Consider the following 56285-nt stretch of genomic DNA (forward strand, 5'->3'; position numbering starts at 1 on the left):
GCTACATTCTGGTCGATGACGAAGTCCTCGAAGTTACGAATGACCTGTCTACCGTAGTCGATGCGGTCGGCATCGTCGGTGATCTTCTCAACTAGACGAAAGTACGATGTTTCAGGGCAAGAACTACCTCGTTTGTCCTGACGCTGGCCGGGGCGATCATTCTGTGAACCCCGGCCCAAGTTCAAAACCCGTATCTGAGGCGCTACGATGATAAAGGCCCTTCTTGTACTTTTTGCGCTTGCTACCCTTTCGACAGCAGGCGTCACACTCGCGCAGGACTCCGGAGCAAAAGACGCCCCGCAAACAATACGCTTTGAGGGTTATGTACAGCCAAGTCGCGAAGCAGAGCTGTCGCCACTGGTCGACAATGTGGTCACCCGAATTGCGTTTCACGCCGGCCAATATGTTCAGCAGGGCGACCTTCTATTCGAGTTTGGCAAAAAGGGTCCTTTCATCGAAATGCGGCTGAGCGAAACTGCTCTGAAGGATGCGACAGCCCAACTCAGGCTCGTCGATGCGGAATTGGCCCGAAAAAAGGAACTCTACCTGAAAGAGCTGATACCGGAAGCGGAGTTGCAGCTTGCCCAGGTAAACCGCGACCTTGCTGAAATCGCAGCGGAAAGGGCGAGCCTCGCTTATGAAGGGGCGCAGCTTGCCTACAGTTTCACCGAGTTACATGCCCCATTCTCGGGAATTATCAGCCAACCACATGTCAAGCAGTACCAGTATCTGAGCACGGAAAGACGAGGGGACGAAACGCTGGCGATCCTGTCAGACATCGACCCGGTCTACGTTGTCGTCAAAGTGCCCTACGAGGAATTCATCAAACGGCGTCAGATATTTGAATCAGATGCCGAGGCGTTTGAGGGGCTCAGCCTGTCTTTGCAGATGCCGGACGGACAGTTGTACCCCTACGAGGGCCGTTATTTCGGTGGGGCATTCAAGGTTAATCCCAAAACGCAGCTGATGGATGTGTGGGCCGAGTTCCCGAATCCAGAGTTGCTGCTTCGCCCAGGAGCAAAAGTCACAGTTATTTCGAGTCTGAGGAACTGAATGATGACCCGTCGAAGCCAGTGGCAACAGGCGCTGTTTTGCCGACAAGTGAGGAGCATATGACAATGCGTCTTTCCTTTGCAGTAATCGCCGCGTGCTTATTGGCATTGCCGGCTCATTCGGAAGTTGCACGTATCGAATGGGCAGACTTGGTCGATGAAACCGCTCAGGATTATGAAGATCCTTTCGTCGAATTGACGGGCAAACAGCTTAACGCGCTTCGCAGATTGGTCCGGTTACGCGCGCAGCTAGAGAAAGGCGGATCGACGCCAGAGCTGTTGGATCAGATTAAACTGGATATCGAGGCGACTGAAGCAACCCTTGCTGAGGAAGGCGTTGATGCGGACTGGCTGATTTCCCAACGCTGGGTTGTGATGGAAAGACGTGAGAAGGCGGGCACGGCCGCCAACGTCGACATCGATGGTGCAACCGTTTCGTTGGGCGGATTTGTGATCCCGGCACCCCGCGACGAAGATGGTTCCCAAATGGCATATATCGTGCCGGAACGTGGAATGTGCAGCCACGTACCGCCTCCGCCACCAAACCAGATGGTGCGTTTGCGCCTGAGTGAATCCTGGGCGCCATCGACAGTCTACGAACCCATCGTTGTAACCGGTCAAATCAGGATTGACCCGACGCAGAAGGAGATGCTGGTTGTTGATGGTCCCGTCCTCATGAAGGCTGCGTTCACTTTGGTGGTCGATAACGTGCAGACTTTTGGTCCTATCCAGACGTCCGAAGATGCTTCGACCAATGGGAAACGTGTGTTGATGGGAAGGATCAAGGCGACTGGCGGGGCTCCCAGAGACGATTAGGACACAGCCCAATTGACCTGAATATGGTTCAGAACGAGCGTTCAGGCTGGTGAGCTAAATTTCTGCTCGTGAAAGAATGAACGGCGAAAGCGGCGATAGGGGAGCGCATGAAGGTTTGGCTAATTAGAATAATTGGGCTTGTCGCAATTCTCGCTTTCACAGCTGTCGCATTTGTTTGGTTGTTGCTTGCTGCTCCGATGTTCTCGGACGTGCGGCGCGACCTTGTGGAAAGAGTTCTTTCGGAACAAATCGGCCGACCACTTTTGGTCAAGGATGATGTAAGCGTCGCGCTTGGACGCATTAGTCGCATTTACGCCGGTGGGGTAGTCATCCCGAGCCAGACAATGCCGGAGTCACCTCTTGTAGAATTGAACCTGCTGGAACTGGAGCTGGACATTGCCGCTTTGACCAACGGACGTCTGCATTTTGACAATCTTGTAGTGGAAGGCCTACAGGCGAATATTCTTACGGCCGCAGACGGCACCATAAGCTGGCGAAAAGACAGGCCAACACCCAAGCCCGCGTCGGAGGAACCTGTATCAGCGGATGACCAAAAAGACGTCGCTAGCGCTGATAGTACCAAGGAGAGCGACACGGAAGGCAGCGGAATCCTGAACTTTCTGAGCGACAAGAATGTCAGCTTCACGTCAATCGGGTTAAACATCGACGACAAGGTCTCAGGCTTCTCGTTTGGGTTTGACCTTCAGTCACTCACGCTCGAACAAGTAGATAGTGGCCAAAGAACAAAGGTCTCTGGATCCGGCTCCGTCAACGGTCAGGGTTTCGAAATCGAAGGCGACTACCCACACGCCGCACCGTTTACGACACGTGCCAGTTTTGGCGAAATGACCGTAAGCTACGATGGCGAGGCGTTCTCGGAAGACGAAGGGGGTGGCTATCGGGCTGTCTTGGAAATGGACACCGGAGAATTCGGTGATTTTCTAGATGTCATTGGATTGGAACGCGTACTGGAAGGTAATGGCCAGTTTCTGGCTGAACTCGTGTCCCAGGACGTCCTGAAAATCGAAGCGTTTACAGCAGCCGTAAACTTGGAGGGAGGACAGAAACTCGAAGCTGAGGGAGCGATAGATGACCTCTACACCGCTCAGGGCGTCGATTTGCTCTTCAACGCGCGGCTTTATCCTGAAGGACAGCCGCCGCCAGCAGCAAAAAGTATCCAAGAGCTGAAATTCACCGGCTTTGAAATGCATATGGTCGGATCCCTGGCTTCCTTCGAATTCGAGAAGTTGCTGTTCCAAACCAATGCGTTTGACCAGGGGTTAGACGTAATCGGTCCAGCCTCTATCGAAAGCATTCGCCGCATGCCAGACGGCCGGCTCGCCATGCTGGGCATCGCGCTGCAAGCCGGTCCAATTGAAGAGCCTGTCCTGAAAGCCGAAGGTGAAATCCTCGATCTGCTTCAGCTTCAGGACGTAACCCTCGATGGTGAGCTAAACGGGCCCGCCAAATTGATTTTGCCCAACCTCGATGAAGGCTACGTTGACCAGTTCGGCGGCATCAAAGCCGATTTCAACATATCCAATGCAGGCGGGCCGGTTTCACTCAATAGGTTTAACGCGACTGCTTACGACACCGATCTCTGGGCACTCGATCTCGCACTATCTGTCAACGAGCTAAAAGGGCTGGCCGGTCTCGATTTCGACGTTGAACTGGATGTCGACGACGGTGCCCAGTTTCTGACCGCGCTTAACTTGCAACCTGTCGAAATCGGAGCACTAGCTATCGATGCTGAAACCTCTAGGCAGGGCGAAGACTTTGATGCCGCAATCGAGTTCGAAGCCGGATCTTCGCATCTTCTTGCTGCTTTGGATGCAAAGTTTCCCGAAGGTGCATCCGTCGTCCGTGGCAACATTACAAGCGAGAGACTAGATCTCAACGACCTTAAGAACCTGACCGCCGGGCTGGACCAACTGAAAAGTCTGGTAGGCGAGACCTCGCAAGAACCTGAAGCCGAAGTTCAGCCTTTGGTTTTGCCGAAGGAGACAGACGTCCAGCCCTTGGTGTTGCCAAAGGAGAAAGGGAAACCTGCTGATCTTCTGGATGTGCAGCGTGTACTGAAAGAAGCTGACGTCGAGGTACAGATCGATTTCAAAGAGATTGTAGGCCAACAAGGTGTAACCTCTGTTTCAAGCCAACTGTCTGCAAAAGACGGAACCGTGGATTTCGGCCCTCTTCAGATGGCCTATGGCGGCGGAAACTTCAGCCTGAGGGCGGTCATGGACCTGATTGATTCACCCGATTGGCTTTCATTGTCGGGATCAACTTCGGGATGGGAATTCGGTGAGATCCTTGATGAACTGGGGATTGGAATTGATGCCTATGGACGTTTGAGCGGTAAGTTCAACGTTTCTGGCAGCACCGCCTCGGGCAAAGCCTTCATCAACTCCATGCGCGGCAACGCGTCTTTGTCGATGTCGCAGGGCTATATCAGTACCAGCCTATTGGAACTGGCGGGGTTGGGTATTTTCCCTTGGCTGTTTTCAGAGGAGTTCCGACAAGGTTACACCGACATCACTTGTGTGGTCGCCCCGGTTGATATCCAGGCAGGACGGGTCAGTTCAAACTCCATTGTCATTGAAACGGGATCGGTTCAGTTGGTGGCCAAGGGGCATGTGGACTGGCTGAACGATAACATAGCGATCAGAGCAGAGCCCCGTCGCGTTGGCAAACCCCTATCCCGAAGCGCCTGGCCCTTTGATGTGACGGGCCAGCTGTCGTCGCCAAAGTTCAAGCTGGATGTGGGCGGGTCCAGAAACAAGGCTCCAGAAGGCGCTGATGCAATGCCTGTCGACAGGCAACCGTGCCTGCCGGACATCAATCAATTGCAATAATACTTAATTCTTCAGTGGTTCTGGCTGTTCGGCCTGGCACTCCAGAACGGCCTCAATGGCTTTTGCAGACCCGCTGAGATCAAGCTCCACCTCGGCCCCGCTTTCGCCAATAATCGTAACGCTTTGGCGTTTTCCAAACTCGGTTACAAACGCCGGGTTGTCGAAAAAGGCGTAGCCACCGGGAACTCCATTCTTGAAGACTCCAACAGCTTCGCCTTCAAACTTCGCATCACCAAAGTCGAACTTTACGATGCCCGTCGCCCCGTCCTCGATTTGAACCCAGGCCGGATTAAATGCTGCAAAAAAGCCACCGGCTTGATTAGGTGCCGCGCCGATTTCAACGGTCATGTCATTTTCAAAAGGCTTCCACGCGAGACAGCCATTGCCCTTTTCGGGATCAATCAGGATTGTCCAGTCCCCGGATTCACCCCACCGTTCCATACCGGCGGCCCACACCGCGCCAGTGGAGATCAATGCCATTCCTGCCAGCGCCAACTTGTTCATTCGTTGCTCCACACTTGTTCCGAAGGTTTTGAGCTGCGTTCAGAGTATCGCGCGGGGTTAATCAAATACAACCATTCGATTTCTGGAATGTTGTGCCGACGTCAACGCTCCCTTGCCCTGAAAAAGCAATCACCTTCGGCCTCTGCCAGAGAAAATATGACGCTCATCTTCCCTAGAATTTGCCAGAGTTGTTCCAGGTCTCTTGCGGGCCGATCTGTTCCTGAACATCCCAATGCTCGACGATCTTTCCGCCCTTAAGCCGGAACAAGTTAAATACGGCCCAGTCGTCCTCGTCTTGTTTCACATGGCTAAAGGCAACCACAAAATTTCCTTGGCCGAGTAGTCGGTGAACTTTGACGTAATGCGCGGTTTTTCCGCCACTAGTCATCGCTCCAAGATGCTTGGAGAAAGCTCCCAACCCGTCGTCTATTTCTGGGTTGTGCTGATCGTAATGCTCGGTCGATATGTAGTCATCCACAAGATCGCTGCGCCCTGCCATCAGGACATTGTCGATGAACCCTCGCACCACGGCCTTGTTGGCCTCGGTTAAATCGAAATCTTCGATTTCGGTTGGGCCATCCACCATGCTGCGGCCCGAGACGGTTGGCCATTTATACGCGGCAATCACATCCCAATGCTCGACGATTTTCCCGTCGTCGTTGGTATCAAAGATATCGGCCGTCACCCACTGGGCTTCACCGTTGTTGAGGCTTTGATACACATGCACGAAGACGAAATTCCCATCCTCGATGGTACGCAGAACCTGGATATCGCGCACCGGATTCCGCTCAAGAAAAGGCGTGAAGAACTCGATGAAACCTTCCTTACCATCACGTACACCCGTTGAATGTTGCGTGTAGCGATCCCCGGTAAATTTATCGAGCGCCTCGGCCATTTTGCCGTCACGAATGCCTTCCAGATAAAGGCCCTTGGCATTTGCCACGCGGATACTGTCAGTCACAACATGCACTCCTGTGTCATAGAAATGGTTTTAGCTAATACCAACAATGCTCAGCACCGTTTCACGGCCAGACCAAACTACGAAAGCGGACAAGGTGCCTGTGACCATGGCGGGAACGCCTTCTTTCCAGGTATCCCAGATCAGATGACAACCAATTGCACCGATAGACGTTCCAAGAATAGCCAACGCGCCTAAAGTTCCGACCCAGGATCCCTGAAACCAGATCGCGACTGCGCCCAACAATTCAACCACGCCGACCAAGGCCATGATCTGCCGGTTCAACCCATACTTGATGAACATCGCCAGTTGGGTTTCGAAAATGAACTTCTGCCAGCCAAAGATCTTGATCGAGCTTGCGAAGAGGAAGAAGACGGACAGCAGTCCGACGAAAACGGTGATCACATTCATTCCGCAGCCTCCTGAACCGGGAAGGAAAAATCGGCGCCGAGAGCGTTCTGAAACCTCTCCTGCTTGGTGGCTACGGCAGCATTCATTGCGCTGGCCAGAGCGCCAATGTCCGACGGGTCAACAATAGTTCTCAACGGTCTTTTGCCGTAGGGCAGGTTCAACAAATCGGCGATGGCATCGGCAACCATTGCAGGGGGTGCCTCAACAAAGCTTTTTTGCGCCAACCCCATGAAGCGTCCGGCCATCGCTTGTGCTTGTTCCAACGTTGGCCCGTATCCAGCCATGCGTTCCGGTTCATCCGTTGGCGGCGATTTTTGCATGATGCCAGTGTCAAATGCGCCGGGTTGAACGATAAGGGATTCCAGTCCCAGAGGAGCGAGTTCAAGGGCATAGGTCTCGGCGACCAGTTCCAGCGCCGCTTTACTGGCTGAGTAAAAACCGCTCATCGGCAACGCAAACCGCGACATGTCACTGGTGATGCTGATCACCGTGCCAAAGCCCTGGACGCGCATATTGGGAAGGATGGCGCGTAGAACACGAACCGGTCCCAGCACGTTCACATTCAGCATGTTCTGAAACCGAACCGCAGAAATGGTCTCGTTGAGCCCTCCAACATAGATCCCTGCGTTGTTAATGACGACATCAAGTGGGCCATTCAGCTTTAACATCAGATCGGCGATTGCGCTGTCTACGCTGCCATCACTGCCGACATCCAGTTCAATGGATGAAATTCGCGCAGATGTCGCCTCTAGGCTGGTCGCCACTTCGGCGTTTCGCCCCTTCAAAGCACGCATTCCGGCGAATACAGAATGACCTTCGTCTGCAAGTCTGATGGCCATTTCTTTTCCGAAGCCGCTGCTGGCCCCAGTGATCAGAATATTCATCTTTCTGTTCCTCTTGTGGTCGAGAGGAAAATGGCAATCAATAGACATAATTGGAAATAATCATTATTTCTTCTTAGTATGCATGAAATTGATGGAATTGACCTCAATCTACTGAAATCTCTGCAAGCGCTCATTTCGGAACGGCATGTTGGACGTGCTGCGCAGCGAATGAACGTAACGCAGCCTGCCATGAGTCACACTCTGGCAAGGTTGCGCCGCGTGTTTGACGACCCTCTGTTCGTCAAGCAAGGGCGCGAAATGGTGCCAACGGCGCGCACTCTGGACCTTGCAACTCGGTTGAACACGATCCTTTCAGAGATCAGCGTGTTGACTGCGCCAGTGACGTTCTCACCTGAAAACGCGAGCGCAACTATTCGAATTCATGCCCATGATTTCATTGCAACCAGTTTCCTCGCAAACGCAATTCGGCGTATTCGAGAGCAAGCACCAGGGATCGTTTTCGAAATTCACAGTTATTCGGATCACAGCTACCAGATGCTCGATTCCGGTGATGCCGATTTGATCGTTGGCGCAGGACTTCAGGCAAATCCGAAGTTCCTTCAAAGACTGCTACTGCGCGAGCGCCTTGTGTGCCTCTTAGACCGAACCCACCCAGCGTTGAACAGCTGGAATGCTGAGACGGTCTTTCTATATCCACATGTCAGGCTGAGTCTCATGACCAAACAAGATGACCCAGTTCACCTTTATGGAAAGGATCAGGGTTTGCCCCCACGCCAGGTTGGGCTGGTGACTGATAGTCTGCATCTGCAACCTGCCTTCCTGGACGGAACAAATCTAATCGCTTTTGTGCCGGAGACGCTCGCCCAAGCTGCTACCAACAACAAAAACCTAGTCACGCGCGATTGCCCTTTTCCCCTGCCGGAATTGGGAATCCGTGCAATTTGGCATGAGCGAGACGTACGATCCCCCCTTCTCAGCTGGATCCGCAGCCAGCTGGATGTTTAGCGGCCAGAGAACTGGAGAAATTTTTCGCGTCGGCTCACAGCGCATCGCACATGCTGGTGTGATACTTGGCTGGCGGTTTTTGAGGTTCACTAGCTACTGAAGTCGACACTTTGCGTTGGACTGAGTGCATCCCCTGCACTCGAAGTTAGGAACGGCAGTTTTGTTTAGCTAAGCGACCACTCGTAAAATTAGATGGAATGTGCGCATTTCTAGGTTTCAAATTTGAACATTTTGGTTGGAGAAGCGTTTTGCAGCAAACAAGACCTAGTACAGGCTTTGGTGCCCCACCGGTATAGAAAATCGGCCCATTGTGGTAATCTCTTTCTTTAAACTGGGGGATACCATTATGGAATATTATGACCTCGGAACTTATAGCCGAAAGGTTGCGACCACGTCGGAAGAAGCTCAGCTTTGGTTTGACCGGGGCTTAGCATGGACCTACGCGTACAACCACGAAGAGGCGATTGTGTGCTTTCAAAAAGCAGTGGCTGCCGATCCAGATTGCGCGATGGCGCACTGGGGCATCGCGTATTGTATTGGACCGAACTACAACAAGCCTTGGGAAACTTTCGAAGAAGACGAAAAGCCTGACTGTATCGCCTTGGCCAAAGCGTCAATCGTTGCAGCTACGTCATTAAAAGAACAGTTGGCACCAGTTGAGCGTGCGCTCATCGAAGCAATTCCAGCGCGCTATCCAGACACGTCTGACGTCGAAGATTTCAGCCCTTGGAACGACGCCTTTGCAGATGCGATGCGCAAGGTTCATGCCGAATTCGACAAGGATCTGGACGTATCCGCGATTCTGGCCGAGTCGATCATGAACCGGACACCCTGGCAGCTTTGGGATCTGCCGACCGGAAAGCCCGCTGAGGGGGCCGATACGCTTGAGGCAATTTCCGTGCTCGAAAACGCGTTCGATACACTTCCCGGAGCGTGGGCACATGCAGGGCTTTTGCACATGTACATTCACCTGATGGAAATGTCGCCCCACCCCGAGCGGGCGCTTCGCCACGGCGATGTACTCAGCACGTTGGTGCCCGAGGCCGGGCATTTGCTGCACATGCCGACCCACATCGACGTTTTGTGCGGAGACTACATGAATGTCGTGCTGCGCAATCACAAAGCCATATTGGCAGATCGCAAGTTTCTGAAGCGCGAAGGGCCTGACAACTTCTATTCCGTATATCGGTGCCACAACTACCACTTCAAAATCTACGGAGCGATGTTTTTGGGGCAACCTTCAGCGGCAATCGAGGCAGCCGAAGAGTTGATCGACACCCTACCGTCAGACACTCTTCGGCCGATGGCTGACTGGTTTGAAGGTTTCATTCCTATGAAGCAACATGTGCTGATCAGGTTTGGACGTTGGCAGGATATTCTCAATCAGGATCTGCCAGAGGATGAAGAGCTTTACAGCGTGACCATCGCCATGATGCGATATGCAAGGACGGTTGCCTTGGCCAACCTGCATAGGGTTGCCGACGCCGAGAGTGAAAAAGCCAATTTCTATGATGCTCTGGCCAAAGTTCCCGAAACGCGAATGCTGTTTAACAACACATGCCAGGACATTCTGAAGGTCGCCGAGCAAATGATGCTGGGTGAGTTGGCCTATCACACAGCAGAGCACGAAACAGCCTTTGACCATCTGCGAAAGTCGGTCGAGATCGACGACAACTTACCCTACGACGAGCCCTGGGGATGGATGCAACCCACCCGTCATGCGCTGGGCGCACTTCTTCTTGAACAGGACCAGATGGAAGAAGCCGAAGCTGTTTACCGTGCAGACCTTGGCCTGGATGCTACGCTTAGCCGGGCCTGTCAGCATCCGGGCAACGTCTGGAGCCTGCATGGCCTGCACGAATGTCTCACCCGACGCGGCGAAACGGTCGAGGCCGCCCACATCAAGCTGCAACTGGACAAGGCCGCCGCGCGGGCTGACGTGCCGATCAAGGCATCCTGTTATTGCAGGCAGAAGGCGCTGGCGGCTGAGTAGCGCCTGGTCAGGCACCTGTACAGTCTTCTTGTCAGGCCGTGCAAATGAAGCGGTAAGTCAATAGACGACGTTCATCCAGAGCCAGAAGTTGGTTCTGAACCATATCGTTGGCGATTTCCCCAAATAGAATCTGTGTCGTAACCGGCATGGTGCTCTTAGACTTGGGCTTCGAAATTCTCGCCTTAAGCCAATCGTAACTTTCAGCCGTCGAATCTTCTTCTTCCAAAATCCTAAAACCCGCATTTCGCAGAAAATCGACCATTTCTTTCGGGGTCGCGAGATAACTGATCGAGGCGTCCATAGCCCAAGGTGTCGGATATTCGACGTCACCGCCTTCGCCCTGTACAATGTCATAAATACCAAATCGTGCTCCGGGCTTCAGGACACGACGGGCCTCTTTGTACACCGAAAGCTTGTCCGGGATGTTCATCGCAACATGGACAGTTACCGCGCCATCAAAACTGCTGTCCGAAAATGGGAGCTTTGTCGCATCTCCCTGAATAAACGTGGTTTGTTCACTAAGACCGACCCAATCAGAAATGGTTTTGGCTGCGTCGCAAAACTCTTGCGTCAGATCTATGCCTGTAACCTTAGCGCTTGCTTCTTCCGCAATTGTTCTGGTGACCCCACCCAGTCCACTACCAATATCGAGCACATTCGCACCTGGCGTTAGCTCCAGCTTCTCCAATAACTGTAAAGTCGCCTGTCTGCCTCGGAAATGGAATTCATCGATTGGTTCGAAATCTGCGGCGCACAGATTCTTCGGGTCAATGCCTGCGGCCTTCAGGCTATCAGCTATCTGGTCGATCAGTCTGCGGCTGCGACCATAGTGATTGGACACTTGTTCTTTCATTTTCTCACCCTTTCATCAGACAAGTCGGGTGCTACTGAATTCATATCGGACCAAAATAGCCGAAGGGTTTGCGGGGCAATCGAGTGCTCATGGAAGAGCTTCGAACCAGTCGAGTACCGCGTCCCGCCAGCCCTCAGGCACACCGTGCCCGCCTTTGGTGACTTTCAACCGGATCGAGCCTGCCTCACAATCCATCCAATCCTTCTGCATCGAGTCATCGTCGCCAAAGCTGTTCTCCGCACTACTCAAGCAGGCATTCTCGCGGCGCCAGACATCCACGCCCTTCATGACGTTACCTTGGTGAAAATCGACACCCTCCCATGTGAGCTGTCGGCCTTCGAACGGCACCATTCGGTCTTTAAAGCCATGTACGTGAAACAGGTGAACTGGCGCATCGCACTCAGTGGTCATGGGCTCCCAAAACGCACCGGCCGCAGCGGCAAAACCTTTCGCCAGCTCAGGCGCTTGGCACGCAGTGTCCCAGACCATCGAGCCGCCGCGAGAGAAGCCTGCGATCAGTATCCGCGACGGGTCAATACCGAAGCGCTCCACCGCATCGGCGCGCACGGCGCTGAGAAAGGCGACATCATCGCGCGCCAGGTCATATCCGTCAGCGACACCCCAATCGAGGTCTTTGTCATTAATACTGGGCTGCCCGCTCGGCATAATCACAGCGTAGCCGCGCCGGATGAAAGGGTCGACATATGCGGAGTTCTGGATCATCGCCTTGCCAGACCGTCCATAGGCAGCTAGCAAAGCTAAGAGATGAAATCGGTCTTGATGGAATTCGTTTTGCGACATTACCGGAAGCTGGAGCCAAGCGTTTCGAAGATTTGGTGGTTCAGGAGTAAGGAACGGCTAGGGATAGTCGATCCAGTTTTGTAGTCGCTGAGCTGCTTATCTAACAACCGTATCTTTGCCAGTTGCAAAGTCATACGCCTCCGGACTTGGCCCCTCTGTTCTCAACCGAAGAAGTCTTTCCTTTCCTTCTGTCAGGCTCGGTATATGGCCAACCTGGATCGGCCAGATGACGTAGCCAGGATCGTCAACATGCTCAAACCACTCCGCCCGGCGATCAAGAAATTGACCATGGATAGTCCTGTGAACAAAATGCTCCAAGTCTGCAAAGCTTTGCCAGGTCGATAGTGTCGCCAGTGCGACGTGTGACCGACCAAACAATGCACCCGTATCGTTCTCTGGGAGATCGCAGTCCTCGTCTTTTAGGCGCCAGATAAAACCTCTAGATCGATCTGCAACAGCGTTCAGACGATCCGAGTTGTCCTCGAACAGTCAGTAGATCAATCGCTCCATCGACACTACTGACAGCCGAGGCTGGAAGTGGAACGGGTGTGTTCTCAAGGATTTTCTTTATATGTCGTGAATAGCCAAGAGCCACTCGCGCTACTTGTTCAGCTAATAGCTGCTTATCCTCTATCGCCCAAGTTGCACCACTGTACAAGCTGCCGCTGGAAAACGGTGTTATCGAAATACTCATTTTATATATTTTTCAATTGCTTGACTGCGTGAATTGGTAGAATTTCAAGCCAGGTTACACAACCCTAAAAAGCAGTCATTTATTGGGTGTGCAATCCGTTGAGCTGCTGAATTACAGCCGCTTTGAGATAGATTCCACCATTCTAGGCTGAAGAACTACTGTGCCCTGCGTGAATGGTCGAAATGCGAGCTGCAATCGTAGAATCTAAACAAAACGGCCGCATAGAACCAAAGTTCTTTTGGGCGGCCCGTTGCGAATTGAGTGCCGAAAAAGTCCATAACCGCAACGACCGCGCCAAAACTCATGTTGTTCATCAGTACGGCATACAATCTGGTAGCGCAAAACTATGGGCAAACTACGCAAGCTTATGGGGTGTGCGAAGTATTTTGCGCAAACCTACACATTTGTAGGGACGCTCATAACGCTACATTCCCAACATTGATTTCATTGAAGAAAATCTTGGAAGCTTTCCCATAACTCTGCGCGGTATTTGCGCATAACTTTGCACGATTTGCCCATAAGTTTGCGTGCCACAGAGTACCCATCGAACAGACCAGCTCCTTTGGCTTATCTGCAATTCTCAAATGCAACTTATTCCCAATCGCCAGCAGACGAGCGCCACGTCTTAGCGTCCGCATCCCAAACACTGGCGGTGACGCAAGGCGTTGGGTTTATTCCGTCGCAATTGGATCCATGAATATCCGCAACAACAACGCGTTGACGCCCAAATTCAACAACCGTCCAGCTCTGGTTGAGCAAGGATTGAACCTCATTTTCAATCAAGAAGTGCGACATGCATCCGCCAGTTCCGCAGTAAAGAGATGCGGCGCTCGAACACGCAAAACCAGACTCATTCAAAACCCAGTCGCGTTGTAGATCTCCGTCGAGATCGACCCTTTCAACCGCGCCCCAGGCTATGTCAAACTGACCGTCGTTGAACTCCGCGCAGGCTTGTGCCGCCAGATCAACCTTTTCCCGCAAACCGATGGGAAGTTGCGAAACATCAGCCGCAACAGCTGGTGAGGTCCAAACAAGGCCCGAAGCAAGCACAATCCCGGCGACCAAACATTGCATCTGACGCGCTATTTGGAACGCTGGTTGGCAGGAGGTATCAATTGCACTGATCATACCTGTAATCCCCGTATTCCAGCCAGTTTGCCGAGCCTTCGTTAAAAATCAGAAACTCGGACCTGTCTTCCCCAAGCAGGGCGACGACAAACCCGGCCGGTGGCTCAGAGTTTCCGAAGTAACTGTAGGCCGTCATGGCTCTGATCGACTCGCCATTGACCGTTACTCGCGCGTCCCACTCCCCCTCTGGATTGTCCAGAATTACATATTCGATCTGGCGTTTTTTCGCTCCGCCACCACAATAGACGATGCCTTCGGGTGCTTCGTAGGAGGTCCCCTGGCTAGCATCTGAATCGCAGGCGGAACGAAGGGACCGAATTGCCGCGCTGGAACCTTTCAAGTCAAAGATTCCGTAGCTGACATCTTGATCAATCATGGACAGATTAACCGATGCATTGGCCGCAAGCTGGTCCAGTACAAAACCATAGTCCTCTTGACTATTGAAACTGACTTCGACGGGATAGTTGTCGACGATCTGCACGGCAGCGTTTTCTGCGCCAACCTGAAATGCCCCAACTTCGGTGGTGCCGTTCTTCAAAAATCGAATGGAAAGCCCCTGCTTCTCCACAATGTCCTGGCTGTCCTCATATCCAGCCGGAGCAAAGCGGATACGGTTACACTGAAGTTCCAGCGTCATGTTTCCGGTCTGAATAAATGAATTGGGACTAGGCCCGGAACTGAACGACCACTCCGCCGATGCTGTGGTTGCCATTGCCATCATCAGCGCTCCAACGGAAATCGGCTTGAAATTCATTCTTTCTCTCTCCACGGCGTTGCATTTGGCTCTTTCTTTCAGCAGAGCGTCGGGCCCACCGCCCGGGTAACCAGATCAGGAAACAGGTGCGCCGTATTCGTTTGCGCCTTCTTGAGAAGGGCGCGTTAGCCACCAGATCATCAGGATGGACAGAACCAATTGAAGAATTGAGAAAACAACAATGCCGGTTGCGCCCAAAACTGCCGCGGGTCCACGTAATGTATCGGGGTTTTCCGTTCCTTGCTCCAATACCGAAAAGAACGCCACCCCGCCCAGCATAACAAAAAGCGTTGTAATGCTAAGCGCCATCGGCAGCAGCAAGTACCAGCCAGGTCGCCCTGTATCATGCAGCCTCCGCCAACCGGCGGCCAGCATGGGTATAAGAACGGCCAGTTGGAAAACAGAGGACAGAACCCGAGATCCCTGCCCCGTTTCGGGATTGGTTCCGAATATGATCGTATCCAGCACAGCTAATACGGCACTCACGAGAACCACGAACAAGAAGAACCACCAGTATTCTGATCGTAAAGCCCGACCCGAGAACTGGAAGTATTTCGAAAAACACGCTTTTACTGCTTCAACGAATCCCATGTTTTTGTCCCTTCGTCGTTTCTTGGCGGCGTCAAAAACGCTTGGCCGCGTAGGGAACACTCGCTCTTGCGAAAATCCCCACATTCTTTTTGTTTGAAAGCAAAAGCCTTTCGCACGAAAGATTAGGGAAATTTACGCGCGGAAAAAATATTGATTTATGAAAAATTAGATTCAAATATGAGAATTCGACGCAACTTTATTTTACCTCCGTTGTTGTCGCTGTCGCCCGATTTACCGGGCCCTTCCGACTGCCGGAGTGAGTGCTGGCAGTCGGAAGGCGTTTTCAATGATCGAGCGTTGGGAGAACGCGATGCCAAGACTCAAAGCACTAGCTCTTCTTCCAACGTTCGCTCCAGCTTTTCCAGTGCGGTCACGCGTTGTTGGCAGTGCATGCGATCAACGCAATATTGTTCTGCCGGCCAAACCTTGAATGGCGAGTCTTTTGCAAACGGCAGTCACCATATCGAGGTATGTTCTATTGGGCGCATAGACGCTGGAGCTTAAAAAAAGTCGCTTCCAACTCAATTGAGATCAACGAACCAGAGGGAGAAGAAAATGACCAACAAGATGGTGATGGTTGCAGGCACGACATGTTTCGCACTGCTTGCGGCCTGCGACGATACGGGTACATCAAGCGCGTCTGCCGAGCTCACGCCCGCTCAGCAAGCGTGTTTGCGAGACGTGGCCAACACAACGAACAATTCGCAAGTCGTTGTGCTGTCGTCTGCGTTTAGCGAGGCGGGAACCCAGGTCACCGTCGGCGTTGGCGAGGATCGTGCCCCATGGAACTGTATTGCTTACAGTGATGGCGCCACAGCCGGTATCGAGTTCCTGGGCGACGAAGGCGCATTGTGACCTGTTTGGTGCGTGGCTGAACACGGCCGCGCAGCACTGGCTCGCTCATCGGAATGCTCGACTTGGTTTGTAGAATAGCCACTATCATATTCGCGATCCTTTACCTGTTGGCGTTGGTTGCGTTCATGACGGGTACATTTGGCTGGTTGGGGCAAGAAAAAGACCCTTTGTCCGGGGTGTTCCTTTTGCCGTTGGGGTTGCCCTGGATACTTCTAGCGGACTTGCTCTCGGAGGCGACCAAACCTTGGTTCGCGGCGCTCGCACCGGTTTTCAACCTTTTAGCGCTGGTCTTGATTTGCAAATGGGTGCGCAGTTTGCGGCAGTAGTGAACGCCGAACGCATTCTCACCAAAAGGGAGGAAAACATGGGAAAAGTGATCTTGGGTATCGTGATCGGGCTCGTCCTCGGCGTGGTTGGGGCGATGACCTTGGGTGGAGGTGCCGCGATGGGTGTCGGCGTTGCGACAGGCTTGTCCGCCGGTGTCTGCTCTACATTGAAAGGCGCACAAGCCGAGAATCTGATCACCGCCGAGCAAGCGGATCAGATCCTCAATCGCGTGAATTCCGAGATGGCATCCCTGCAAGGAATTGAAACGACGGACGAGATCGTCGGCAGCGCACAGGCATGCGATGAGTTTCTGTCCAAGTTGCGGGAAGCGAAATGAAGTTCCGCTTTGTACAGAAGAACACTGTAAGGATTAGCCAACAGGGGACAATCTGATGAAACTCCGTTTACTGAATCTCCTCACACCCATGTTTGCAATTTCGGGCACAGCTGCTCTTGCAATGTCGGAAGCCGATGACGCGTGTATCGATCATTTACGGCAAGTTGGTGGGCCAGACGGTCAATCCGGTACGATTGAAAGCTCAGAGTTTTCCGAAGCTGGCACGCTGGTCATGCTACGTGACGCAGGTGGGACACTTTGGCGATGCATCGCGTACAAGGATGGAAGCATCGGAGAGATGTCGGTTGTCGAGGCGATGGATGATGGTGGTGGAGCTATGGCCGGTGCCGAAGGATCTACTAAAAGCCGACGCGTCAAATTTGATGCTGGTTCAACTGGCGCCGAACTCGTTGGCCAACTCGCGCCCGGAGCGTCCCAGCAATACGTCCTTGGCGCCAAAAACGAACAGTTCCTTTACGTTCGCGTTGCTCCGCGAAATGGCACCTTGGACTACGTTATTCGAAACCCCGATGGTTCTGAACTGTTGGGATTGATGTCGGCGGACAAGGAGTATCGAGGGCAGCTGTGGCAATCCGGTGATCATGTTGTCGAGGTCATCAACCGCGGCAACTCTTCCGTCGGCTACAACGTAATTTTCGGAATTGAATAGGTGATCGACGGAAAACCCTGGAACGGCAACTCAAATCAGCTAGGAAAAAACAGATGAAATCCAAAGTCTTTTTGGTGATCGGTACAGTGTGTATTTCTGTACTCTCAGCATGCGACGAGAGTGGCGGGTCAGTGGATGCGAGTGCACCAACTGTGGGCAGCTCTAGCGATCTTTCGTCATTTGAAGGGGCCAGAGCGGGTCAGGCTGAAATGGGCATCCAAAGTCTTGGGTTTGAACTTATCCGAAGCGAAGGGCTGACCTCTTACTGGTTTAACAAAGATACCGGCGCATGTGCGCGGATCACGACATCTGAAGGAAGGTATTCAGATGTAACTATGCTGCCATCAGGCGACTGCTGACAATTTTCAACAATCCCAAATCTGAAAAAAGGAGCTCTAGTTTGCATTTCGATCTGGCACATGCGGCGGTCATCGTTGTCGCTTTGATTATCACAAACCTGGCATTGAAATCGGCCGGCGTGATCAACGAAGAAAACAAACACCAGTGGAATTGGAAAGTTGTTCTGGCCTACTTCGTGGTCGTCGTTATCATCAATCTGGTGTGGCCAATTTGAAGCTTCGCGGCGGGACGCTAACCGCCACCAAAGATGTTTACGGTGAATGTGTCTCTGCGAGAGATTACCGGCTGGAAAAGTGTGAGCATCACGGGCTGAACACAGAAAGGAACACGCATGCGGTTTTTGACGTCACTTATATTCATTGGTGTTCTGGCAACCGCTGCGACTTCTGACGTCACCAGCCGAAACGGTGGCCCTAGCAACAGCCAAATGCTTTCAAAAAGTGGCGACGGAGGGGTCGATGGCGTCGCTTTCTTCCGCCCAGTTTTAAGCGGTGTGTTGTATCGATCCGGTTTCAAGGGCGGCGACAAGGATCGAACGGGTCTGAGTGGCGTTCAACGCGAAACCTTGTGCGAAAAAGGGTTTTCAACCGGGTTTTATGCCGACTTCGGCAAAAACACTCAGTACGGCCGCACCAGTTGTGGGAACGGATCCTTTGACTATCAGAGCGCCAGATCCTCCCGTCCCGGTGCCGTCATGGCATCCATACACGAAGTAATTGAAAACCCTGGAAAGGGCCCTGTCCTGGTACACTGCATGTGGGGCGTTCATTCCTCTGGCGCACTGTCGGCAATGGCGCTTGTTCAGTTTTGCGGTTGGACGGAAGAAAGGGCCAAAGGTTATTGGAATGATGCCCGAAACGGGGCCCCTTGTTCAGGCGGGTGTGACCAGTGGATTGACTCAAAATTCTCCAAGTTCAGTGTCGACCCCAATCTGAAGATTTCCGCCGAAAAACGGGCTGCGATTTGCCCTAGATGATATCCGGAGGACTATTCAAATGAAGTTCCATCTTCTGGGGTCTCTTGCTTTCATTGCACCCACCATCTTGTGGGCGAGCGACGATGTTCTGGGTGAAGCCACGACTTTTGATAGCCCTAACGGATTTACTGAGCGCTGTATTCGGATCGAGAAAATACCAACGGGCGCGTATAAGAAAAGCGATCTTGAGGAAGAAACAACCTATTGCGAGATTGATTTCTATGCCTCCGAAATTGCTGTTTGCCCAAAAACCTGGAGCACCAGCCCAGGAATGGCGATCTACGACATTTCCGAAGGACCCTACGCCGGGAACCGTTCCGAATTCGAGAGAAACGCTTGCAAAGAGGGGAAGGCGGCAAAAGATCTGGCAAAGGACAGGGTGGCTAAATTCAAATCCACCATGAACCAAAAGGGCACAAGTGGAACGTTTTCCACCTCGTCGCTGCTTTACTATCATTTCTCCAGGTACTTCGATACGACTGTCAAAGTTCCGGTGGCGGTCTGGCGCAGTATGGACGCTCAGGCGCATCATACCGAGGTTGCAGAGCCTGGCCTTGCGATTTCAGGTGGTTCTCATGGCGGGCGTATGAACCACGAAGGTTGGCGGGTCTTCGTGGCTGCGGATGCCGACCCGAACTCGTACCAACCGACCGATGATCTGTTCACCGCGGATCGAACGCAGATATACGGCGTACTGCTCGACAGCCCTGGTCATCGCTATGGCTCAGAAATCAACGGCACTCGTAGGTCTGGCTGGGGGAAAGGTCAAAACCGCGATTTTCAGGAAACACCCGCCTTCTTGGCCTTGCGGTCTTCAAAACCCTTGCCCGAGGCCATTGCAGAGGGCGTCAGGGAAGGTCGAAAGGATCGGCAGATCAACAAAGACCTCGGGCCCGATGTCAGCGACCAACAGATGGCATTCTGGATGCAGGAGCTTACCGAGATTGTTCTGCTCGACTTCATCTTCAGCCAGCAGGACCGTGTGGGAAACATAGACTTCACGCCCTATTGGTATTGGGTCGAAGACAGAGAACTGAAGCACAAGAAAGCCAAGCACCATCAGCCAAACGATGGAGATGTTCCAGCCGATGCATTATTGATCCGTCGCAGCAATCTAAACGACAACGATGCTGGTGGGCGTGTCGAATATGCCAACTTTGCGAAATCCACTCAGATGTTGGAGAAAATGCGACATTTTTCTCCAAGCACTTACCAGCACTTGTTTGCTTTGAATAACGACCTTCAAACGCAAGGCCCGATTTATGACTGGTTGTCGCAAAGCTTTGGCCTGTCAGATAGGCAGATTGCGCAAGCCGTTAAAAATACAGCGCTGGCAACGTCCATTCTCCAGAGCAATTGTTCAAAAGGTGTTTTGATGTTCGACTTGGACCCCGTCGCATTCTTTTTGAAAAACGACACCGAGGTAAAGGCTGTGGACTGTAATGACCCGTAAGCGCTCCGTCACCGCGGCGGTGTTGATTTGGTCCGCTCTGCTTGCCTGCAAAGCGGCGGCTTTGGATGTAATCGTCATATCGGATCTGAACGGAAGCTATGGCTCGATAAAATACGATGCCCGTGTCGACAAAGCAATTGAACGGATAATCGAGATTGATCCCGATCTGGTGGTTTCGACCGGAGATATGGTTGCGGGTCAACGCATTCCCAACTTGTCAGACAAACAGGTCAGAGAGATGTGGAAGGCGTTTCACAAGGCAGTGTCAGACCCGCTGGAGGCTGCCGGAATTCCATTTGCGGTCACGCCAGGAAACCATGATGCCTCTGCTTACCGTGGGTTCGAGCGTGAAAGAAAAATATACGCAGAGGAATGGACTCCGAGAAAACCAGACGTCGATTTCCTGGTTTCGGATGACTATCCGTTCTTCTACGCGTTTGAGATGAAAGGCGTCACGTTTGCGTCTTTGGATGCCACGACCCTTGGGCCGCTATCCGGCGATCAGAAGGACCAAATTGAGGAACTGGCGGCGAATGGAAACCCGATTGTCACTTTCAGCCACCTGCCGCTGTGGCCCTTTGCGATCCAGCGCGAACGCGAAATCATCGGTGACCCGGCACTTGAGAAAATCTACCTGCAAAGCGGGGTCGTTCTGCATCTGTCCGGCCACCATCATGCCTTCTACCCAGGCTGGAAAGACGGTGTGGCTTATGTTTCCCAAGCTTGTTTGGGCGGTGGTCCACGACGGCTGATTGGTGATAATGCCAGATCACCTCACAGCTTCACTCATGTTACGTTCCAGCCGAACGGAGAGTTTGGGATAGCAGTATATCGAGAGCCCGATTTCGAAAGGTCGGTAAACTTCAAGTCGCTCCCGAAAGAGATCAGATCCCCGAATGCGGTGTTGAAACGATTGGACCTTGTGAAATAACTAGAGGTTGAGTTTCAACTCAACTTTTTCGGGGACCAGATCGTTTATCATCTCTTCGATCCGGGCTTCTGAAAGTCCACCCGAAGTAATGAAAAGCAATGAAACGCGAGACTTGCCGGGGACGTGGTGTTTTCTGACCAGCTTCCAGCCGGCGTCTGCGGCCATGGCTTCAATGGCGCCGCTGACGTTCAATGAGTGTTCTTCGTCTGAAGCTTTGAGCGAAATTTCCACACCCTTGTTACGTCCACCGAGCCAAATGAAACACCAACATACAACCGCCACCAGTGTGGCCATCAGCGGCAAGCCCAAACCGACCGCAAGACCAAGAACAGTTACGACTATCATCTCGACGGTGTCTACCGGATCATCCAGATTGGAGCGAAACCTGAGCAAAGCTCCGATGCCAAATATGACAAAACCAATCATTGATCCGTGCTGAACCACCAGGAATCCAACAGCCATGCCAATAAGAGCATAAAGGAAGAATAGCCTCGGCATGACCAAGTCGCCGATGCTTCTACGGGCTTTGCGTCTCACCGGATGATAGACGATCAAGCCAGCCAGAATGATCGTGACCACCACATCGAGAGCAAAGAAATACAGTTCCTGTTTGCCGCGAAACTGAGTCCATTGGCGTTCGATCAGAATTTCTGATTCCGAAGCTCCGGCCAGCATCGTTGCAGGATCGATTTGCGACACCGCAGCGCCTGGCAACAGCAGCATCAACAACACGATTTTAAACGGGAATGTCGTATTCAGCTTTTCTTCCTTCCTGCTCAGGCCAAGGGCTTGGGCTTCACCACAGGCACATCGTGCCCCATTCAATTCAATCGCAACAAACGGGATCAGGTAAAGAGTTCAATGAGCATTCTTCCGACATCGCATCTGAGTTGTGATAAGAACGCGATAAAGGGATGTGTTCCACGGGCGAGAAAACTGAATGGCAGAATACAAACTGTTTCCGTCAAAACCTGAAATTTCACGGAGCTTCTTTATACTTAGACGGCTCGCTTTTGCGCCCGGGTTATTGGCGGCGGCCTTCCTGTTATGGGCTGGTCTTGCCCGCGCCGAAAGTGCTGGTTTGGTTCTGGTCGATAGGTTCAAGGTCGCAGACAAATCAGAAGGATTTTCAGAGCCTTCAGGTCTGTCGCTTTCCAGCGCTGAAGGCTTCTTGTGGTCTGTCAGCGATGCCGAACCTAAACTGCATCTCCTTGGAATCGACGGGGCATTGGGAAACTCTTTCAAGTTGCCATCACTGAAGGGATCAGACCTCGAGGGTGTCGCTTGGCGAAAAGATGGATCTGTTTTGGTGCTTCAGGAAACTGACCGGTCAATTCTAGTCGTTCACCCAACCGACCCTATTAAACTGACAACGGTTCCACTTGCTACTCTAAAGGGTTATTCGGATGCAGCTGAAATGCTCGTCGGTAATCCATTGAACAAAGGGCCTGAGGGCATCACAGTCGATCCGGACACTGGGCGAGTATTCGTGGTCATCGAAGGGAAACCGCGGTTGTTGCTGGTATTGTCACCAGAGCTGACGGAGATTGAGGAAATCACCCCATTGGATCGCGAATCTGGTTTTATGTCCGATCGCGTAAATGACGATGAGCTGGATGTAAGCGGATTGGCTTGGTCTGCGTCCTCAGGTGTACTGTGGATTCTGAGCGACAAAGGGCGCCAGATCTTTTTGTACAATCCCGAGACGAGAACGGCAGAGACAATAGAACTAACTTATATGAAAGACGGCGACCGTAAGGTTGTAAAGCATCCAGAAGGGATCGCCCTGGATGAGCCCAATGGACTTCTCTACATCCTGACAGATGATGCCGAGAAATCGCGACTGTATGTTTTTGATATTCCCGAATTTTGATAGCTAGAAAACGAAGCTCACACCGCCATAATGGCTTCCGCAAGTTGTTGCAGCTTGCTTTGTAAGCATCTACCTTGGTCCGCCTCAATCAGAACCTCCGTTGTAGTGTGGCTGGGACTAGGCGACCTTAATCCAGCGCAGGACATTGCGCGGGTAAATTTCATGTTCACGTCATACGTCGCAAAAAGGCTTCAGCCGTCGTGACATGCTTGTTTTTGACCTCTGGCGACATGCGCCCAGCCGTACGGCACATCATCGCCCAACGGGGATTGCCAGCAAGTCTATCGGTGTGTTTCAGGATAAAGCGCCAATAAAGCCCGTCCCAGATATCTGCCCAGGGCCCTTTGCCCCAATGGCTCATTTTTCGAATGTAGTTTGAGCCGGAAAAATACGGTTTGGTGGTGATCAACCCGCCATCGGCATGCTGGCTCATCGCGTAGGCATTGGGAACCATCACCCAATCATAGCTGTCGACGAACATTTCCATGAACCAGCGATAGACATGGTCTGGATCAATCTCACACAGAAACATAAATCCTCCCAGTACCATAAGGCGTTCAATGTGGTGGCAATACCCGGTTTCGAGCACCCTTTTGATCGTGTCGTCCAGCGGATCAACACCAGTGGTTCCGTTGTAGAAAGAGCGAGGCATAGGGCGGTGATGGCCCCAATGGTTTGTAGTGCGCATCTGCACACCAAGGTTCTCATAGGTAGCACGCATAAACTCGCGCCAACCAATGATCTGGCGGATGAATCCTTCTACCGAGTTAAGGGGAATGCCCTTGCGATCAGCATGCGCCAGGGCAGCGTCCAAAACTTGCTTCGGCGTCAACAAGCCAATGTTCAAAGCAGGCGTAAGAACGGCATGCCACAGCCAGTTTTCCCCCTCGACAATAGCATCTTCATAGTCGCCAAAGTGTTCGAACCGCCGTTCCAGAAACTGCGCCAGCCAGTCGGATGCAGCTTTGTGTGACGTCGGATAAAACAACTTTTCCAGGCTGCCCAATGCATCTGGAAAGTCAGCGATAACGCTCGCTTTTGCCGCTTCATCAACTGCGTCATGGGCAGGCCAGTCGATCCAAGGCAGGCTGCCCAACAGCGCCTTGGGCAATTTTTTGCGGTTTTCCTCGTCAAAACTCCATTGTCCCCCGGCCGGTTGGCCGCTGTCCATCAACACGTTCAAACGGCGGCGTTGGCCCTTGTAGAACTCCGCCATGAACCAGCGTTTTCGACCGGCAGACCAATCCAGATTGTCGGCCCGCGTATTCAGAAAGCCGGGGGATGTCTGGATATCGAGCGTGATGTCGGTATTGCCAGCCGCTGCCCGAAAACGTCTTTCTGCAATGAAGTCTACTGGATCAGCCATGATCACTCGGCTGACACCACGATCACGCAAGTTTTGAAAAAGTCGCAGACATGCACCCGCCTGCCGCTCAAAGGGCCAGATCGCAGCATCAAAGCCCTTGGCGACCAAGCCATCGCGATAGCGCGCCATTGAGGCGCGGTGCAGCCAAAGCTTTTGCTTGTGCATCGTGGCGGGATAATACGCGTCGCCAAAGAACAGCGGGTCTTCGAAAAGCACAACAGTATCGGGCCGGGCGGCCAGGCCCGGGTGTTGGGCAAACAATTGGTTGGGAAGTAAAAGGGCGGCAGTGGACATGGGCTATGGTCTTTGTTGGGTGGCCAAGTTCAGTTGGCGTAGAAGCGACGGGATCTTCTTTCGAAGGCCGAAGAACCCGGCCTTCGCATGAGGCCATGTTATAGCGTCGTACGGCCGAATTATCCTGTTCAAAGAAAGGCCTGCGTCTCTCAATACAGGTTCCGCACGATCCAGCCGTGACCGAGTAGGACCGACAGGCGCATAGGCTGTTGCAATGGTCGTAACACCTGCATTCCGTGCTGCCTCGATCAACGTACCACACCAGTCCTCGGTCGATTGCCCGAGTTTTCCGTGGGGTTCCAAAGCGTTGCTCATCGCGCCCTTGGCAAAATCCTGTACAACATCTCCCATCTGGTTTGGGGATCGACCATGCGTCGCCAAAAGTCCGATCTTGGCAACAGGCGATGTCGGCATCAATTGATGAGCTGACAGATCATCCTCTGTCAACAGCAACAGATAAGGGCTGTCTGAGGGCATGTGCGGACTTGAAAGAGGAACGAGCGGGTGATCTACCGGCTCGGTCAGCGGTTCTGCAAATTTGGCCAGGCCTTTAGGTTGAAACCGTCCTTCAGTGTATTTGGCAATATTGTCAGGGCGCGCGAGGTAAGTTTTGCCTTTCGTGTGCAATCCACCAACCCAGCGCCAGCTCAGCGTGTTCGATGCGGGATCGCCATCCAGCAAATGTCGCAAAAAGAAATCCGCGCCAAGCTGCCAGGGTAAGCGAAGTGAAAAAATCCAGATTGATGCAAACCACATGCGCGCATGGTTATGAAGGTAGCCTGTCGCCACCAGTTCCCGCGCCCAATGGTCGAAACAGTCGATGCCGGTATTGCCGTTCACTGCATCATTGAAACGGGCCTTAAGGCCCTCATCATCCCTTAATCGCTCACAAGCGCTCAGCAAATCCCGCTGATACAGTGACCAGACGCTGGGCCTTTGTTCCAGCCAACCCTTGAAGTACGTGCGCCAAAAAACTTCTTGCACGAATTTCTCCGCCGCGTTGAAATTATGCGACGCTAAAACCGTTGCCAGTACTTCTTTCTCTGTTATCAAACGGTGGCTCAGCCAAGGTGACAAACCCGATACATTGCTGCGACGCTCAGTCCCAAAATCGTAGTTTCGCGTACTTGCGTAATGGCGCCCGGTGCGTCCCGCGAACTGCTTCAGCCTTATAAGACCGTTGGTCCGTGTGGGTTTGAAATCGAACGTCTCTTTCGCTTCATCAAGTTCTGAAAACATCTCGGTCATGCAGCCGATCTGCATTTTTTCGAGCAGTATTTCACCTCATCCCAAACGTTTCCCCATTTCTTGCGCCACGTGAACGGGCGCTGGCAGACCGGGCAAACCTTCTGGGGTAAGTCGGCTTTCTTGCGCATCTTCATCACTGATCCTCCAGAGGCAGGCTGAGTTGCTTTTGATTTTGAGACGCCCGCGCGACTTTGCGAGGATTCCGCCGATTCTTTCGGCTGGCGTGTTTTGTCACGATGGCGTGTGCTTCGGAACGAAACTCCGCACTTCGGCGCACGCCCCAAACCCGCTCGCGCGCGGCCTTGGCTGCCGCTAGATGGTCAAAAACACGCTCTGGATAAAGCGTTCCAATGATGTCTTTCGCGTTGTGAGCTTTCCAGGGTTCATGGATATGCTGATCCGCAATTTGGGACAATTCCGGCAACCATGTCCGAATGAACAACCCTTCTGGATCCTGATCATAGCCCTGCTTAACCGGATTATAGATGCGCACGGTATTGATGCCAGTGGTGCCTGATTGCATCTGCACCTGACTCCAGTGAATGCCCGGCTCATAGTCGGTAAACATGCGCGCCAAATGCTCACCCGGGGCCCGCCAATCCAGCCAAAGATGATAACTTGCAGTGGCCATCACCATTGCGCGCATCCGAAAGTTAAGCCAGCCCGTTGCCTGCAATGACCGCATGCATGCGTCCAGAAATGGATATCCCGTTTCTCCGTTGGACCATGCGGTCAAGAGCTGGGCATCTGGCGCTTTCGGTCGAAGACCATCGTAGAGCCGATGCAGATTTTCAAATTCAATCCGGGGTTCATCCTCAAGTTTCTGAATAAAATGGCAATGCCAATGCAAACGGCCCGAAAACGAGCGAAGCGACTTACGCCAATCTTTTGCCTGCGGCGGCAACCGGCGTCTCTGATTTTCAGTAGCTTGGGACACCTCGCGCATCGAAAGCGCACCCCAAGCCAGATAGGGCGACAGCCGCGAACACGCAACGGCCCCCTCCAAGGGGCTGGACATTTCGCGTTGGTACCTTTTGCCACGGTGGGTCAGAAAACTGCTCAGACGTTCCAAACCCGCAGCTCGTCCACCGGCTTGACGACCAACACATGTATCATCCCGCAAGCCAAGGTCGCGCCCCGTGGGAATATAGCCTGGTTCTACGTCGATATGCTTAAGCGCAACTGGTGAAGCAACGGGCAAAGCCATAAACCGATCCCAACGTTCCGCCCAGCCATCGCGAGACCTGAGCCTGCGAAGAACGCCATGGTTTTGTACTTCGTGCCACCGCACGCCGTGGTCCCTGCACCATGCAGCAACCTGACGGTCCCGCTGATAAGTCCAATTGTTTCCTGTTTCTTCATGTGACCAAAGTACGTCTATCAGACCACGATCTTTTAACTTGGAAAGGACCGCCAAAATTTGTCCCGTGCGCACAATGAGTGGTTGTCCCAGTTTCCCAAGGTCATCACGCAACTCAGCGATTGTCTCAGCAACAAAGTTCCACTGCCGTGTTGACGCGTCAGGTTGCTGCCAAAGCTCAGGTTCAACCACATAGAGTGGCAGAACTGGCCCGACCTCAGACGCTTGCGCCAGTGCCTGATGATCATTTACCCGTAAATCCCGTTTGAACCAGACGACCTGCACGATACCTCCGTTTTCAAGGTTTGTACGCATGGCCACTAGAAATGGATCTATGTTCCAGTCTTCCTCGCATTCCGCTAGGACGTGGTTTTTTGCAGAGAAGCCATTGGCCTTCGGTACATGAATGTCGGAAGCGTTCGCGAACCCACCGAAAGCACGTGGCCAAAAGAAAAAGACCCCGACAAAGGTGACATTGGTAAGTGATCGCTCTGGGCCCTAAACCACCAAAAAAGGAGCGGGTTAGCCCATCTCTGTCTTATTTGAATGTCTGATTTCTGAGTAAAGGATAAAGAGACCAGCCCGTCGATTTGAACGCTACCAGGCACGGTTTGCAACGGACCTCAGAGCATCCACCCCGAAAGCTCTGTAAACGCAAGAGGGAGGTATTCAAACGGGACCATCCTGTTTGCGCATCGAAAGCAGAAGCTTGACTTATGCGGTATCAAGCCCCGTGGATCATGAGCTGCGCCAACCGCTGAGCTTGTGAGGCTGAGCTTGTGAGATTGCAGTAGTCATCTTCTGGTAGGGCAACTTTTCAGTGCCTTTCGAAAAACAGCGAGGTACCTACAAACCCCTCACCTTATTCAACAAAATTGCCCGCACGCCTGCTATTCAGGCGACGCAATCGCTAAAATTTGGCTAGCATCATCACAAGTTGCGGCCTCATAACGCATCTGTATGTCACTGCTGAACCCTCGTTTCTTCGGTATCTGCGCTAAGTCTTGCAACGGGACGGATGAAGCCCACAAGACGAGGTCAAACAAAATGGACAAAACGGACAAAGCTGAGGTTGCTCTCACATCTGATGACGCCGCAACCCATCATTCGTTTGCTACGGTTTATTACGACGGATCTTGCCCGCTTTGCTCCGTTGAGATCGAACACTATGCCTCCTGCGAGGGCGCTGAACGCCTGAGGTTTGTCGACGTTTCCAAATCCAATGTTCGAATTGATGAAGATCTAACGCGGCAAGAAGCTATGGATCGTTTCACTGTACGTCGACCAGATGGAGTGCTTGTATCCGGTGCACGCGCGTTTACGGAACTCTGGGGCACTTTACCCAAATGGCGTTGGCTGGCACGGGTGGCAAGCTTGCCGGGGGTAACGCCTTTGCTAGAGCTTGCATACCGGGGCTTCCTGCCCCTAAGACCGATGCTTTCGAGGATCGCGTCTTGGGTCGGAGCGAAGTCGGCTAACGGGACAGGTTCGTCGACATGATCAATCTGGACAATGGTCGTTTCAATGGCTGGTTTGGCTCGTCAAACGGGGGCTCGAACCCGCACTTTGCAGCACTCGCATCATACTCGCGCTTTGTTTTGGGTTGGTCACGCATATCGGTGCCGCGGGTTTTGCTATTGCTCGGTTTGCTGGGTTAGGGAGGATGGAGGTCGTTCAGATGACATACTTTGCAAGAAGCGTCTTTACAGGCAGCGAGGCACTCAATCGCGTGACCAACAAGAATATCCCCCCAATCTTTCGCTGAAGGTAAAGAATATCCATTCGCATTGGGGGCGGGATATACCCGGCCCGGGCCAAGGCCATGCCTTCCTTGTTCAGGTGGTTAGAGAGCGTTCGGTCAGAAAAATCAAATTCATTCGCGGATAGGATTGCGTCGAAAACAATGCGGATCATTCCGAGGATCCGGTCGTCGAACGGGCCATCACCTTCAACAAGCTTCAATTGGATGGCAGCGTTGCGAAGCTCTTCGTCATCTTCCCGCAGGCCTGCACGCAGCAGATGCATATACCCATCAATTGCCGATGGTTGCAGGGCTCGGGCCGCGCCAAAATCCAAGAGGCTGATCTTCCCATTTGCCGGGTTGTATCGGTAATTGGCAAAATTTGGATCGCTTTGCATTATACCGAACTCGAAAACCTCGCGCAGCGTGAGATCGACCAAGGCTTCTGAGACTCGATTGCGCTCCTCTCTGGTCGCATCACTCACGGTCTCGATAGGGCGACCTTCCAGAAAGGACATCGTTAGAACTTCGGGAGTGCTCCAATCCGGAAAGAACTCCGGAATTTCGAAGGCTTCATCACCCTGCAAGAGGTCAGCAAAGTGGCGCATGTGCCGCCCCTCGCGTTCATAATCCGTTTCTTCACGTAATTGACTGCGCGCCTCTTGGATATACGGCCCCAGATCAAAGCTTTTGGGAAGTAGACCGGACATTCGAACCAACGCGGCCACATTGGCAATATCGCTGTCAATACTGCGAGCGATACCGGGATATTGCACTTTGATCGCCACATCGCGCCCGTCTTTCAAAGTTGCACGATGTACTTGCCTGATACTCGCCGCCGCAATGGGCCTTACATTGAAAGTTTTGAAGGATTTGCGCCAATCTGTACCCCAGGTTCGGTTCAGGACGTCACGCAATTGCTTCGGTGGCATGAAATGCGCCTGATCCCGCAAACGTGCCATGATGTCAGCCAGCTCAGGTGGCAAGACCTCGCCTGCATCCATCGAAATCAGCTGCCCCACCTTCATCGCTGCCCCTCGCATGCGCGAAAGCTGATCCGCGATCCGTGTCACGTTACCTGGGGTCATCAACAAACCACGCATATCGGGTCGCGCACCGCGACCGATCTCTCGAAGGGCGCGTACTGCCACGTTTCCTGCAATGCCTGCCGTCATGCTGCTTAAACGGGCAACACGGACCAAACGGCTTGTAGGAACTGCCAAAGAGGTTGGTGAGGATTTAGGGTCAGTCATACATCCTCACCAAAATTCCGTGCCCGGAGAGCCTTTGATGCGACCTTTCAAATTCTCGGTGACCCAACCTCCATAAAAGTCCCCGGGTTGCGGGATCACGCGATGCTTGCCAACGAAACAACCGTCCATAAGCCCGGCGTAAAAGGCGACATAGCCCTTTATCTGTTCAAACCTGGTGGTTGGTTCCTCGTAACTCCATGCGGCTTTTGTGGCCTTGGCCGCCCCGCTCTGAACGTCCCAGTAACTCGCAACGCCCTTCCATTCGCAGTATGACCTGACCGAGGTTTTTGTCAGAACGGCATCAATGTTATGCGGTGGGATGTAGTAAGTTGGGGCGTGGTGGGTTTCGAGAACCTGAAACGCCTGATCGGTTTCTGCGATTGTTCGACCGCCAAACTCTATCCGTACGTTATGGGGCACCTCCCGCAGCGCAGGTGGCCGTGGATAGTCTTGCACGTCTTCAATTGTCAAAGCTGTCATTGTCGGACCGGATTGTGTATTCGGCTGTTCCTTCTGCGAGATAGCGCGCCGACAGCGTTATTCTAGCGAAAGAACTTTCAACACAAGGTAGGCGAACTTGAACCACAATTGGGCTTAGTATCAGCTTTGATCGGGCTGTTCTGTTAGACCGACTTTGCAGCCAGAACCGTTAAAATGAGTGTCTTAAGTCTGCCAGTTCGCCAACAGTTCGCCCATGCGCTCTAGGCCAAGGTCGAGATTGGCAGCAGCACCTCCTCCGACGCCTAGTCGGACGTGGTTCTGCATCCCGTATGACGAGCCCGGTAAAAGAAATGTCCGATACGGATCGGCGAGCAAGCGTTTGGCGAAAACATCGCCATCAATCCCGTCAAGCCGTGCCAAACCAATCAACCCAGCCTGAGGTTTGACCCAATCGAGGCGGGGTTGTTCGGCAACAAACCGATCAAGGCGTTCCAGTGTTTTCATCCCATCTGCGCGCGCAGTTTTCATTGACTGATTGTATCGGTCAGGCCTTAAAGCGATTTCGGCAATGACTTCGCCGAGTATATTCATTATCTCGCTGGAGTTTTCCCGCAGAATTATGGCATCCCAAATCAGATCGGGATCACGGCAAATCATCCAGCCGGTGCGCAGCCCCTGGAGCCCCAATGCTTTGGAAACGCTGCCCGTCGTGATACCCCTAGGATACAAACCGGCAATCGAAGGGGCACGAGACCCGTTCCATTCCAATCCTGCGTAAACTTCATCAACAACCAGCCATGCACCGACACGGTCTGCAATTTGCGCAAGCCTTTCCAGCTCTGCCCGGGTCATCAGGCGGCCGGTTGGGTTATTGGGGTTGGTGACAAAGATGAGCTGCGTGCGTTCCGTTACTGCGGCTTCAACTTCGTCCAGCGGCAATACCCAACCAGCGCTCTCTTCTCGGTCTACAACTTTGAGAGTCGCGCCAACAGCCTCTGCCAATACGCCCGCTTGCGGCCAGCCCGGGCGTTCAGTTACGACTTCGTCACCCGGTTGGACCAATTGCATGAATGCAAGATAATTGGCTTCCGCAGCGCCTGCGGTGATCAGAACATCGTCTGGTTTGCAAACATCAGACAAGCCTGCGCGGTCCATCACATGTCGTCGTAAAGCAGGCAGGCCTCGAAAGCTCTTTTGGTTCCAATCCAGCGGCAGTGCTGGGTCCAACGCATCCATGAACTCACCCAAACGCGGAGACTCTGACAAGGAAAACCCAACGAAAGCTTCTGGATCCGCTTCGGTGGTATCCAGCAGGTACTGAAAAAGTGTGTGTATCTTGACTTTCATGCTGTACTCAAAATCCTTGTAGTCAATCAGGGAGAGAGTCTGTGCAAGCAGAAGGATTTGTCAAAGGGCGACCGAGTGACTTGGCAGTTCTGGACTACGGGCTGTTCAAGGTCCATTCCACCGGCCGCATTATTGGGATCTGCGGGTTTCTGATCCGGACGGACTTAGGAGAAGCGATACTCATCGACACTGGGTTTCCTGAAAAATACGCGACCGATACCGACGCCGCAGTCAAAGAAGATCGATTGGACGAGTTCGGCGAGGTCCTGAAGTGTGAACCAGACAATCTGCCACGCGCACAACTGGCAAAACTCGGCCTGACTCCGTCAGACATCACATTGCAGATTTGTACGCACACTCATATCGACCATATCGGCGCATTGGGCGACTTTCCAAGCAGTCCAATTCTTATCTCTTCCGCGGAGCGAGCCTTGCCTCGCCCATTGTATTGGGGCGATATACGGCCTTTGGAATGGCCCGACCAGGATTATCTCTTGGTTGATGGCGACGCAGAAATTGGACCGGGCATCTTCGTTTTGGCTTCACCCGGTCATGCGCCAGGTCAGATCGCCGTGATGGTAGATCTTCCTTCGGGTGCAATTTTATTAACGAGTGATGCAATATCCCGGCCGGCAGAAATCGACGAGAAGTTTGCAGGTTCGTGGGACGAAGATGCCGCAATTGCCAGCGCAGACAGGTTGATGCGTCTAGCATCCGAGCGAGATGCCTTTGTAATCTATGGGCATTGCCCAAAGCAGTGGCCCGTTCTGAAGAAAGCACCAGAAGTGTACCGTTGATCCCAACCTGTGGCTCACTTTTCCCGAAAAGTGATGTCGCGCCTGCCAGTTATCTGACGTCGCGCCCTTGATTCAGAATAATCACGTTCCCGCTGGAAACATCGCCGGCCGGCGAAATGAGAAAACTGACCCAAGAGGCGATTTGCTCGGGTAGCATCGCGCGACCATGCGGCATGGCACTAACGGCTTTCTCCAAGACTTCCTCGGTCAAGACATTGAACAAGGGTGTCTCGGTCATGGCAGGTGCCAGCGAATTCACACAGATTTTTTCGTTTGCGTATCGACGGGCAAGGTCCTTCGTAAGGGTATCCATAGCAGCCTTTGACGCCCGGTAGTGCGGAGGGTCGAAAACATCGAAATTGTAAGCTCCGTTCGAAGAGATATTTACAATCTTTTTGATGCCTTCGCGTTCCAACATCAACTGAACCGCCTGCTGGCAACAATGGAACGCAGAGTTAAAGTTGATTGCCATCTGTTTTTCGAGTTCCTCGGGCGGAATGTGCGGGAAGTCGGACATGAAGCAGGTGCCCGCGTTGTTTACCAAAGCATCCAGACCGCCGTGCGCTGACTTAATGCCATCAAACGTCTGAGCGATAGCCATGGAATCCGTTAGGTCAACGGAGATCGACTTGAAATCTGGGCCTAATTCAGTTGCCAGTTCGCCCAGACCCTCTTCATTAAGGTCCAGTCCAACGACGTGGAACCCATCTGCCCGCAATTGGCGGCAGATGGCCTTCCCCATCCCTCCCGCGGCGCCAGTCACAACCGCTGTTTTCATAGCAACTCCTCCCACCTTGGCATGAATTGGGGTACTTCGAATTAAAGAAGGAAACTCACAACCCTTTTATCTGAAAGCTGGGAAAGTCAATTCTGCTTGAATTCAGTGCCCGCCCGTTTTGGGCTTTATGTGGTCATTCCCTGCTATCTGCTTTTTAGCTGCTTGGCAGTCAAAACTGCCGTCTGCCTTCATCACCTGCATGCCGTCTTTTTTTAACTTGAAGGCAAGCCCGGCACTCAAGTACGTCTCGATATCACTGCGGATGGCCCAAGCACTTCTCCCCGGCAGAACGGGACTACGCGCGTAAGGGAAGTTTAACTAAGCCCTCGCATTGCAGTTTCGATTTGACCACAAAACTTATCAATATCGCGCTCCAGCATATCGCTTTCTCGGGTCTCATCTCTGACTGCGGTTAGTTCATCTACAATAGCCCGCGCTTCCTTTTCTGGAGCCGCTTCAGCAATGCGAACCAAAGCTCGAATAAGGGCGGCCGTCACAAGGCCATTGCCCCGAGCGGCGCGTCTTAGAGCTGGCATCGAGTCGTGAAACAATGACTCTGCCGTGATGGATGGGTAAACCACCCGCACGGCTCCGTCGTCATCTCGATACACACCCGTGCAGAGCTTGGACGACCACGCACGGGCCAGAGAGGCCGATAGACGGTCGATGCAGACAATTGCGGTGAACGTGTCGTTGACACCCGGCGATAATGCCCGAAGTGCGATTTCAACGAGAAGATGGACAGAAAAACGGATATCTCCGTTAGGGTCTCGCGCGGGGATCAACGGAGCTGCCGCTTGCACCAGATCATTGAGGCTCTCATCAATATCACCATGAACATTGGCCAAAATGTCCGATGGAACCATAAAGTCACCAGGCTGCACATCAAAAACGACGACTGCTCCTGCTTGTTTGGCCGCACGCACCAGTTCTTCGGTGTTGATCGAGTTCACATAACCAGTTCCCGAAGCCGGGACCGGGCGCTTGTCTCCCTCCTCGGGGATTGCCTCTGAAGATGGAATATCTGCACTGTTTTCGATGGCGGTGCTCACTTGGCGATCCAAAGCTTCAGAAATCCGCGCCGCCTCCTGATCAATGGTTACGCGCGTCGATACGGTATGGACGAAGAGCAGCAGCAATAGAACTGAGACGATTGAATAGATTATGCCAACCACCACGGCTAAGTTCACTGATGTGTCATCGCGTACCAACCACAAGATCATCAAGCTGTATAAAAACGTTGCTCCAAGTGAACCAACTGCAACCTGGTTTACCCTGTCTTCGCCAAAGCGTTGCAAGAGCCTAGGGCCAATAGATCCAGCTGCCAAGGTGTAGACCAGAAGAACAATGGAATAGACCATGACCAATGCGGACATGGATGCTGCCGAGATTGCGCTCAGTACATCGCTCGCAGTGCGATTCGAAACGCTGAGCCAATCGGACGCGGACCAACCCCACTTCACAAGCGCTTGCTCGGTCTTGAAGACAATCCCAGCCACCACAAGACCTGAAAGACTTATGGCGGCAGGGATGGTTAGGAACCCGCGAAAATATCTCACTAATTCTCTGGGTGTTTGCATTCCAGTCCCCATTCACAACACGCGCTTTCTTAACGAACTCTGCTTTACGCGAACCGGTCGGCCGCTTTTTTCAAAGCACTCTGCATGTCATTCCATGCAGCCTCGTAGCCCTCTTTGACGTCTTCCCAGGCCTCGTCGCTGGTCGACTTCAACTCTTTCAGCTGAGCTTCTGCGTCAGACCTTACCTTGTAGAGCTTGCTGAGTTGTTCCTCGAGCTCGATCTTGGCATCCGCTTCCGCCACTTTCAGCTTGGCTTCAAGAACATCAATCTGGGCATTCCAACTATCCAGTTGCAGCTGTGCCTTTTTCTCGTACCCAACACGTGTCATGAGTTTTCCTTTCTTCTCAAACGGTGGTTCAGATCGACGGGAGCCGCCCACTAGACCGCAACAATCGCCTTGAGCATCCAGACTGCTTCTTCATGCTTGGCCATCCTGGCGTTCATCAGATCCTCTGTAGCCCCATCGCCATAACGGGCGGCGGTCGCGGCAGTCTCACGCAGGTTTCGGGCGATCGCTTCATGGTCTGCAACCAACTGCTTGATCATACCTTCTGCGTCTTTGACCGTTTCTTCTTCGGTCAACTTTGCCTGGCTAACCATGTCAGTGAACGAAATCGGTGCCACCTGACCCAACGCGCGCACGCGCTCGGCCAATTCATCAGCGGCCTCAAACAGGTCACGATACTGACGCTCTGTAAGCTCATGGATCGGCAGGAATAGCGGGCCGACGACGTTCCAATGTGTGCCTTGCGTTTTCACCATCAGGATCATTGTATCGGCCAGTATTTCCGTCACCGCGTTGGCGATCCACGCATTTTTGTCGATGCCTGTATCGTTCGTTTCTTCCTGAACTTCAGACTTCAAAACTTGCTGTATCATTTTCACTCCATTTCGTTTCTTACAGAGTAGAAACTAGGGAGAAAATGGTAAATTTCAAATAAAATCATATACTTATTATAGGTATGCCACGCATAATGGGGCGCTTCATGATCATGGGTATCCAGCCCAACATGCCAACATTGATGTAGACACACAGGCCCATTGCCATACATGCTTGGAGTAACTGACGTAAGCTACTGAGGTCATGCCAGTGTCTGATCAAAATCGACCACCAAAGCGCACTGAAAAACTGCAACTGATGCTCGACCTCGAAGAGCTTAAGGCCATCGATGATTGGCGGTTCGAGAACAGACTGCCATCCAGAGCGGCCGCCATTCGTGAACTTATCCGTCGCGGTCTGATTTCCAATGAGTTCGAAGAACCACCTACTGACGCGCCATCCGGTGAGTTTCGTGTTGTGGACGAGTGATAGAAGCATCCACAGCGCATTTCGTCTTTGGAAGGACGTGACACTGACCCGACCGAACCATCCCGCGCGCGAGAAATCGTATGCTGATCTTGTTGCATACTGCACACGTGACAGTAGGGCGATAGCCGCAATCCACCGGAGTATTTTGGCGATTTTCTGTACTGTGCAACACAGTGCTTTGTACCCAACTGATCCGCGAGGGCACCATTCGACTTGTCGGGTTAAGTTAAAGTCAACGCTCAGTTATTCCACTGGAGCCGATATAGAACGTGGTGTCCACGGAGACCTTTGAGCAGTCTGGGTTCTAGGCCGGAAAACGAAAAACCGGTCTGTCCGGCAACCATGGCGCGGGTCACATCTGAAACGAGTATTTCACCTGCCACACCAGCCGTTGTAATGCGTGACGCCTTGTTGACCACGGTACCGAAAAAATCTCCAAGTGATTGCAAGACATCGCCAGTGTGAATTCCAATACGAATTCCGAAAAACGGCTCTTCGGATACCGACGCAATGGCCTTCTGAATTTTGATGGCAGCCGCTAATGCTTCTTTCGCAGACGGAAAGACAGACAACGTTCCATCTCCAAGGGATTTTACGAACTGGCCATGATGCTTTTCAATGATCGCCGACAAGACCCGGAAATGGTTTTCGATCAGCACCGACCAACGCTGATCACCCAACGCCTCTGCCAATGCCGTACTGCCCTCCACATCAGTGAAAAGTACCGAAGCTAAACCTTCGGTTTGGGTCAGCTCGGGCCCTTCATCGCGTGCGGCATCAATCAGTTTTTGGATGGCCAGCTGTTCCTTACCCACAAGTTCAATATTCGGAGTGGGTACTGAAGCGTGGCGATTGACGATCTTCCAGGCCGCTCCCTCCAGGACAAAAATCAGGACGGTGCGATAGAAGACGGCTTCATCAAAGCCGACAAACTGAATCTTATGGACAAAGGATGACCATCCCGTTTCTCCGTTTTCGAAGGCTTCCGCTTCAATTTCCTCGAAAACGACCGGTGCCGGGATTTCCGCAAAAAAGCCGCTAACCCCATCACGGACGGCTTGCCCGCTCCAATACTCGCCTTCGCCGGTTCCAACGAACCGAAGCTCTTCTGCCTTCGACAGAAAGTTCCGCAATTCCTCAGTATTCTTCTTGGTTCTGAGAATCTCATACCAACGCCTGGAAACTGCCAGCAGTTCAGGTGAGGAATGTATCATCGCAAGCAACCCGAGACGCTACATGGGAAGAGACTAAGAAGGCCTTGCAAACGGTATCCCCATTTTTCGAACGACGCAGGTCAATGCTGCCGCCGGGATTTGGTCAGATCAAGACTTTTGTGTTTCTTCAGGACATGACCTGAGCCCGTAATCCTCCTCCTGTGTTGCGTAGAGTCTTGCCAACTAAAGGACGGACAAGTGAAAGTGAGATTCACCGGCGAACAGATCATTCAGATGATCAACGAACAAGAAGCCTGCGAGAAGACGGGGATGTTTACAAGCACTTTGGGATCAGCCAGAGCACCTTCCACAAATACAAATCGAAGTATGGCGGCATGGAACCGTCTGACGAGAAGCTGCGTGCATTGGATTCCGAGAACCAGTGGCTGAAGAAGCAGCTAGGCCGCAAGTTCCGCCCACAGTTCATCAAAAACACCCCTGTATTTGAACCGCACGCTCCGCCGAAATCTAATTTTTGTCATCTAAACTGAAGTCCCGGTCACCCGTGAGAAATGAGACATTGAGAGCATAAGCGTTAGTCGGAGTCCGGTGCAGTATTTGCATTCGGCCAGCAAAGAACGCCCGCAATTGATAAGCCACACCGGGCTTAGGTGCCTCAAAACGCGGCTTTCTTGCTATAGATTCCGTTCATTAAACTCAAGTTTAACGCCCATAGCCCTGCACGATTCGCCCAAAAGTCTGCACAGTCAGTATCTGGCGTCGGATTAAATCCCTCCGAATGTCTCTTTGAGTTCTGCGACTTGTTCTGCATCCAACGTTCGGGTTGGCATCCCCCGCAGTGCCACGAGCAACTTGGCCGTTTCTTCCAACTCTTCTGCTGCACAGACCGCTGAGAAAAGATCCTTTCCCGAGACGACGGGTCCGTGGTTGGCCAACAGTACAGCACTGTATTTACCGCTCAGTTCGCGGATCAGGTCACCAGATTTCGGATCACCCGGCTTGACGTATGGAACCAGTTTGACCGTGCCGACGCGCATCACCACGTACGGCGTCAGCGGAGGAATACAATCATCTGGGTTGATGTCTTCCAGACACGACAGGGCGGTGGCCCAGGTCGAATGCAGATGAACCACGGCGCCCGTTTCTGGTCGAGTCTCATAAAAGGCCTGATGCAGAAAAACCTCTTTGGTCGGCTTGTCGCCAGAGAGGTGGTTTCCATCCAAATCAATCTTGGCGATGCGCTCGGGTTTGATATCTCCTAAAGTTGAGTTGGTTGGCGTCATCAGGATACCGTCGTGTAGACGAGCGGAGACATTGCCCGCAGTGCCGACGGAAAATCCACGCTCAAACAGCGAGGCACATAAATCCGACATCTGATGCCGCAATATCAATTCTTCAGATTTCATGTGCCTGCCTCCATCATTCTGAGAGCCTTCGAAAAGAAGTTCGGAGCGCCAAAGTTTCCAGACTTCAACGCCAGCGCGATGGGTTCAGTTTTTCCAACGCTCAGGACCGGCACGCCCGGGTCAATCTCTGGCCCAACCGACATGGCAGGAGAACCCAGTGCCGCAGACACAGCCTTGGCGACAGCGCCCGACGTCTCCCCTCCTGCCACCACCAATCGCTTGTACCCCGTCAGGACAAGTTCTCGCGCGGTATCTGCAAAGAGATTGTCCAGCTTTTCTGCTACTTCTTCCTGACCAAATTGGTTTTGGATCGCGCGCACATCTTCCGGGTTTCCCGACGAATATGCGAGCGGCGCCTGACCCAAGTGCGTTTCAAAGAATTCCAAAAGCGTTTGCGTGGTCACATCCCCGGACATGACGCCCGGAACATCAATTGCGAAGGTCGGATGGGAACTCGCATGAACATCGATCTGCTCACGAGTAGCGCCTGAGCAAGACCCCGCAAGGATCGCCTCGGGCCCCGTGAAACCAGGGAACACACTGCCAGCACTATTGGGTGAAGCCCCTCTCAAGAAGTTTCTTGGTAACCCCAGTGCTATACCCGATCCCCCAGTAATGAGCTTGGCATCCTTTAGAGTTTCGCCCCAGGCCAACAAATCTTCATCCGAAATCGCATCGCCAATCACAAATCGTTCGTCGGCGCTCTTCAAAGCAGCAGCAATCGCCTCGGATCCTTGCTTCACGGCGTCAATGGGCACCAACCCGACCGCTTCTTCGGTCTGACGCTGCAACCATCGCCGGATGTTTGCATCCGTCATCGGAGTAAGAGGGTGATTTTCCATCCCAGACTCGTGCAACAGCTTGCCGTGCACAAAAAGATGTCCCTGAAAAACGGTACGCCCCGTGGTGGGAAAGGCCGGACAGAAAACCACCTTTTGCTCATCCAACTCGTTGGCGAGTGCTTCCGCAACGGGGCCGATATTTCCCTCCATCGTGGAATCAAAGGTCGAGCAATACTTGAAAATGAACTGACCGCATCCTTGATCCGCGAGCCAGCGTAGGGCGCGCAAGCTATTTGCAACAGCTTCATCGACAGGTGCAGTGCGGCTTTTGAGAGAGATCACACCCGCTTCGATCGCCTCGTCCGCCGGGGTAGTTGGAATGCCTGTAAACTGAGCCGTGCGTAACCCACCTTCCGGCTCAACGCCCTTTGCCAAGGTGTTCGCAATATCACTCGCACCAGTGAAGTCGTCCGCTATGACGCCGATCTTCATAATTTGATGTCCTTCGTCGGCCCTGGATCCAACCTATGGATATGCGGCGCTGCTCCGACGGGATAAATCTCGCGCACAAGTGGATCGTGGCCGGGCACTATGAGTCGAGGATGCGAAGCCAACCTCTCGAGCGTCTCGAAACCGTCCATCATGTCCTGCAGGTCGACAACGATGGGAAAGGCTTTGCGCGCCATGAAATTCTCGTAGTAATGCGAGGCATCTGAGGCGAGTACCATCCATCCGCCTGACGTCCTTACCCGAACGCATTGCAACCCGCGCGAATGCCCCCCGATGCAGTGCACGGTCACCCCATCTGCTATCTCGGCTTCTCCGTCGTAGAATATGACGTGGCCTGAATAGAGACGCTTTACGACCTCGCAAATATGGCCCGCCGAGAAAGGCGCACGCAGATGGTCGTGGCACATACAGGGGCCCGTGGCGAAGGCCATTTCCGCCGATTGCATATGCAACTTCGCGTTAGGGAACATATGCAGCCCCCCCGCGTGGTCATAATGAAGATGGGTCACGATGACATCGGTCACCGCTTCGGGCGAAATACCCAAGGGCCGCAAAGCCTCGCGAGGGTCCATCGCGATGGGACGACCCCGGGCAGTGGCCTCGCCGCTATCGTAACCAGTATCTACCAGAATGACTTTGTCGCCGCGTTTGAGCACCCAAACGAAGTAGTCCATCGCATGAGGCGCGTCGTGATTGTCATCGATGATGAAGCTATCAGCTCGCGTCCGGGCATTGCGATCTGCATATTTGACGGCGTGGATTTCCCAATCGTTCATCGGATGACCTCGGAATACTGGTGAACAACTTTGGCTTCTATCATATCAGCCACCGCAGCATCGAAGGACTTGAAATGCGGGCTTTCGAGGTGAACACCGAACGCGGCAGCGTCCTCATAAACTTCGTAGAGGAACACCGTCTCGGGATCGTCACCGAGGCAAACGTCAAACTGATGGCATCCGGGTTCTTCACGCAAAGAGGTTGAAGCGTTTTCGACCATCAGCGGTAAAAAGGTGTCTGTCGTACCGGGCTTGAGAGTGAAGGTGACAGTAACCGCAAACATCAGACAGAAATTCCTTTTAGGCGTGAGAAAGCGCGCTTTGCGACAGGCAGTTGGCTGAGGATCAGACCAATGTTGAGCAGCAGCAGAATGGTCGCACCGGGTCGTGAAAAGAAGACCGAAAGATCCCCGTCCGACAAGAACAGCGACCGGCGGAAGGTTTCGTCAAACAGGCTTCCCAGAATAACACCAATCACCAACGGGGCGATTGGGTATTTCATCAGGTTCATGAAATAGGCAACGGCACCCACACCAAGCATCAGATAGAGATCATTGATGCCCCCACCAACGCTGAAAGATCCAATTGTTGTCAGAACCATAACGACGGGCAAGAAGATGGTCTGCGGGATGGCGAGTATCTTGATAAATACCCGAGCCGTGAAAAGCCCCATCAGGAACATTGTCAGGGATGCCAGCACAAGTATTGCAACCACGCGCAGAATGATCTCGGGGTCTATCGTCGGGCCTGGGATCACGTTGTTGATTTTGAAAGCGCCCATCAAAGCGGCGGCCGGTGGCGAACCGGGAATGCCCAACACCAAAAGCGGGATCAGAGCACCACCAATACAGGCATTGTTTGCAGTCTCAGAGCACAACAGACCTTCCAAAGAGCCTTTTCCGTATTTGTCGCCCTCGGCAGATACAGTCTTACCGACACCGTAGCTAACCCACCCGGCGACATCTTCGCCGACGCCGGGAAGTGCTCCTACCCCAGTTCCAATCACTCCTGACCGGCCAATGGTGGGCAGGTAGCGTCGGATGGAGCGTAGGTTCGGAAGAATGCGACCTTTCAGGGCCAGAACTTTCCCGGCCTCAACGTGCCTCAATCCATCAATGATTTGGGGGATCGCAAAGGCCCCCATCAAAACTGGCACAACCTGAAATCCGCTCATCAGGTAAGACCAGCCGAAAGTATAGCGTGGTTCAGACAACAGCGGGTCGAGCCCCACCATGGACATCGCAAGCCCGATCAGACCAGCGATCCATCCCTTGATCACCAGGTCTTCGCTCATCAAGGTGCCAGAAAGCAGAATGCCGAACAGGGCCAACAATGCTTTCTCCGGGCTTGCGATGTTCTTTGAAACCAAAAGCAGCGCCCAGACGAAAATCAAAAGCGTGATGGTCCCGATTACTGTGCCAATGAAACTGGCCGTCGTGGTGAGCCCTAATGCTTCGCCCCCTCGACCCGCTTTGGCCAGAGGATAGCCATCCATGGCCGTTGCCGCGCTGGCTGCTGTGCCCGGTATATTCAATAGAATTGAGGGGTAAGAGCCGCCGTAAATCGCGCCCACATAGGCGCCGAGCAATGCGATGAGTGAATAGTCCAATGGGATCTTGTTGCCGAAGAATCCCGTCAGGATCGTCACTGCCAGCGTTGCCGTCAGGCCCGGCAATGCTCCAAATGCGATGCCCAGGAATACGGATGCGACCAAGTACAGATAGGTCAGCGGGTCCACTGCCAGGCCCACGAAAGCGGCCCCAAATCCAGCCAGTTGCGAAAGGATAAAGTCCATCCGGTCAGTCTTTCCAAAGCGGACGAAGCGTCACGTAATAGTGGTATTCGATTTGCTTGAAGATCAGTCCGCCGCGCGCGGGCACGTTCTGCCGGAATACAAAGGCCATCGCGCTTACAAGGATGAGCGGGGCAAGTATCGCCACCACTGGAACGAACCGCAAAACGCGTTCAGTAACCGCTTTGGTCAACACCACAAGTGTAAGCGTGACCCAAACGGCCAATGTAAACCAATCATCACCGTGTTCATTCCAATCCGCCTGAGCAGGAAACACGGCGAACGCAAACAAACCGGCAGCGACAACTGCGACACAGGCCACCAAAGCACGCCGCGCATGACCCCCGTAGTAGCCGTAAGTCAAAGCCGTGATCAGCAACCCAGAGCACAGAATGAAGTCCACTCTGGGAACCAGTCCGACGACATATGCAAGAAGGATCAGGCCTATTGTTGAAGCACGGTAGGCTTCGCACTTATCCCATCCAATCCCCAAGGCACTGAACGCGTTTTGAGCTCCGCCCGAACGGACCGAAATAGCCAGCAAAACGAAGGAAAGGACAAGTAACCCGCCGAAGATGAATAACGGTACAATTGCAGCCGAGTTGTACCAATCAGATCCACTTACACCGGCGCGGTTTTCACCCCAAAGTGGAATGTCCAATGTCTTCCAAAGGAAAAAGAGGGACACTGTGATAAGAGCAATCGATGCCCAAAAATCGCGCGTCCGCAGGATCAGTGTTTCGTCAGGTTTGTCCATGGCCTGCCTCCTTCAGGAAAGGGCGCGATCGAACGCGCCCTTTCAAAATTGATCGGATTAGGGCTTCTCGATACCCAGCGAGGCCGGATCGACAGTGGCAGCACCAAGGTCCTGCAAGGTATAGGCAAAGGTAGCCTCAAGGTTCGCAAACAATTCTTGAGCTTCTTCGCCGTGCTGACCGCCGACATCGTAGTTGTTTGCCGCAGCCCATTCAGCGACGGTGTCGGACGCAATCGCCTGCTCGAACGCATCGCCAAGCGCAGCCTTTACGTCATCTCCGGCTGAACTGTGAACTGCAAACCCGATGGCCTGTTTGAGCGGCAGATACTGGTCGAGCCCGTCATAGATGCCAAAGGCAGATGGCACTGTTGTGCCAGCAATCTGCGCATCTTCGGGCGTCAACATCGCAAGCGGTTTCAATTGGCCACCCTCGATCAACGGGGCCTGTTCAGCCAGTGAAGTCACAACCAACGCAACTTCACCCGCTATCGCCGCTTCCTGCCCGGGTGCTGAGCCTTTGTATGGAACAAATTTGAATTCCGCACCGGACCCTTTTTCGATGGCCAGAAGGTTCAAGTGGTGGATCGAACCTGCACCGGACGCCGCTGCTGGAATAGTACCCGGAGCAGCTTTGGCTGCGTCGACCAGTTCTTCCAGCGTATTGTAAGGGCTGTCCGCTGGAACCGAGATCAGATCAGGCGATCCGCCGACAATAAACGGATACCAAAAATCAAATTTCTTGTCCCACCCCCCCTGCACAGCGGCCGTGACATTCGATTCTGACAGCCCGACCAATGTATAACCATCGTCTGGTTGGTTCATGACATAGACCATGCCGTTGGAGCCTGCGACCCCACCTGTTTGATTGATCACATTGATCGAGACCGGAAGGTGTTTTTCCATTTCGGCCATGATCATTCGGTTAATCGTGTCCGTGCCGCCACCGGCCCCCCAGACCACAGCTGTGGTGATATCACGATAGGGATAATCCTGCGCGGCAGTTGCCCCTGCGATCCCGGTCGCCATCACGGCTGCAGCCGCTAACCGCCCTAGCTTTAGTTTCATTTCCAAGTCCTCCCAAAACAACTTCGCGTTTATTGTTGCATTTATTTGCGTATACATTAAAGAATGCATTGTCAACGGACTGTAGTGGAAGCTGCTATCGCGCTATGAATGCAAAACGGGAAGGAAGCGGGCCAAAATGAAAAAGACTTACGATATCGCGGTTTTCCACGGGGACGGGATCGGCCCGGAAATTATGGCGCCTACGCTTGAAATTTTGCGCCATCTCTCGCGCGGCAATCCGACCTACGAGCTGGCGTTTACAGACGCACCAGCAGGCGCAGGCCACTACGCCAAAACTGGAGAATCTTTCCCAACAGGATCACTCGAAACTGCACGCAAGGCCGACGCGATTCTGCTGTCAGCAATGGGTTTACCGGATGTTCGATATCCTGACGGAACCGAGATTTCTCCTCAGATAGACCTGCGAAAGCAGCTTGGCCTTTTTGCTGGCGTGCGTCCGGTAAAGGTAAGCAGCGGACAAATGACCCCCTTGGCGCTGCCTCCCGGAAAAGAGATCGACTTTGTCTTGATCCGTGAAAGCACCGAAGGGTTGTTCTTCACCCAAGGAACGGGCGAAGTCACGGAAGATGAGGCGCGTGAAACCCTGCTGATCACCCGCGAGGTATCCGAAAAGCTATTCCGCTTTGCGTTTGATCTCGCCAACAACCGCAAGGCGTCCGGTCGCGGCCCGGGACGAGTAACCTGTGTCGACAAAGCCAATGTATTCCGCGCCTTTGCATTCTTCAGATCAATCTTTGACGCCGAGGCCGCACGCCATCCCGATTTACAAGCAGACCATGCTTATGTTGATGCGACCGCCCTCTGGATGGTCCAGAAGCCTTGGGAATTCGATGTTTTGGTAACTGAGAATATGTTCGGAGATATCCTCTCTGACCTTGGTGCAGGTCTTATGGGCGGTCTTGGACTGGCTCCTTCAGCAGATATCGGATTGAACCACGCCGTGTTCCAACCCTGCCACGGCTCCGCTCCGGACATTGCGGGACAGGGTGTTGCCAACCCTTTTGCAATGTTCCTGTCCGCGGCAATGATGCTTGAATGGTTGGGTTTGACCCATGATCACCCGGAACTGTCCAGCGACGGCGCTCGATTGCGCGAGGCCGTAGAAAAGGTGGTGGCGAACGGTCAAAACCTGACGCGAGACTTGGGCGGCAAAGCTGGAACTCAGGAAGCGGCCTCAGCGGTATTGGAAGCATTGCCGGCATGAGTACTAAAGAAGCCATTCGGGTCGCGTGTGTAGGTGCGGGATACTTCAGCAAGTTCCACTACGAAAGCTGGTCAAGAATGCCTGGCGCTGCTCCAGTTGCATCCTGCAACCGTGATATCAAAAAAGCGAGGGAAACAGGGCTGGCGGCTTATGATGATCTGTCGAAAATGTTGGAGGCAGAAGAACCAGATCTCGTGGACATCATCCTTCCTCCTGTGGCGCAGGCCGAGGCCATCCGCACGGCACTGCGGTTTGGTATCAAGTGGCTGATCTGCCAAAAGCCATTTTGCTTGTCTCTGGGTGAAGCGGAGGAGGTTGTTTCCGAAGCAGATGAGGTTGGCGCAACGATTGTCGTACACGAGAACTTTCGCTTCCAGCCTTGGTACCGCGCAATCAAGGAAGCGATGGCTGAAGGTCGAATTGGAACGCCTCTACAAGCGACTTTCCGGCTTCGGCCCGGCGACGGACAGGGACCACGCGCCTATCTTGACCGGCAGCCCTACTTTCAGGACATGCCGCGTTTCCTCGTTCATGAAACAGCGGTTCACTGGGTAGACACGTTCCGGTTTCTGTTTAATGCGCCCAGCGCGGTTTATGCCGACCTGCGTCGAGTGAACCCCGTTATCGCAGGCGAGGATGCAGGTTACATCTTGTTTGATCACCCCAACGGCTTGAAAGCTCTGTTCGACGGGAACAGGTGCCTTGATCACAGTGCCGAAAACCTGCGCCAAACCATGGGCGAAGCGCTTATTGAAGGAACGAAAGGATCGCTGGTTCTTAACGGCGACGGTTCAGTTGAACTGCGCGCTTTTGGAAAACAGGAGCGACAGCAGATTCTACCTCCGAGCGATCACGAAGGATTTGGAGGAGACTGTGTCCACGCCTTGCAAAGTCACGTCATTTCGGGCCTTCTACGGGGCACGCTGTTGGAAAACACGGCCCGAGAATATTTGGATGTGATCCGCATAGAAGAGAAAATCTATCTCTCGGCTGCGGAGGGACGAAAGATCAACCTGGAGACGCCGTGAAGGATCAGGACGCAAAAACTCTTTCCAATACACAACGCGCTGTAAGGGATTTGCGGCGGATGATCCTATCCGGCGAACTTGCAGCCGGGACTGACCATCTGGAGTCGGAACTCGCCGAAACCCTTGGCATGTCCCGCACCCCGATACGAGAAGCTGCGCTGATGTTGGAAAGTAAGGGGTTGCTGGAAATGCGGCCCCGCAAGGGTGTGCGGATACTGCCTGTTTCATCAGATGATATGCGTGAAATTTACGACATATTGACGGAACTCGAGAGCCTCGCAGCACAGCGCGCAGCCGAAGCAGGTTATTCAGATGATGAACTGTCGGTACTTGCTGGATCGATTGCAAAGATGGACCAAGCTATCGACGCCGAAGACCTTGAAGCCTGGGCAGAGGCCGATGAGCTGTTTCATCAGGAACTCGTGCGTTTAGGTGGCAACAAACGGGTCGAAGCGATTGTGGCCATGATGAGCGACCAGGTTCGTCGCGCACGCGCAACGACACTGTTTATCAGGCCGCTACCAGTCAAATCCAATGAGGATCATCGTGTTGTTTTCCAAGCGATAAGTGAAGGTCGGCCGGATGTGGCGCGTGAACGCCATCGAGAACACAGGCTCCAAGCCAAGACTATGCTTTGTGGGATACTCGAGAAGCATCGGCTCAACAGCCTTTGAACCACTTGGACGGCTCTTCGAAAGTTCATTAAACCGCTAGGACCACGGGATAATTTGCTGCGCCCGGCTCGTTGCAGCCATTTGGTGAAGTTCACCGAGGGTCTACTCCTCAAGTGCAGAAGACATTTATTCTCGGCCGGAAATACTCCGTACCGGAGTTGTGTTATGATGCCTCCAATTATGGAGGAAAAGTTGTTTCGCTATGTTTTACCCCTCGCTCTCATTTTGGGGAACCCAATCCTTGCTCAGGATGCAATAAACCCGTCTGGGCTTTCTGGACCTTCTGGTCGCCCTTATTCACCTTACGCTGAGCGTGCGTATCCAACTCAAGTCTATTTTGGAGACACCCACGTTCATACCGGTCTTTCCGGGGACGCTGGCGGCGGCGGGACACGCCTGATGCCGCGAGATGCTTATCGGTTTGCGCGTGGCGAAGAGGTAATCTCTAATACGGGTCAACCAGTAAAACTTTCGATACCTCTCGATTTCTTCATGATTACAGACCATTCGGATGCGATGGGAGCAATCACCGACATAATTGGGGGTGCACCCAACATCCTGGCGGATGAGCAAGGCAGATATTTCCACGAGGAATTCAACAAAGGTGGGGAAGCCGCCTTGGCAGCTGCGCTTGAGCTTACCGCGGCATTTGCTCAAGGACAGGTTTCCCCTGCGCTGAACTATCAACCCGGCAATCCCGCTTACGCCCGTGTTTGGGACGACATTATTGATGCCGCGGAGGAGTACAATGACCCCGGCGTGTTCAGCACCTTCATAGCCTATGAATGGACATCTCTGGTTGCAGGGAACAATTTGCACCGCAACGTGATATTTCGCGACGGCCCTGAGCTCACAAGGCAGATACTGCCTTATACAACGACGCCCCCGGTAGGCTCACCAAACCCTCGTGATCTTTGGAAGTGGTTGGAAAACTATGAGCAAACAACCGGCGGGCGTGTGCTTGCTATTCCGCACAATGGAAACTTATCGAACGGCTGGATGTTCCCGCTCGTTGACGATTTCGCAGACGGGGTGCCGTTAGATCCCGCATACGCAGAAGCGCGAAACAAATGGGAAAGGCTATATGAACCAACCCAGATAAAGGGGGACGGTGAGGCCCACCCGTTCCTTTCACCTGATGATGAATTTGCTGACTTCGAAACGTGGGACTTCGGTAACCTTGATGCTTCGGTTCGAAAAGAGGCGGATATGCTGCCCGGCGAATATGCCCGATCCGGGTTGCTTCGCGGCCTGTCGCTTCAAAAAGTTTTTGGGGTGAACCCTTTCAAGTTTGGTTTGGGTGGAGCCAGTGACACGCACACAGGTTTGACCGCCCCTGACAACGACAATTTCTTCGGAAAATTTACCGGCTACGAGCCCAGCGAAGAACGGAGCCAACATGTCAGCAAGACGTATGCTGACGGGACGGTTGCGCTGCGGTCGTCGCAATATATTACCGGCGGTCTGACAGCAGTATGGGCCGAGGAGAATTCCCGCACAGCCATCTGGGATGCGATGCATCGGCGTGAAACTTACGCAACAACAGGTCCCCGAATGCGCGTCCGTATGTTCGGTGGATATACTTTTACCGAAGAGGATGCCTTGCGGCGGGACTTGGCGCTTGTGGGATACACCAAAGGTGTGCCGATGGGTGGCGATCTTGGCCCCGGGGAAGGCTCTCCTACTTTTCTGGTATACGCGCTTCGTGATCCGATGGGAGCAAACTTGGATCGAATCCAGATCATAAAGGGTTGGTTAGATGCAGATGGAGAGCAACGGGAAAAAGTCTATGATGTGGCCTGGTCCGGTTCCCGCGAACCAGATGCCGCTGGTAAGCTGCCATCCGTAGGCACCACAGTTAACCTTTCAATCCCCTCGTGGACCAACACGATAGGTGCTTCTGAGTTAGGAACCGTGTGGCAGGATCCCGACTTTGATCCGTTAGAAAGCGCGTTTTACTACGCCCGAGTGATTGAAATTCCGACACCCCGCTGGACGGCGTATGATGCCGTTAAGTTTGGAATACAAATGCCAGACAATGTCCCATTGACAGCGCAGGAACGCGCATACACTTCGCCAATTTGGTACGCACCTGACCAATAGTCCGAACTTGCTGACTGTTCTGCTTTACGCTCTAAGTCCTCATAAACTGCGTCGAATACTTCAAGTATTTCAGCCATTCTTTGAGGTCGCTCGATTGGTCATAGCGCATGGATGCCGAATGGATCGGAGAAACCCTTGATCATGGCTCCACCAAATGTGTCCAACACATATGCCGCCACCGACAGATCGAAGATTTCTTGATCAATCAATTAAAGGCTTCCGGTTTTGTGCGTCTCTGTCCCAAGGTTAGCAGCAAGGTTTACGGTCGATCCGATACAAGTATACGTCGCCCAATTATCCGTACCGGCATAGCCCGCGACGACTTCGCCAGTCGCTATTCCGATGCTGATTTTCAGGTCACTTTTCCCTTCTGAGCGCCGTGCGTGAACTTACATCTCAATCGTGTTATGCATTTCATACCCTTCCTACACTGAGCTTTGCGCAGAGTTCGGCGGCGGCTGCGGAACTCCAAAAAGAGCCATCAAACCGTCGCCCGGCATCAGACTGACAATTCCGCCATTGCTGGTATGCGAAATCAACACTTACAAACGAAACAACCTCAGGCGTCATAGAACAAACTTGCAATCGCATGGTCCGGCGTAGTCACCTAGGGCATACGGTTGGAGGAAGCCTATGGCGCAATGGAAGTTCGTGATTGTGGTTTCTTGCGCGCTGTTTCTTGTCGCTTGCGCTCCAAAATCCCGTACATATGAAAAGACAGCATCGGCTGCGCTGCCGGCGAATTCGGGCACGGCTCTTGGCCAGGCGGCCAATCGCCTTGGGGACCCCAAAGACGGTCGGTCAGGCATCAAGCTGATCAGTGATGGAGAAGAAGCGCTTGTTTCACGGCTGCTTTTGGCGGCTGCTGCCGAGCGAACGATAGACGCGCAATACTACCTTCTGCACAACGACCCAACAGGTCACCTTTTTGCAGCCAGTCTTTTGCAGGCAGCAGATCGGGGTGTTCGTGTCCGATTGTTGCTGGATGACATGGACACGTCCAGCTATGACGCGATGACGGCCGCGTTGGACAATCACAAAAATATTGAGATCAGGCTATTCAATCCATTTTGGCGGGATCAGAGCCTTTTGATTGCGGGTATCACAGATTTCAAACGCATCAATCGAAGAATGCACAACAAGTCCATGACGGCAGACAATGTGTTCACGATTGTGGGTGGAAGAAACATCGGTGCCGAGTACTTTCTGGCACGGCAAGAAATGAACTACGCTGATCTGGATGTGCTGGCCGCAGGCCCCGTTGTGCGCGAGGTGTCGCGTAGCTTTGACTCTTACTGGAACAGCGAGTTCGCAGTTCCGGCGCGTGCGGTCGTTGGGGAATCCGAAGAATTTGACCTTAGCGATGCGCGAGGCAGGTTGAAGGAACTGGTCGAAGAAGCGAAGCAAACGCAGTACGGCGCCGCCCTCAGAAAGTCAGCACAAGAGAACTTCGCAGATGGAGCCCTGTCACTGGATTGGCTGCCTGCGAAACTATATGCCGATCCGCCTTCAAAAGCTGCGGGTCTGGATAGTTCAGACCCCGTTCTGGCGTCTCAATTGCTTCCGTATTTTGAAAATGCCCGCAGTGAGGTGAATATCGTGTCCGCCTATTTTGTGCCGCGCAACAACGGTGTGAAATGGTTGACCGAACTCGAGAGGCGCGGGGTCGACGTAAAGGTCGTAACCAATTCACTTGCATCTAACGACGTCGCACCCGTTTACGCACACTACGCTAAAAAACGCCGAGCACTTTTACGCGGTGGAGTAGAACTCTACGAACTGCGACCCGACGCCTATCAAGTTCAACGCCGCGGGATTAACTGGGCTCAATCGCGATCAGGCCTACACTCCAAGGCATTTGCGGTTGATGACCGATACTTGTTCGTAGGGTCGTTCAACTGGGACCCCCGGTCTGTCAACATCAACACCGAGATGGGAATTCTGATTGACTCGCCAGCATTGACTGCACAGACGATGGGTGCCTTAGACGACGCGCTGCCCGCATACACATATCACGTCACACTCGAGCAAGCTGGCCAGCTTAGATGGACGACAAGAGATGATGATGGCAACGTCCTTGAATATGAATCCGAGCCGACAGGATCAGCCTGGGATCACATAGTTTCCGGTTTCCTGAGTATTTTGCCAATTGGGTCGCAGCTTTAGGTCTTTTTGACAAATAATCTGATGGCATGTCGCCCTTTTTGGGGGCGCGGCTACACCGAAAGGGGGACGCCCAGACGTATTTCTGGCCATCGCCCGGGCGACCTTCAGTAAAACCCAATCTCGCTGACATCCACACGGGCCTCGTGATCGCGCCCATAGGCTACAACTCCAACCGAGGTGATTTCGTCAGCGACGGGAATAGCGCGCAACATGGCACCTGAAGCCTTGAAGGCTGACAAAGGCAAAGAGACTTCGGTCCAGTCTTCTGAAGTTGGAAACTCGGCCTGGTAGTATTGCCAAGGAAGCACGGTGCCACGTGTCCTGAGGTGAACAAAGTATTGCTCGCCGTTACCCCGGACCAACAGCCTTACGCCCGATACGCCCGCATCGGGCCGATCAGGCAACTTGTGTCGAAACTGGATGAAGCCGCCGTTGTTTTTTGTACTAACGGTTCCGGTCAGATGCGCGAATGCGACATCACCTTCCTTACGAAACTGCACTTTCCCTGAAGAGACGCCTCCCATGACTGTGTCCGCAACATAGTCCCAACGCGTCTCCGGAGACTTGGAAAAGTCCTCAGCAAGGTTTTCATCAGCCTGTGCCATTGTAGATCCGAGCATAACAAGCCCCGAAAAAAGCCCAAAGAAGTTGGCACGCATGTTGTTCCTTCTCAGTTCAGTATCGCAATAGAAAGATTAAGCGCCGTGGCAAATGCGACCCATGCACAATACGGCAGGAAGGCCAGCGCGGAGACTGGATCCGAGTTCCTCACCCGAGCGATGAACACGAAGATGACAGCCAGCAACGCAACAATGACCACAAAGGCAACCCACGGCATTTGCAGTACGAAAAAGGTTGGTGACCACAAAAAGTTCAGCCCCATCTGCGCCCACCACAACTTCATGGCGGCCGAGCTCCGGTCTGCTTCGAACTGGCGCCAGCCCGCCATCGCGATCAAAACATAAAGCGCCGTCCAAACCGGGCCAAAAATCCAATTTGGTGGATTGAAAGCAGGTTTAGAAAGTTGCGCATACCAATCACCGGGTGCGGTTAGTATCCCGATCAGGATGCCGCCTCCGAGCATGAGAGCAAGAAATGCTATGCGGATCAACCAGTTCGACATTGCCGGGCAGCTCTCAGCAATCCTTGGTCATCACGTTGACGAACGCTTCGGAAGAGAAGGTCGCAGTATTGGTCTCATCCGAGGCAGTATATGACACCATGGCGCCCTCGATCTCCGACCCAGAAACAGTGATTTCGCGTTGCCCAATGGTGTCATCTACATCGATGGTAAAAGCGAGTTGTTCCCCTGCCGCGAGGGAGGTGATCTCAAGTTCAATTGTATTTTACCCGTCGACGACCGAAGGAAACTGACGCAGTGCATCAGCACCTTCAACGAATTCGAGAGGTTGAAAAACCTCTACGCCCGCGCCTTTTTCGGTAACGTCGAAAATCAAGCGTCCTGCAGATTGCGACAAGTCAATTTTGACGGTCGAGGCTACGACGTCGCAAGTTCCGACATTTGTCAGAACAAAACGATCCTTTGGTGCGCCCTCTACGAAGCGAATTTGAACACCAGCTTGAAGCGAAGTGGCTGCGAAAAACCCAAGGGTCGCAGCGATAATGCTGGGTGGAAGCATTCTTTTCTCCTTGTTAAGAGGTACTTGATAAATACGCCTCGGCGGGTGTCTTGGATCAGATTAATGCCTTTTGCCTATCGTGGTTCAGCCAATAATTGCTTTCGAAGTTACGGCTACAATCGCGCCTCGGAGATCAAGTGCGGCCTCGATGAAATGCAGGTGGCCAATAACTTCGACTGCCACGGGTGGATCGTCGGAATCGCTCCCAAAGTCCCTGATGAGAAGCGCCGCACGCAATTCACCGGGAACATTGGCGTGCAACACTGACGCGCAGTGCTTTGTTCCGACCTCGCCTGACTTTGTTAAAACACTGACGTCACCCGCTGCATGGCTTCCAGATTTTCCTCGGTTGAAAAATATAGGCATCCTGTCTTTGCCCCTAGAACCCCAGAAAAGGAGATTTGCGACCCGAGGTAACGCCTCGGGCCCGTGGAAAGCAGAAAACAACTCGGCATCTTGTCCTCCGGCTGTACTCGGCAATCCGGGTTCCGGGGCTGCATCGTCAAGTTCTGGACCTGAGACGTCCTGCGCGCATGCAACCGTGCCCGATAATACAAACGCAGTGGCAGGTGTGGGCCATGTGATCGCTTGAACGAATTCCCTAATCTGTATCTGCAATCAGGTGTTTCTTCTTATTTGGTCCTCGGCGCTGCATTTGATCCTCGGCGCTGCGGGCTTACGAGCAGTTACGAGTTGGACTTTGAGAAGCACACGCAAGCAAGTTTGGTTGAACTTGCCGCTATACGGTCGCCAACAACGCATCGGAAAGCTCGTATTCCGAAAGGGCTCCCGGTGCACCTATTGCAACAAGCCTTGTTTCGCGTTTTCGGTGGCCCCATGCCGCATCCCTTGCGATGTCCATACGTTTTCCAACGACCTGAACGAGAATGCGATGATCCGGGTCTTCCTCGCTAAAAACAAAACCCTTGAGGCGATAGACATCGCCCGGAAGCTTCCGAATTGCGTTCCGGAGAGAAGATAGGCTTATCGGGCGTTCAGCTTTCATCATGGTTGTTGAGAAACTGTCCGAGTGATCAGAGTGGCGGCAACCACAATCTGGTCCGTGTTCGTGATGATCGGGTATCGCTGTTTCGAGCTGTTCGGCGGCAAAGCGACCAACGGAAAGAAGTATATCCAGTGGGACGTCGGCATTGACAGCTTCGACCAGGCGATATCGACGGAAGCGAGACCCAAGCCAATCGTGCACCCTTTGAACAGCCGCCCTGTCGACGAGGTCGACCTTGTTCAAAATAACCATGTCCGAGAACGCGATTTGACGGAGCTTCAGTTCCATTTGCTCCGGCGCAGAAAATAGCTGTTCCGCATCGACCAGGCACATGAGGCTGTCCAAGCGGATCATGTCCCGAAACTTCTGATCGGTGAATGTCATCGCAATTGATGACGGGTCCGACACTCCGCTTGCTTCAAGGACGATGTATTCCGGTTTCTCAGGCCGGGCGAGAACGGCTTCCACCGTTTCGATCAGATCATCTCGGATCGAGCAGCAAACGCAGCCATTTGCCAGACTCATCACATCATCTTCGAGACCGACTACTAAGTCAGCGTCAACGTTTATTGATCCAAAGTCATTCACCAGAACCGCAACCCGCAACCCGTGATTGCCTGTCAGGATGCGGTTCAAAAGTGTTGTCTTACCGGCTCCTAGAAAGCCGGTAAGGATCGTGACGGGGATCGCAGAAGTCGAACCAAATTCAATCATCGTTCGATCTCCTTTCAGTCTTCATCACGCGTGCCGATTACATCCGAAACTTTGATGGTAAAGTCCTGCGGCCAGTCCCCGCCGGGTGCTCGGAAAACGTCAGTTGGGTAGTACTCGCGTGGATCAATCTCCATATCTCTGTACTTCTGATCTTGCTGATCTGCTCGGGTGAGCCTCGGGTTCGGTAGTGTGATTTCATCCGGAAGCTCAATACGTCCGGCCTCAGCTGCCGCAGCCAGTTCGCGGAATGGCGGAACGGTACCGGATTTTCCGGGCAGTGCAGCTTTCCTGTACCAGATTGCATCCTTGGTCACGTTTACAACGGCTACATCGAGACCCCATTGGAACAGACCGTCATAGTGGGCGCGAATTCCAGCCAGCATTTCAGCGTCGATGTCTTCGTCCTGAGTATAGTGCGTCACCATTCCCAAACGCGGCCTTGCGTCAGCAAAGAGCTTACCCACGGCATAGTGAGAGGTATGGTGCGTATCGATGGTGTAGTTAAAGAGATCCTGTGGGATACCATATTTGTAGGTCATCAGCTGACCAATATCCTGTCCCGACATTTCGGTTACAAAGACATCAACACCTTCGCCGTATTTTCGTGAAAGCTCATCCGGGCGACCATCGCCGGTCCATACAAAGCTCAGCCCGTTCCAATCGAGCCGATAGCCAACCGCACCGTCCTTGGCGTGGCTTCGTGGCCAGGACCGAACAGTCACGCCATCTTCGTCATAAACGATGCCGCCTTCCTGACGGAAATCGAATTCGTTGACCTCGATCTCGTAGCCGTCCCCAATCGGGAACACATCAAAGGCCTCCAGATGCCATTTGAGCATCTGTTGCATGCCTTTGACCATTCCGGCTGTGCCAAGCTCGGGTGTCCGACCAGAGGGACCGTGAATGCGCAGC

Annotated in this window: 57 protein-coding genes and 1 pseudogene (1 of these 58 running past the window's edge); 22 read left to right on the forward strand and 36 right to left on the reverse strand. The window is 53.1% G+C overall.

All coding sequences use genetic code 11. From position 1 onward, the window contains the following. Positions 1-207 precede the first annotated feature (207 nt). The 3 genes from GS620_RS20710 (at position 208) to GS620_RS20720 (ending at position 4720) form a co-directional block, all read left to right on the forward strand. The gene (locus tag GS620_RS20710) at positions 208-1053 is read left to right on the forward strand and encodes an efflux RND transporter periplasmic adaptor subunit (protein WP_171617603.1); all 846 of its coding nucleotides are present in this window, start codon (positions 208-210) and stop codon (positions 1051-1053) included. Positions 1054-1112: 59 nt separating this feature from the next. Beyond that, on the forward strand, positions 1113-1868 hold the full coding sequence (locus GS620_RS20715; RefSeq protein ID WP_216597980.1) for a DUF3299 domain-containing protein: 756 nt from the start codon (positions 1113-1115) through the stop codon (positions 1866-1868). Between the two features lie 107 nt (positions 1869-1975). Next, entirely contained in the window at positions 1976-4720 is a 2745-nt protein-coding gene (locus tag GS620_RS20720) for an AsmA family protein (RefSeq protein WP_171617605.1), read from the forward strand. 3 nt (positions 4721-4723) lie between these two features. Here GS620_RS20720 and GS620_RS20725 read toward each other — a convergent pair whose 3' ends face one another. From GS620_RS20725 to GS620_RS20740, 4 genes are all read right to left on the reverse strand, one after another. Beyond that, positions 4724-5224, reverse strand: a complete 501-nt coding sequence (locus GS620_RS20725; protein WP_171617606.1) for a hypothetical protein — start codon at positions 5222-5224, stop codon at positions 4724-4726. Positions 5225-5396: 172 nt separating this feature from the next. Further along, positions 5397-6185 (reverse strand): nuclear transport factor 2 family protein, encoded by a 789-nt coding sequence (locus GS620_RS20730; protein WP_216597981.1) that lies wholly within the window; start codon positions 6183-6185, stop codon positions 5397-5399. 30 nt (positions 6186-6215) lie between these two features. Beyond that, a complete protein-coding gene (locus GS620_RS20735) occupies positions 6216-6593 on the reverse strand; it encodes a DoxX family protein (protein WP_171617607.1) in 378 nt (125 codons plus the stop codon). Further along, on the reverse strand, positions 6590-7477 hold the full coding sequence (locus GS620_RS20740; protein WP_171617608.1) for an SDR family NAD(P)-dependent oxidoreductase: 888 nt from the start codon (positions 7475-7477) through the stop codon (positions 6590-6592). Before GS620_RS20740 ends, GS620_RS20735 begins: the two co-directional genes overlap by 4 nt. A gap of 78 nt (positions 7478-7555) precedes the next feature. On the opposite strand from GS620_RS20740, the gene GS620_RS20745 reads away from it, so the two are divergent. Both GS620_RS20745 and GS620_RS20750 read left to right on the forward strand, forming a co-directional pair. Continuing rightward, positions 7556-8443: a LysR family transcriptional regulator gene (locus GS620_RS20745; protein ID WP_171617609.1), complete on the forward strand. Its 888-nt coding sequence runs from the start codon at positions 7556-7558 to the stop codon at positions 8441-8443. Positions 8444-8789: 346 nt separating this feature from the next. Continuing rightward, positions 8790-10436 (forward strand): tetratricopeptide repeat protein, encoded by a 1647-nt coding sequence (locus GS620_RS20750; protein WP_171617610.1) that lies wholly within the window; start codon positions 8790-8792, stop codon positions 10434-10436. Between the two features lie 31 nt (positions 10437-10467). Here the strand turns inward: GS620_RS20750 and GS620_RS20755 are convergent, their stop codons facing one another. The 6 genes from GS620_RS20755 to GS620_RS20780 all read right to left on the reverse strand — a co-directional run bounded on the left by GS620_RS20755 (position 10468) and on the right by GS620_RS20780 (position 15257). Continuing rightward, positions 10468-11289, reverse strand: coding sequence for a class I SAM-dependent methyltransferase (locus GS620_RS20755; RefSeq protein WP_171617611.1), 822 nt, complete (start codon positions 11287-11289; stop codon positions 10468-10470). A gap of 87 nt (positions 11290-11376) precedes the next feature. After that, the gene (locus tag GS620_RS20760) at positions 11377-12090 is read right to left on the reverse strand and encodes a PHB depolymerase family esterase (protein WP_171617612.1); all 714 of its coding nucleotides are present in this window, start codon (positions 12088-12090) and stop codon (positions 11377-11379) included. 96 nt (positions 12091-12186) lie between these two features. Then, positions 12187-12579 (reverse strand): DUF3291 domain-containing protein, encoded by a 393-nt coding sequence (locus tag GS620_RS22350; RefSeq protein WP_171617645.1) that lies wholly within the window; start codon positions 12577-12579, stop codon positions 12187-12189. Between the two features lie 796 nt (positions 12580-13375). Then, positions 13376-13912: a hypothetical protein gene (locus GS620_RS20770; RefSeq protein ID WP_171617613.1), complete on the reverse strand. Its 537-nt coding sequence runs from the start codon at positions 13910-13912 to the stop codon at positions 13376-13378. Further along, a complete protein-coding gene (locus GS620_RS20775) occupies positions 13896-14666 on the reverse strand; it encodes a hypothetical protein (RefSeq protein ID WP_171617614.1) in 771 nt (256 codons plus the stop codon). The genes GS620_RS20770 and GS620_RS20775 overlap by 17 nt, the downstream gene beginning before the upstream one ends. Before the next feature lie 75 nt (positions 14667-14741). Beyond that, a complete protein-coding gene (locus GS620_RS20780) occupies positions 14742-15257 on the reverse strand; it encodes a DUF805 domain-containing protein (RefSeq protein ID WP_171617615.1) in 516 nt (171 codons plus the stop codon). Between the two features lie 555 nt (positions 15258-15812). Between GS620_RS20780 and GS620_RS20785 the strand changes: the two genes are divergently transcribed. From GS620_RS20785 to GS620_RS20815, 7 genes are all read left to right on the forward strand, one after another. Then, positions 15813-16112 (forward strand): hypothetical protein, encoded by a 300-nt coding sequence (locus GS620_RS20785; protein WP_152456658.1) that lies wholly within the window; start codon positions 15813-15815, stop codon positions 16110-16112. Between the two features lie 364 nt (positions 16113-16476). Then, complete coding sequence (locus tag GS620_RS20790) at positions 16477-16776, forward strand: hypothetical protein (protein ID WP_152456656.1); 300 nt, start codon at positions 16477-16479, stop codon at positions 16774-16776. Between the two features lie 55 nt (positions 16777-16831). Then, positions 16832-17446, forward strand: a complete 615-nt coding sequence (locus tag GS620_RS20795) for a hypothetical protein (protein ID WP_171617616.1) — start codon at positions 16832-16834, stop codon at positions 17444-17446. Positions 17447-17499: 53 nt separating this feature from the next. Beyond that, positions 17500-17805 (forward strand): hypothetical protein, encoded by a 306-nt coding sequence (locus GS620_RS20800; RefSeq protein WP_152456654.1) that lies wholly within the window; start codon positions 17500-17502, stop codon positions 17803-17805. A 41-nt stretch (positions 17806-17846) separates the two neighbouring features. Continuing rightward, positions 17847-18020 carry a hypothetical protein gene (locus GS620_RS20805; protein ID WP_170755412.1) on the forward strand — a complete coding sequence of 58 codons (174 nt, stop codon included), beginning with the start codon at positions 17847-17849 and terminating at the stop codon, positions 18018-18020. A 781-nt stretch (positions 18021-18801) separates the two neighbouring features. Continuing rightward, positions 18802-20235 (forward strand): hypothetical protein, encoded by a 1434-nt coding sequence (locus tag GS620_RS20810; RefSeq protein WP_171617617.1) that lies wholly within the window; start codon positions 18802-18804, stop codon positions 20233-20235. Continuing rightward, positions 20225-21166, forward strand: a complete 942-nt coding sequence (locus tag GS620_RS20815) for a metallophosphoesterase (RefSeq protein WP_171617618.1) — start codon at positions 20225-20227, stop codon at positions 21164-21166. Before GS620_RS20810 ends, GS620_RS20815 begins: the two co-directional genes overlap by 11 nt. On the opposite strand, the gene GS620_RS20820 is transcribed toward GS620_RS20815, so the two are convergent. After that, positions 21167-21991: a hypothetical protein gene (locus GS620_RS20820; RefSeq protein ID WP_171617619.1), complete on the reverse strand. Its 825-nt coding sequence runs from the start codon at positions 21989-21991 to the stop codon at positions 21167-21169. A 115-nt stretch (positions 21992-22106) separates the two neighbouring features. Here GS620_RS20820 and GS620_RS20825 point away from each other — a divergent pair, with 115 nt between their 5' ends. Continuing rightward, positions 22107-23039, forward strand: coding sequence for an SdiA-regulated domain-containing protein (locus GS620_RS20825; RefSeq protein WP_171617620.1), 933 nt, complete (start codon positions 22107-22109; stop codon positions 23037-23039). A 166-nt stretch (positions 23040-23205) separates the two neighbouring features. On the opposite strand, the gene GS620_RS20830 is transcribed toward GS620_RS20825, so the two are convergent. From GS620_RS20830 to GS620_RS20845, 4 genes are read right to left on the reverse strand one after another with little or no spacing between them, the layout of a single operon-like run. Beyond that, positions 23206-24699: a cryptochrome/photolyase family protein gene (locus GS620_RS20830; RefSeq protein ID WP_171617621.1), complete on the reverse strand. Its 1494-nt coding sequence runs from the start codon at positions 24697-24699 to the stop codon at positions 23206-23208. 3 nt (positions 24700-24702) lie between these two features. Beyond that, positions 24703-25947 (reverse strand): FAD-binding domain-containing protein, encoded by a 1245-nt coding sequence (locus tag GS620_RS20835; RefSeq protein WP_171617622.1) that lies wholly within the window; start codon positions 25945-25947, stop codon positions 24703-24705. Next, positions 25944-26081: a DUF2256 domain-containing protein gene (locus GS620_RS20840; RefSeq protein WP_174829488.1), complete on the reverse strand. Its 138-nt coding sequence runs from the start codon at positions 26079-26081 to the stop codon at positions 25944-25946. Before GS620_RS20840 ends, GS620_RS20835 begins: the two co-directional genes overlap by 4 nt. Then, entirely contained in the window at positions 26081-27622 is a 1542-nt protein-coding gene (locus tag GS620_RS20845; protein WP_216597982.1) for a deoxyribodipyrimidine photo-lyase, read from the reverse strand. The genes GS620_RS20840 and GS620_RS20845 overlap by 1 nt, the downstream gene beginning before the upstream one ends. A gap of 732 nt (positions 27623-28354) precedes the next feature. Between GS620_RS20845 and GS620_RS20850 the strand changes: the two genes are divergently transcribed. Then, the gene (locus tag GS620_RS20850) at positions 28355-28807 is read left to right on the forward strand and encodes a thiol-disulfide oxidoreductase DCC family protein (RefSeq protein ID WP_171206333.1); all 453 of its coding nucleotides are present in this window, start codon (positions 28355-28357) and stop codon (positions 28805-28807) included. A gap of 174 nt (positions 28808-28981) precedes the next feature. On the opposite strand, the gene GS620_RS20855 is transcribed toward GS620_RS20850, so the two are convergent. From GS620_RS20855 to GS620_RS20865, 3 genes are all read right to left on the reverse strand, one after another. Continuing rightward, the gene (locus GS620_RS20855; RefSeq protein WP_371809834.1) at positions 28982-30052 is read right to left on the reverse strand and encodes an ABC1 kinase family protein; all 1071 of its coding nucleotides are present in this window, start codon (positions 30050-30052) and stop codon (positions 28982-28984) included. A gap of 255 nt (positions 30053-30307) precedes the next feature. Beyond that, the gene (locus GS620_RS20860) at positions 30308-30781 is read right to left on the reverse strand and encodes a DUF427 domain-containing protein (RefSeq protein WP_171617624.1); all 474 of its coding nucleotides are present in this window, start codon (positions 30779-30781) and stop codon (positions 30308-30310) included. Between the two features lie 183 nt (positions 30782-30964). Then, positions 30965-32089, reverse strand: coding sequence for a pyridoxal phosphate-dependent aminotransferase (locus GS620_RS20865; RefSeq protein ID WP_171617625.1), 1125 nt, complete (start codon positions 32087-32089; stop codon positions 30965-30967). 41 nt (positions 32090-32130) lie between these two features. On the opposite strand from GS620_RS20865, the gene GS620_RS20870 reads away from it, so the two are divergent. Beyond that, positions 32131-32886: an MBL fold metallo-hydrolase gene (locus tag GS620_RS20870; RefSeq protein ID WP_171364182.1), complete on the forward strand. Its 756-nt coding sequence runs from the start codon at positions 32131-32133 to the stop codon at positions 32884-32886. 49 nt (positions 32887-32935) lie between these two features. Here the strand turns inward: GS620_RS20870 and GS620_RS20875 are convergent, their stop codons facing one another. The 4 genes from GS620_RS20875 to GS620_RS20890 form a co-directional block, all read right to left on the reverse strand. Continuing rightward, the gene (locus tag GS620_RS20875; RefSeq protein WP_171617626.1) at positions 32936-33664 is read right to left on the reverse strand and encodes an SDR family NAD(P)-dependent oxidoreductase; all 729 of its coding nucleotides are present in this window, start codon (positions 33662-33664) and stop codon (positions 32936-32938) included. A gap of 314 nt (positions 33665-33978) precedes the next feature. Further along, positions 33979-35244, reverse strand: a complete 1266-nt coding sequence (locus tag GS620_RS20880) for a DUF2254 domain-containing protein (protein ID WP_171617627.1) — start codon at positions 35242-35244, stop codon at positions 33979-33981. Positions 35245-35288: 44 nt separating this feature from the next. After that, on the reverse strand, positions 35289-35573 hold the full coding sequence (locus GS620_RS20885; RefSeq protein WP_152456639.1) for a coiled coil domain-containing protein: 285 nt from the start codon (positions 35571-35573) through the stop codon (positions 35289-35291). A gap of 50 nt (positions 35574-35623) precedes the next feature. Continuing rightward, positions 35624-36124 carry a Dps family protein gene (locus tag GS620_RS20890; RefSeq protein WP_171617628.1) on the reverse strand — a complete coding sequence of 167 codons (501 nt, stop codon included), beginning with the start codon at positions 36122-36124 and terminating at the stop codon, positions 35624-35626. 211 nt (positions 36125-36335) lie between these two features. Between GS620_RS20890 and GS620_RS20895 the strand changes: the two genes are divergently transcribed. Further along, positions 36336-36554: a hypothetical protein gene (locus GS620_RS20895; RefSeq protein WP_152456637.1), complete on the forward strand. Its 219-nt coding sequence runs from the start codon at positions 36336-36338 to the stop codon at positions 36552-36554. Between the two features lie 239 nt (positions 36555-36793). Here the strand turns inward: GS620_RS20895 and GS620_RS20900 are convergent, their stop codons facing one another. From GS620_RS20900 to GS620_RS20935, 8 genes are all read right to left on the reverse strand, one after another. Then, positions 36794-37768 (reverse strand): adenylate/guanylate cyclase domain-containing protein, encoded by a 975-nt coding sequence (locus tag GS620_RS20900; protein ID WP_171617629.1) that lies wholly within the window; start codon positions 37766-37768, stop codon positions 36794-36796. Between the two features lie 725 nt (positions 37769-38493). Then, positions 38494-39135: a 3-oxo-tetronate 4-phosphate decarboxylase gene (gene otnC / locus GS620_RS20905; RefSeq protein ID WP_171617630.1), complete on the reverse strand. Its 642-nt coding sequence runs from the start codon at positions 39133-39135 to the stop codon at positions 38494-38496. After that, complete coding sequence (gene otnK / locus GS620_RS20910) at positions 39132-40409, reverse strand: 3-oxo-tetronate kinase (RefSeq protein WP_171617631.1); 1278 nt, start codon at positions 40407-40409, stop codon at positions 39132-39134. The genes otnC and otnK overlap by 4 nt, the downstream gene beginning before the upstream one ends. After that, complete coding sequence (locus GS620_RS20915) at positions 40406-41203, reverse strand: N-acyl homoserine lactonase family protein (RefSeq protein WP_171617632.1); 798 nt, start codon at positions 41201-41203, stop codon at positions 40406-40408. The genes otnK and GS620_RS20915 overlap by 4 nt, the downstream gene beginning before the upstream one ends. Then, positions 41200-41487 (reverse strand): putative quinol monooxygenase, encoded by a 288-nt coding sequence (locus tag GS620_RS20920; RefSeq protein WP_171120689.1) that lies wholly within the window; start codon positions 41485-41487, stop codon positions 41200-41202. The genes GS620_RS20915 and GS620_RS20920 overlap by 4 nt, the downstream gene beginning before the upstream one ends. After that, the gene (locus GS620_RS20925; RefSeq protein ID WP_171617633.1) at positions 41487-42998 is read right to left on the reverse strand and encodes a tripartite tricarboxylate transporter permease; all 1512 of its coding nucleotides are present in this window, start codon (positions 42996-42998) and stop codon (positions 41487-41489) included. Before GS620_RS20925 ends, GS620_RS20920 begins: the two co-directional genes overlap by 1 nt. A gap of 4 nt (positions 42999-43002) precedes the next feature. Then, positions 43003-43752, reverse strand: a complete 750-nt coding sequence (locus GS620_RS20930) for a hypothetical protein (protein ID WP_171233616.1) — start codon at positions 43750-43752, stop codon at positions 43003-43005. A gap of 57 nt (positions 43753-43809) precedes the next feature. Beyond that, positions 43810-44817: a tripartite tricarboxylate transporter substrate binding protein gene (locus GS620_RS20935; RefSeq protein ID WP_152456629.1), complete on the reverse strand. Its 1008-nt coding sequence runs from the start codon at positions 44815-44817 to the stop codon at positions 43810-43812. Between the two features lie 136 nt (positions 44818-44953). On the opposite strand from GS620_RS20935, the gene GS620_RS20940 reads away from it, so the two are divergent. From GS620_RS20940 to GS620_RS20955, 4 genes are all read left to right on the forward strand, one after another. Next, positions 44954-46042: an isocitrate/isopropylmalate dehydrogenase family protein gene (locus GS620_RS20940; protein ID WP_171617634.1), complete on the forward strand. Its 1089-nt coding sequence runs from the start codon at positions 44954-44956 to the stop codon at positions 46040-46042. Beyond that, a complete protein-coding gene (locus GS620_RS20945) occupies positions 46039-47070 on the forward strand; it encodes a Gfo/Idh/MocA family protein (RefSeq protein WP_171206346.1) in 1032 nt (343 codons plus the stop codon). Before GS620_RS20940 ends, GS620_RS20945 begins: the two co-directional genes overlap by 4 nt. Continuing rightward, positions 47067-47744 carry a GntR family transcriptional regulator gene (locus tag GS620_RS22355; RefSeq protein WP_171120699.1) on the forward strand — a complete coding sequence of 226 codons (678 nt, stop codon included), beginning with the start codon at positions 47067-47069 and terminating at the stop codon, positions 47742-47744. Before GS620_RS20945 ends, GS620_RS22355 begins: the two co-directional genes overlap by 4 nt. Positions 47745-47909: 165 nt before the next feature. Beyond that, the gene (locus tag GS620_RS20955; RefSeq protein ID WP_171617635.1) at positions 47910-49847 is read left to right on the forward strand and encodes a DUF3604 domain-containing protein; all 1938 of its coding nucleotides are present in this window, start codon (positions 47910-47912) and stop codon (positions 49845-49847) included. A gap of 209 nt (positions 49848-50056) precedes the next feature. On the opposite strand, the pseudogene GS620_RS22360 reads toward GS620_RS20955, so the two are convergent. Continuing rightward, a pseudogene (locus GS620_RS22360) lies at positions 50057-50209 on the reverse strand (adenylate/guanylate cyclase domain-containing protein); the annotation flags it as partial. A 271-nt stretch (positions 50210-50480) separates the two neighbouring features. Between GS620_RS22360 and GS620_RS20965 the strand changes: the two are divergent. Then, positions 50481-52013 (forward strand): phospholipase D family protein, encoded by a 1533-nt coding sequence (locus GS620_RS20965; RefSeq protein WP_171617636.1) that lies wholly within the window; start codon positions 50481-50483, stop codon positions 52011-52013. A gap of 104 nt (positions 52014-52117) precedes the next feature. Here the strand turns inward: GS620_RS20965 and GS620_RS20970 are convergent, their stop codons facing one another. From GS620_RS20970 to GS620_RS20980, 3 genes are all read right to left on the reverse strand, one after another. Beyond that, the gene (locus GS620_RS20970) at positions 52118-52633 is read right to left on the reverse strand and encodes a CIA30 family protein (RefSeq protein ID WP_253284012.1); all 516 of its coding nucleotides are present in this window, start codon (positions 52631-52633) and stop codon (positions 52118-52120) included. A gap of 50 nt (positions 52634-52683) precedes the next feature. Then, the gene (locus GS620_RS20975; protein WP_171171727.1) at positions 52684-53136 is read right to left on the reverse strand and encodes a TspO/MBR family protein; all 453 of its coding nucleotides are present in this window, start codon (positions 53134-53136) and stop codon (positions 52684-52686) included. 223 nt (positions 53137-53359) lie between these two features. Next, positions 53360-53653: a hypothetical protein gene (locus GS620_RS20980; protein WP_171171729.1), complete on the reverse strand. Its 294-nt coding sequence runs from the start codon at positions 53651-53653 to the stop codon at positions 53360-53362. Between the two features lie 63 nt (positions 53654-53716). Between GS620_RS20980 and GS620_RS20985 the strand changes: the two genes are divergently transcribed. After that, entirely contained in the window at positions 53717-53920 is a 204-nt protein-coding gene (locus tag GS620_RS20985) for a hypothetical protein (RefSeq protein WP_171171731.1), read from the forward strand. A 472-nt stretch (positions 53921-54392) separates the two neighbouring features. Here the strand turns inward: GS620_RS20985 and GS620_RS20990 are convergent, their stop codons facing one another. Together GS620_RS20990 and gntH are read right to left on the reverse strand one after the other, a co-directional pair. After that, positions 54393-55373, reverse strand: coding sequence for a GTP-binding protein (locus GS620_RS20990; protein WP_171171733.1), 981 nt, complete (start codon positions 55371-55373; stop codon positions 54393-54395). A 14-nt stretch (positions 55374-55387) separates the two neighbouring features. Then, on the reverse strand, positions 55388-56285 hold the 3' portion of the coding sequence (gene gntH, locus GS620_RS20995; RefSeq protein WP_216597984.1) for a guanitoxin biosynthesis MBL fold metallo-hydrolase GntH. It continues 569 nt past the right edge of the window; the window shows 898 of its 1467 coding nt (coding positions 570-1467); its start codon lies beyond the right edge, outside the window; the stop codon is at positions 55388-55390.

This window comes from Ruegeria sp. HKCCD6428 (assembly GCF_013110595.1).
GTDB lineage: Bacteria > Pseudomonadota > Alphaproteobacteria > Rhodobacterales > Rhodobacteraceae > Ruegeria.

What these genes read in the sequence shown, in the direction of transcription:
- GS620_RS20710 (WP_171617603.1), top strand. Translation starts at nt 208, where the DNA reads ATGATAAAGGCCCTTCTTGTACTTTTTGCGCTTGCTACCCTTTCGACA.
- GS620_RS20715 (WP_216597980.1), top strand. Translation starts at nt 1,113, where the DNA reads ATGACAATGCGTCTTTCCTTTGCAGTAATCGCCGCGTGCTTATTGGCA.
- GS620_RS20720 (WP_171617605.1), top strand. Translation starts at nt 1,976, where the DNA reads ATGAAGGTTTGGCTAATTAGAATAATTGGGCTTGTCGCAATTCTCGCT.
- GS620_RS20725 (WP_171617606.1), bottom strand. Translation starts at nt 5,224, where the DNA reads ATGAACAAGTTGGCGCTGGCAGGAATGGCATTGATCTCCACTGGCGCG.
- GS620_RS20735 (WP_171617607.1), bottom strand. Translation starts at nt 6,593, where the DNA reads ATGAATGTGATCACCGTTTTCGTCGGACTGCTGTCCGTCTTCTTCCTC.
- GS620_RS20740 (WP_171617608.1), bottom strand. Translation starts at nt 7,477, where the DNA reads ATGAATATTCTGATCACTGGGGCCAGCAGCGGCTTCGGAAAAGAAATG.
- GS620_RS20745 (WP_171617609.1), top strand. Translation starts at nt 7,556, where the DNA reads ATGCATGAAATTGATGGAATTGACCTCAATCTACTGAAATCTCTGCAA.
- GS620_RS20750 (WP_171617610.1), top strand. Translation starts at nt 8,790, where the DNA reads ATGGAATATTATGACCTCGGAACTTATAGCCGAAAGGTTGCGACCACG.
- GS620_RS20755 (WP_171617611.1), bottom strand. Translation starts at nt 11,289, where the DNA reads ATGAAAGAACAAGTGTCCAATCACTATGGTCGCAGCCGCAGACTGATC.
- GS620_RS20760 (WP_171617612.1), bottom strand. Translation starts at nt 12,090, where the DNA reads ATGTCGCAAAACGAATTCCATCAAGACCGATTTCATCTCTTAGCTTTG.
- GS620_RS20770 (WP_171617613.1), bottom strand. Translation starts at nt 13,912, where the DNA reads ATGATCAGTGCAATTGATACCTCCTGCCAACCAGCGTTCCAAATAGCG.
- GS620_RS20775 (WP_171617614.1), bottom strand. Translation starts at nt 14,666, where the DNA reads ATGAATTTCAAGCCGATTTCCGTTGGAGCGCTGATGATGGCAATGGCA.
- GS620_RS20780 (WP_171617615.1), bottom strand. Translation starts at nt 15,257, where the DNA reads ATGGGATTCGTTGAAGCAGTAAAAGCGTGTTTTTCGAAATACTTCCAG.
- GS620_RS20785 (WP_152456658.1), top strand. Translation starts at nt 15,813, where the DNA reads ATGACCAACAAGATGGTGATGGTTGCAGGCACGACATGTTTCGCACTG.
- GS620_RS20790 (WP_152456656.1), top strand. Translation starts at nt 16,477, where the DNA reads ATGGGAAAAGTGATCTTGGGTATCGTGATCGGGCTCGTCCTCGGCGTG.
- GS620_RS20795 (WP_171617616.1), top strand. Translation starts at nt 16,832, where the DNA reads ATGAAACTCCGTTTACTGAATCTCCTCACACCCATGTTTGCAATTTCG.
- GS620_RS20800 (WP_152456654.1), top strand. Translation starts at nt 17,500, where the DNA reads ATGAAATCCAAAGTCTTTTTGGTGATCGGTACAGTGTGTATTTCTGTA.
- GS620_RS20810 (WP_171617617.1), top strand. Translation starts at nt 18,802, where the DNA reads ATGAAGTTCCATCTTCTGGGGTCTCTTGCTTTCATTGCACCCACCATC.
- GS620_RS20815 (WP_171617618.1), top strand. Translation starts at nt 20,225, where the DNA reads ATGACCCGTAAGCGCTCCGTCACCGCGGCGGTGTTGATTTGGTCCGCT.
- GS620_RS20825 (WP_171617620.1), top strand. Translation starts at nt 22,107, where the DNA reads ATGGCAGAATACAAACTGTTTCCGTCAAAACCTGAAATTTCACGGAGC.
- GS620_RS20830 (WP_171617621.1), bottom strand. Translation starts at nt 24,699, where the DNA reads ATGTCCACTGCCGCCCTTTTACTTCCCAACCAATTGTTTGCCCAACAC.
- GS620_RS20835 (WP_171617622.1), bottom strand. Translation starts at nt 25,947, where the DNA reads ATGACCGAGATGTTTTCAGAACTTGATGAAGCGAAAGAGACGTTCGAT.
- GS620_RS20840 (WP_174829488.1), bottom strand. Translation starts at nt 26,081, where the DNA reads ATGAAGATGCGCAAGAAAGCCGACTTACCCCAGAAGGTTTGCCCGGTC.
- GS620_RS20845 (WP_216597982.1), bottom strand. Translation starts at nt 27,622, where the DNA reads ATGCGTACAAACCTTGAAAACGGAGGTATCGTGCAGGTCGTCTGGTTC.
- GS620_RS20850 (WP_171206333.1), top strand. Translation starts at nt 28,355, where the DNA reads ATGGACAAAACGGACAAAGCTGAGGTTGCTCTCACATCTGATGACGCC.
- GS620_RS20855 (WP_371809834.1), bottom strand. Translation starts at nt 30,052, where the DNA reads ATGGATGCAGGCGAGGTCTTGCCACCTGAGCTGGCTGACATCATGGCA.
- GS620_RS20860 (WP_171617624.1), bottom strand. Translation starts at nt 30,781, where the DNA reads ATGACAGCTTTGACAATTGAAGACGTGCAAGACTATCCACGGCCACCT.
- GS620_RS20865 (WP_171617625.1), bottom strand. Translation starts at nt 32,089, where the DNA reads ATGAAAGTCAAGATACACACACTTTTTCAGTACCTGCTGGATACCACC.
- GS620_RS20875 (WP_171617626.1), bottom strand. Translation starts at nt 33,664, where the DNA reads ATGAAAACAGCGGTTGTGACTGGCGCCGCGGGAGGGATGGGGAAGGCC.
- GS620_RS20880 (WP_171617627.1), bottom strand. Translation starts at nt 35,244, where the DNA reads ATGCAAACACCCAGAGAATTAGTGAGATATTTTCGCGGGTTCCTAACC.
- GS620_RS20885 (WP_152456639.1), bottom strand. Translation starts at nt 35,573, where the DNA reads ATGACACGTGTTGGGTACGAGAAAAAGGCACAGCTGCAACTGGATAGT.
- GS620_RS20890 (WP_171617628.1), bottom strand. Translation starts at nt 36,124, where the DNA reads ATGATACAGCAAGTTTTGAAGTCTGAAGTTCAGGAAGAAACGAACGAT.
- GS620_RS20900 (WP_171617629.1), bottom strand. Translation starts at nt 37,768, where the DNA reads ATGATACATTCCTCACCTGAACTGCTGGCAGTTTCCAGGCGTTGGTAT.
- otnC (WP_171617630.1), bottom strand. Translation starts at nt 39,135, where the DNA reads ATGAAATCTGAAGAATTGATATTGCGGCATCAGATGTCGGATTTATGT.
- otnK (WP_171617631.1), bottom strand. Translation starts at nt 40,409, where the DNA reads ATGAAGATCGGCGTCATAGCGGACGACTTCACTGGTGCGAGTGATATT.
- GS620_RS20915 (WP_171617632.1), bottom strand. Translation starts at nt 41,203, where the DNA reads ATGAACGATTGGGAAATCCACGCCGTCAAATATGCAGATCGCAATGCC.
- GS620_RS20920 (WP_171120689.1), bottom strand. Translation starts at nt 41,487, where the DNA reads ATGTTTGCGGTTACTGTCACCTTCACTCTCAAGCCCGGTACGACAGAC.
- GS620_RS20925 (WP_171617633.1), bottom strand. Translation starts at nt 42,998, where the DNA reads ATGGACTTTATCCTTTCGCAACTGGCTGGATTTGGGGCCGCTTTCGTG.
- GS620_RS20930 (WP_171233616.1), bottom strand. Translation starts at nt 43,752, where the DNA reads ATGGACAAACCTGACGAAACACTGATCCTGCGGACGCGCGATTTTTGG.
- GS620_RS20935 (WP_152456629.1), bottom strand. Translation starts at nt 44,817, where the DNA reads ATGAAACTAAAGCTAGGGCGGTTAGCGGCTGCAGCCGTGATGGCGACC.
- GS620_RS20940 (WP_171617634.1), top strand. Translation starts at nt 44,954, where the DNA reads ATGAAAAAGACTTACGATATCGCGGTTTTCCACGGGGACGGGATCGGC.
- GS620_RS20945 (WP_171206346.1), top strand. Translation starts at nt 46,039, where the DNA reads ATGAGTACTAAAGAAGCCATTCGGGTCGCGTGTGTAGGTGCGGGATAC.
- GS620_RS20955 (WP_171617635.1), top strand. Translation starts at nt 47,910, where the DNA reads ATGATGCCTCCAATTATGGAGGAAAAGTTGTTTCGCTATGTTTTACCC.
- GS620_RS20965 (WP_171617636.1), top strand. Translation starts at nt 50,481, where the DNA reads ATGGCGCAATGGAAGTTCGTGATTGTGGTTTCTTGCGCGCTGTTTCTT.
- GS620_RS20970 (WP_253284012.1), bottom strand. Translation starts at nt 52,633, where the DNA reads ATGCTCGGATCTACAATGGCACAGGCTGATGAAAACCTTGCTGAGGAC.
- GS620_RS20975 (WP_171171727.1), bottom strand. Translation starts at nt 53,136, where the DNA reads ATGTCGAACTGGTTGATCCGCATAGCATTTCTTGCTCTCATGCTCGGA.
- GS620_RS20980 (WP_171171729.1), bottom strand. Translation starts at nt 53,653, where the DNA reads ATGCTTCCACCCAGCATTATCGCTGCGACCCTTGGGTTTTTCGCAGCC.
- GS620_RS20985 (WP_171171731.1), top strand. Translation starts at nt 53,717, where the DNA reads ATGCCTTTTGCCTATCGTGGTTCAGCCAATAATTGCTTTCGAAGTTAC.
- GS620_RS20990 (WP_171171733.1), bottom strand. Translation starts at nt 55,373, where the DNA reads ATGATTGAATTTGGTTCGACTTCTGCGATCCCCGTCACGATCCTTACC.